This window comes from Streptomyces sp. NPDC008121 (genome assembly GCF_042957155.1).
Lineage (GTDB): Bacteria > Actinomycetota > Actinomycetes > Streptomycetales > Streptomycetaceae > Streptomyces.
Map to the genome: position 1 here is coordinate 169,905 of NZ_JBIBHT010000010.1, position 55,966 is coordinate 225,870.

At 72.5% G+C, this 55,966-nt stretch carries 53 protein-coding genes and 1 tRNA gene (1 of these 54 running past the window's edge); 21 read left to right on the plus strand and 33 right to left on the minus strand.

What is annotated here, in order from left to right:
- Positions 1-62 precede the first annotated feature (62 nt).
- Together ACFZBD_RS30125 and ACFZBD_RS30130 are read left to right on the plus strand one after the other, a co-directional pair.
- Positions 63-257, plus strand: a complete 195-nt coding sequence (locus tag ACFZBD_RS30125) for a hypothetical protein (RefSeq protein ID WP_391145698.1) — start codon at positions 63-65, stop codon at positions 255-257.
- Positions 254-1,105: an EamA family transporter gene (locus ACFZBD_RS30130; RefSeq protein WP_391145701.1), complete on the plus strand. Its 852-nt coding sequence runs from the start codon at positions 254-256 to the stop codon at positions 1,103-1,105. The genes ACFZBD_RS30125 and ACFZBD_RS30130 overlap by 4 nt, the downstream gene beginning before the upstream one ends.
- Positions 1,106-1,143: 38 nt before the next feature.
- Here the strand turns inward: ACFZBD_RS30130 and ACFZBD_RS30135 are convergent, their stop codons facing one another.
- Positions 1,144-1,659, minus strand: a complete 516-nt coding sequence (locus tag ACFZBD_RS30135; RefSeq protein WP_391145704.1) for a DUF6879 family protein — start codon at positions 1,657-1,659, stop codon at positions 1,144-1,146.
- Positions 1,660-1,827: 168 nt separating this feature from the next.
- Positions 1,828-2,250, minus strand: coding sequence for an ATP-binding protein (locus ACFZBD_RS30140; RefSeq protein WP_391145708.1), 423 nt, complete (start codon positions 2,248-2,250; stop codon positions 1,828-1,830).
- Positions 2,251-2,756: 506 nt separating this feature from the next.
- Here ACFZBD_RS30140 and ACFZBD_RS30145 point away from each other — a divergent pair.
- Entirely contained in the window at positions 2,757-3,545 is a 789-nt protein-coding gene (locus tag ACFZBD_RS30145; protein ID WP_391145711.1) for a UTRA domain-containing protein, read from the plus strand.
- Complete coding sequence (locus tag ACFZBD_RS30150) at positions 3,542-4,192, plus strand: ElyC/SanA/YdcF family protein (protein WP_391145713.1); 651 nt, start codon at positions 3,542-3,544, stop codon at positions 4,190-4,192. Before ACFZBD_RS30145 ends, ACFZBD_RS30150 begins: the two co-directional genes overlap by 4 nt.
- 69 nt (positions 4,193-4,261) lie before the next feature.
- Here ACFZBD_RS30150 and ACFZBD_RS30155 read toward each other — a convergent pair whose 3' ends face one another.
- From ACFZBD_RS30155 to ACFZBD_RS30175, 5 genes are all read right to left on the minus strand, one after another.
- Positions 4,262-7,270, minus strand: coding sequence for a protease pro-enzyme activation domain-containing protein (locus ACFZBD_RS30155; protein WP_391145715.1), 3,009 nt, complete (start codon positions 7,268-7,270; stop codon positions 4,262-4,264).
- Between the two features lie 342 nt (positions 7,271-7,612).
- Positions 7,613-8,776, minus strand: coding sequence for a serine hydrolase (locus ACFZBD_RS30160; RefSeq protein WP_391145717.1), 1,164 nt, complete (start codon positions 8,774-8,776; stop codon positions 7,613-7,615).
- A gap of 141 nt (positions 8,777-8,917) precedes the next feature.
- Positions 8,918-9,673, minus strand: coding sequence for an ATP-binding cassette domain-containing protein (locus tag ACFZBD_RS30165; RefSeq protein ID WP_391145720.1), 756 nt, complete (start codon positions 9,671-9,673; stop codon positions 8,918-8,920).
- Positions 9,661-10,422 (minus strand): cobalt ECF transporter T component CbiQ, encoded by a 762-nt coding sequence (gene cbiQ, locus ACFZBD_RS30170; protein WP_391145722.1) that lies wholly within the window; start codon positions 10,420-10,422, stop codon positions 9,661-9,663. The genes ACFZBD_RS30165 and cbiQ overlap by 13 nt, the downstream gene beginning before the upstream one ends.
- Before the next feature lie 260 nt (positions 10,423-10,682).
- Positions 10,683-11,750 carry an energy-coupling factor ABC transporter permease gene (locus tag ACFZBD_RS30175; RefSeq protein ID WP_391145724.1) on the minus strand — a complete coding sequence of 356 codons (1,068 nt, stop codon included), beginning with the start codon at positions 11,748-11,750 and terminating at the stop codon, positions 10,683-10,685.
- A 136-nt stretch (positions 11,751-11,886) separates the two neighbouring features.
- Between ACFZBD_RS30175 and ACFZBD_RS30180 the strand changes: the two genes are divergently transcribed.
- On the plus strand, positions 11,887-12,249 hold the full coding sequence (locus tag ACFZBD_RS30180; protein WP_391145725.1) for an SsgA family sporulation/cell division regulator: 363 nt from the start codon (positions 11,887-11,889) through the stop codon (positions 12,247-12,249).
- 102 nt (positions 12,250-12,351) lie between these two features.
- On the opposite strand, the gene ACFZBD_RS30185 is transcribed toward ACFZBD_RS30180, so the two are convergent.
- On the minus strand, positions 12,352-14,523 hold the full coding sequence (locus ACFZBD_RS30185) for an MMPL family transporter (RefSeq protein WP_391145729.1): 2,172 nt from the start codon (positions 14,521-14,523) through the stop codon (positions 12,352-12,354).
- 183 nt (positions 14,524-14,706) lie between these two features.
- Positions 14,707-15,279: a TetR/AcrR family transcriptional regulator C-terminal ligand-binding domain-containing protein gene (locus ACFZBD_RS30190; RefSeq protein WP_391145732.1), complete on the minus strand. Its 573-nt coding sequence runs from the start codon at positions 15,277-15,279 to the stop codon at positions 14,707-14,709.
- 238 nt (positions 15,280-15,517) lie between these two features.
- Here ACFZBD_RS30190 and ACFZBD_RS30195 point away from each other — a divergent pair, with 238 nt between their 5' ends.
- Positions 15,518-19,024 carry a S41 family peptidase gene (locus ACFZBD_RS30195; protein ID WP_391145734.1) on the plus strand — a complete coding sequence of 1,169 codons (3,507 nt, stop codon included), beginning with the start codon at positions 15,518-15,520 and terminating at the stop codon, positions 19,022-19,024.
- Here the strand turns inward: ACFZBD_RS30195 and ACFZBD_RS30200 are convergent.
- The 5 genes from ACFZBD_RS30200 to ACFZBD_RS30220 all read right to left on the minus strand — a co-directional run bounded on the left by ACFZBD_RS30200 (position 18,967) and on the right by ACFZBD_RS30220 (position 23,257).
- Positions 18,967-19,485, minus strand: a complete 519-nt coding sequence (locus tag ACFZBD_RS30200; RefSeq protein WP_391145737.1) for a GNAT family N-acetyltransferase — start codon at positions 19,483-19,485, stop codon at positions 18,967-18,969. The two genes, ACFZBD_RS30195 and ACFZBD_RS30200, sit on opposite strands and share 58 nt — an antisense overlap.
- A 166-nt stretch (positions 19,486-19,651) precedes the next feature.
- A complete protein-coding gene (locus tag ACFZBD_RS30205) occupies positions 19,652-19,843 on the minus strand; it encodes a hypothetical protein (protein WP_391145740.1) in 192 nt (63 codons plus the stop codon).
- Between the two features lie 110 nt (positions 19,844-19,953).
- Entirely contained in the window at positions 19,954-20,844 is an 891-nt protein-coding gene (locus ACFZBD_RS30210) for a short-chain dehydrogenase/reductase (RefSeq protein ID WP_391145743.1), read from the minus strand.
- Positions 20,841-21,740 carry an alpha/beta fold hydrolase gene (locus ACFZBD_RS30215; protein ID WP_391145745.1) on the minus strand — a complete coding sequence of 300 codons (900 nt, stop codon included), beginning with the start codon at positions 21,738-21,740 and terminating at the stop codon, positions 20,841-20,843. The genes ACFZBD_RS30210 and ACFZBD_RS30215 overlap by 4 nt, the downstream gene beginning before the upstream one ends.
- A complete protein-coding gene (locus ACFZBD_RS30220) occupies positions 21,737-23,257 on the minus strand; it encodes an NAD(P)-binding domain-containing protein (RefSeq protein WP_391145748.1) in 1,521 nt (506 codons plus the stop codon). Before ACFZBD_RS30220 ends, ACFZBD_RS30215 begins: the two co-directional genes overlap by 4 nt.
- Before the next feature lie 214 nt (positions 23,258-23,471).
- On the opposite strand from ACFZBD_RS30220, the gene ACFZBD_RS30225 reads away from it, so the two are divergent.
- Entirely contained in the window at positions 23,472-24,092 is a 621-nt protein-coding gene (locus tag ACFZBD_RS30225) for a MerR family transcriptional regulator (protein WP_391146134.1), read from the plus strand.
- Between the two features lie 169 nt (positions 24,093-24,261).
- On the opposite strand, the gene ACFZBD_RS30230 is transcribed toward ACFZBD_RS30225, so the two are convergent.
- Positions 24,262-25,059: an exodeoxyribonuclease III gene (locus ACFZBD_RS30230; protein ID WP_391145751.1), complete on the minus strand. Its 798-nt coding sequence runs from the start codon at positions 25,057-25,059 to the stop codon at positions 24,262-24,264.
- A 50-nt stretch (positions 25,060-25,109) separates the two neighbouring features.
- Here ACFZBD_RS30230 and ACFZBD_RS30235 point away from each other — a divergent pair, with 50 nt between their 5' ends.
- Entirely contained in the window at positions 25,110-25,589 is a 480-nt protein-coding gene (locus ACFZBD_RS30235; RefSeq protein ID WP_391145753.1) for a GNAT family N-acetyltransferase, read from the plus strand.
- Positions 25,590-25,718: 129 nt separating this feature from the next.
- On the plus strand, positions 25,719-26,720 hold the full coding sequence (locus tag ACFZBD_RS30240) for a trypsin-like serine peptidase (protein ID WP_391145756.1): 1,002 nt from the start codon (positions 25,719-25,721) through the stop codon (positions 26,718-26,720).
- Positions 26,721-26,790: 70 nt separating this feature from the next.
- Here the strand turns inward: ACFZBD_RS30240 and ACFZBD_RS30245 are convergent, their stop codons facing one another.
- Both ACFZBD_RS30245 and ACFZBD_RS30250 read right to left on the minus strand, forming a co-directional pair.
- The gene (locus ACFZBD_RS30245; protein WP_391145758.1) at positions 26,791-27,135 is read right to left on the minus strand and encodes a hypothetical protein; all 345 of its coding nucleotides are present in this window, start codon (positions 27,133-27,135) and stop codon (positions 26,791-26,793) included.
- A 182-nt stretch (positions 27,136-27,317) separates the two neighbouring features.
- The gene (locus ACFZBD_RS30250) at positions 27,318-27,926 is read right to left on the minus strand and encodes a hypothetical protein (RefSeq protein WP_391145761.1); all 609 of its coding nucleotides are present in this window, start codon (positions 27,924-27,926) and stop codon (positions 27,318-27,320) included.
- Between the two features lie 61 nt (positions 27,927-27,987).
- Between ACFZBD_RS30250 and ACFZBD_RS30255 the strand changes: the two genes are divergently transcribed.
- Positions 27,988-28,593 carry a DUF6461 domain-containing protein gene (locus tag ACFZBD_RS30255; RefSeq protein ID WP_391145764.1) on the plus strand — a complete coding sequence of 202 codons (606 nt, stop codon included), beginning with the start codon at positions 27,988-27,990 and terminating at the stop codon, positions 28,591-28,593.
- A gap of 131 nt (positions 28,594-28,724) precedes the next feature.
- On the opposite strand, the gene ACFZBD_RS30260 is transcribed toward ACFZBD_RS30255, so the two are convergent.
- The gene (locus ACFZBD_RS30260; protein ID WP_391145768.1) at positions 28,725-29,129 is read right to left on the minus strand and encodes a hypothetical protein; all 405 of its coding nucleotides are present in this window, start codon (positions 29,127-29,129) and stop codon (positions 28,725-28,727) included.
- A 354-nt stretch (positions 29,130-29,483) separates the two neighbouring features.
- Here ACFZBD_RS30260 and ACFZBD_RS30265 point away from each other — a divergent pair, with 354 nt between their 5' ends.
- Positions 29,484-29,795, plus strand: a complete 312-nt coding sequence (locus tag ACFZBD_RS30265; RefSeq protein ID WP_391145770.1) for a hypothetical protein — start codon at positions 29,484-29,486, stop codon at positions 29,793-29,795.
- 188 nt (positions 29,796-29,983) lie between these two features.
- On the opposite strand, the gene ACFZBD_RS30270 is transcribed toward ACFZBD_RS30265, so the two are convergent.
- The 7 genes from ACFZBD_RS30270 to galU all read right to left on the minus strand — a co-directional run bounded on the left by ACFZBD_RS30270 (position 29,984) and on the right by galU (position 35,531).
- Positions 29,984-30,060, minus strand: a tRNA-Ala gene (locus ACFZBD_RS30270).
- 51 nt (positions 30,061-30,111) lie between these two features.
- Entirely contained in the window at positions 30,112-31,176 is a 1,065-nt protein-coding gene (gene glpR / locus ACFZBD_RS30275) for a gephyrin-like molybdotransferase receptor GlpR (RefSeq protein WP_391145773.1), read from the minus strand.
- Positions 31,177-31,329: 153 nt separating this feature from the next.
- Positions 31,330-31,962, minus strand: a complete 633-nt coding sequence (locus ACFZBD_RS30280) for a GNAT family N-acetyltransferase (protein ID WP_391145776.1) — start codon at positions 31,960-31,962, stop codon at positions 31,330-31,332.
- Positions 31,959-32,483, minus strand: a complete 525-nt coding sequence (locus ACFZBD_RS30285; RefSeq protein ID WP_391146136.1) for a molybdenum cofactor synthesis domain-containing protein — start codon at positions 32,481-32,483, stop codon at positions 31,959-31,961. Before ACFZBD_RS30285 ends, ACFZBD_RS30280 begins: the two co-directional genes overlap by 4 nt.
- 206 nt (positions 32,484-32,689) lie before the next feature.
- Positions 32,690-33,181, minus strand: a complete 492-nt coding sequence (moaC, locus tag ACFZBD_RS30290) for a cyclic pyranopterin monophosphate synthase MoaC (protein WP_391145780.1) — start codon at positions 33,179-33,181, stop codon at positions 32,690-32,692.
- A 57-nt stretch (positions 33,182-33,238) separates the two neighbouring features.
- Positions 33,239-34,498, minus strand: a complete 1,260-nt coding sequence (gene glp / locus ACFZBD_RS30295) for a gephyrin-like molybdotransferase Glp (RefSeq protein WP_391146139.1) — start codon at positions 34,496-34,498, stop codon at positions 33,239-33,241.
- A gap of 130 nt (positions 34,499-34,628) precedes the next feature.
- Positions 34,629-35,531 (minus strand): UTP--glucose-1-phosphate uridylyltransferase GalU, encoded by a 903-nt coding sequence (galU, locus tag ACFZBD_RS30300; protein ID WP_391145782.1) that lies wholly within the window; start codon positions 35,529-35,531, stop codon positions 34,629-34,631.
- Positions 35,532-35,665: 134 nt separating this feature from the next.
- Between galU and ACFZBD_RS30305 the strand changes: the two genes are divergently transcribed.
- A complete protein-coding gene (locus ACFZBD_RS30305) occupies positions 35,666-36,247 on the plus strand; it encodes a 5-formyltetrahydrofolate cyclo-ligase (RefSeq protein WP_391145784.1) in 582 nt (193 codons plus the stop codon).
- Positions 36,248-36,288: 41 nt separating this feature from the next.
- Here ACFZBD_RS30305 and ACFZBD_RS30310 read toward each other — a convergent pair whose 3' ends face one another.
- On the minus strand, positions 36,289-39,096 hold the full coding sequence (locus ACFZBD_RS30310; protein WP_391145787.1) for a penicillin acylase family protein: 2,808 nt from the start codon (positions 39,094-39,096) through the stop codon (positions 36,289-36,291).
- A gap of 260 nt (positions 39,097-39,356) precedes the next feature.
- On the opposite strand from ACFZBD_RS30310, the gene ACFZBD_RS30315 reads away from it, so the two are divergent.
- The 6 genes from ACFZBD_RS30315 (at position 39,357) to mscL (ending at position 45,640) form a co-directional block, all read left to right on the plus strand.
- On the plus strand, positions 39,357-40,955 hold the full coding sequence (locus ACFZBD_RS30315) for a potassium/proton antiporter (protein WP_391145790.1): 1,599 nt from the start codon (positions 39,357-39,359) through the stop codon (positions 40,953-40,955).
- Positions 40,956-41,408: 453 nt separating this feature from the next.
- Positions 41,409-42,635 (plus strand): MFS transporter, encoded by a 1,227-nt coding sequence (locus ACFZBD_RS30320; RefSeq protein WP_391146142.1) that lies wholly within the window; start codon positions 41,409-41,411, stop codon positions 42,633-42,635.
- Between the two features lie 68 nt (positions 42,636-42,703).
- On the plus strand, positions 42,704-43,045 hold the full coding sequence (locus ACFZBD_RS30325) for an FmdB family zinc ribbon protein (protein ID WP_391145792.1): 342 nt from the start codon (positions 42,704-42,706) through the stop codon (positions 43,043-43,045).
- 131 nt (positions 43,046-43,176) lie between these two features.
- Positions 43,177-44,037, plus strand: a complete 861-nt coding sequence (locus tag ACFZBD_RS30330) for an S-methyl-5'-thioadenosine phosphorylase (protein ID WP_391145794.1) — start codon at positions 43,177-43,179, stop codon at positions 44,035-44,037.
- Between the two features lie 253 nt (positions 44,038-44,290).
- Positions 44,291-44,950 (plus strand): hypothetical protein, encoded by a 660-nt coding sequence (locus ACFZBD_RS30335; protein WP_391145796.1) that lies wholly within the window; start codon positions 44,291-44,293, stop codon positions 44,948-44,950.
- Between the two features lie 111 nt (positions 44,951-45,061).
- Entirely contained in the window at positions 45,062-45,640 is a 579-nt protein-coding gene (gene mscL / locus ACFZBD_RS30340; RefSeq protein WP_391145799.1) for a large conductance mechanosensitive channel protein MscL, read from the plus strand.
- A gap of 19 nt (positions 45,641-45,659) precedes the next feature.
- Here the strand turns inward: mscL and ACFZBD_RS30345 are convergent, their stop codons facing one another.
- Genes ACFZBD_RS30345 through ACFZBD_RS30370 form a run of 6 tightly spaced genes read right to left on the minus strand, consistent with a single transcriptional unit; the run spans position 45,660 to position 51,016 of the window.
- On the minus strand, positions 45,660-45,875 hold the full coding sequence (locus ACFZBD_RS30345) for a hypothetical protein (RefSeq protein WP_391145800.1): 216 nt from the start codon (positions 45,873-45,875) through the stop codon (positions 45,660-45,662).
- A 42-nt stretch (positions 45,876-45,917) separates the two neighbouring features.
- On the minus strand, positions 45,918-46,328 hold the full coding sequence (locus ACFZBD_RS30350; RefSeq protein ID WP_391145803.1) for a hypothetical protein: 411 nt from the start codon (positions 46,326-46,328) through the stop codon (positions 45,918-45,920).
- A complete protein-coding gene (locus ACFZBD_RS30355; protein WP_391145805.1) occupies positions 46,325-46,981 on the minus strand; it encodes a Rieske 2Fe-2S domain-containing protein in 657 nt (218 codons plus the stop codon). The genes ACFZBD_RS30350 and ACFZBD_RS30355 overlap by 4 nt, the downstream gene beginning before the upstream one ends.
- A complete protein-coding gene (locus tag ACFZBD_RS30360; RefSeq protein ID WP_391145807.1) occupies positions 46,978-47,625 on the minus strand; it encodes a 4Fe-4S dicluster domain-containing protein in 648 nt (215 codons plus the stop codon). Before ACFZBD_RS30360 ends, ACFZBD_RS30355 begins: the two co-directional genes overlap by 4 nt.
- 8 nt (positions 47,626-47,633) lie before the next feature.
- Entirely contained in the window at positions 47,634-49,949 is a 2,316-nt protein-coding gene (locus tag ACFZBD_RS30365; RefSeq protein ID WP_391145809.1) for a molybdopterin-dependent oxidoreductase, read from the minus strand.
- Positions 49,946-51,016, minus strand: a complete 1,071-nt coding sequence (locus tag ACFZBD_RS30370; protein WP_391145812.1) for an MFS transporter — start codon at positions 51,014-51,016, stop codon at positions 49,946-49,948. Before ACFZBD_RS30370 ends, ACFZBD_RS30365 begins: the two co-directional genes overlap by 4 nt.
- A gap of 185 nt (positions 51,017-51,201) precedes the next feature.
- Between ACFZBD_RS30370 and ACFZBD_RS30375 the strand changes: the two genes are divergently transcribed.
- The 3 genes from ACFZBD_RS30375 to ACFZBD_RS30385 all read left to right on the plus strand — a co-directional run bounded on the left by ACFZBD_RS30375 (position 51,202) and on the right by ACFZBD_RS30385 (position 54,467).
- A complete protein-coding gene (locus ACFZBD_RS30375) occupies positions 51,202-52,371 on the plus strand; it encodes a low temperature requirement protein A (RefSeq protein WP_391145815.1) in 1,170 nt (389 codons plus the stop codon).
- A gap of 98 nt (positions 52,372-52,469) precedes the next feature.
- Positions 52,470-53,537: a P1 family peptidase gene (locus tag ACFZBD_RS30380; RefSeq protein ID WP_391145817.1), complete on the plus strand. Its 1,068-nt coding sequence runs from the start codon at positions 52,470-52,472 to the stop codon at positions 53,535-53,537.
- A 138-nt stretch (positions 53,538-53,675) separates the two neighbouring features.
- Positions 53,676-54,467 (plus strand): DUF6227 family protein, encoded by a 792-nt coding sequence (locus tag ACFZBD_RS30385; protein ID WP_391145820.1) that lies wholly within the window; start codon positions 53,676-53,678, stop codon positions 54,465-54,467.
- 83 nt (positions 54,468-54,550) lie between these two features.
- Here the strand turns inward: ACFZBD_RS30385 and ACFZBD_RS30390 are convergent, their stop codons facing one another.
- A protein-coding gene (locus tag ACFZBD_RS30390; RefSeq protein WP_391145823.1) for a glycosyltransferase family 39 protein crosses the window boundary here: on the minus strand, positions 54,551-55,966 show its 3' portion. The gene runs 234 nt beyond the window's last position; the window shows 1,416 of its 1,650 coding nt (coding positions 235-1,650); its start codon lies beyond the right edge, outside the window; its stop codon occupies positions 54,551-54,553.

Consider the following 55,966-nt stretch of genomic DNA (forward strand, 5'->3'; position numbering starts at 1 on the left):
ACGACGTTGCGTGACCCCCAGGCGGTCGCGTGGCTCATACACGTACCGGTACGGTGCGGGGCATGACCACATCGACCGCGCACGTCCTCGCCGCCGAGGCCCCGCGAGAGCGGGGCCCGGCCGTCGGGATCCGCCGCTTCCCGGACGAGAGCCGCACCGGCGCCGAGACCGTCGGCCGCGCTGTCTCGGACCACGAGGTGGTGCGGGCGGCGGCGATCCGGGTGCGGGTCGCGCCCGTCCGCGGGCGGGCCGCGTGACCCCGCTGGTCGCGGCGGCGGTGCTGACGGCCGCCGTGACGCACGCCAGTTGGAACGCGATCGCGCACCACATACGCGACCAGCTGCTCTCCTTCACGCTGATCGCGGGCGGCGGCGCCCTGATCGGCACGGTCCTCGCCTTCTTCGCGCCGCTGCCGGCGGCCGGCGCGTGGCCGTACCTCGCCGCCTCCGCCGTGCTGCACGTCGGCTACTACGTCCTGCTGATGCGGTCGTTCACGCTCGGCGACTTCGGCCAGATGTACCCGATCGCGCGGGGTACGGCTCCGCTGGCGGTGACCCTGCTCGCCGCGGTCTTCGTCGACGAGATCCCGGACGGATGGCAGCTCACGGGCGTCGCGTTCGCCTGCGCGGGCTTGACGGGCCTGGCCCTCTGGGGCATCCGGGGCTCGGGCCGCCGCCCCGACTGGGCGGCCCTGCTCGCCGCGGGCGCCACGGGCCTGGCGATCGCCGGCTACACGGTCGTGGACGGCGTCGGCGTCCGCGCCTCCGGCACCCCGCTCGGCTACATCGCCTGGCTGATGATCCTGGAGGGCCTGGCGATCCCGGCGTACGCCCTCTACCGCCGCCGCTCCGCCCTCCTCCCCCAACTCCGCCCGCACGCGGCCCGCGGCCTCCTGGGCGCGGCCCTCTCGGTCGCCGCCTACGGCCTGGTCCTCTGGGCCCAGACCCGCGCGGCCCTGGCCCCGATCGCGGCGCTGCGCGAGTCCTCGATCATCGTGGGAGCGGCGATCGGCACCCTCTTCTTCAAGGAACGCTTCGGCGGCCCCCGGGTGGCGGCGGCGGGCCTGATGGTGGTGGGCATCGGGCTGATGCTGCACACGTCCTGAGTCCGGCTCCGACCGCCGCGCCCAGCAGCCGGCTCCCGTCAGATCTCGTACAGGTGGTGCGGGATCGCTCGTCGCCAGACCGCTTCGAAGGCGGTGGTGCACAGTCTCACCGTCTCGGGGTCGTCGGTGATCTCGTCGTCGACCACCGCGCCGTCGCCCGAGAAGTGGTGCACCCGAAGAAGTGTGTCGTCAAACAACCAGAAGTCGTTACCAGGCAGGGGGATGTCCGTGGCCTGTCGTCTGGGCAGCCAGCGAACCTCCTCGCCGGCCGTGACGTTGGCATAAGTGACGTAGTGCTCCCAGCGGATGTATTCCGTCACGGGCTCGGAGACGATACGGGCCCTGCGGATCGAGACACCCCTGGACACGGTGTCACTGATCAGCTGGTCGTAGGGGTGCCACCATGACTCACGGTCCGACCAGTCGATCAGCTCTCCGCGCTTCCACGCTTCGAAACGGTCCGTGGCGGCATAGGAATCGCGCAGCTCCAGGTGTACGGCGGACCGCTCGCACCGGCTGAGCAGCTCACCGAAGCCGGGCACGTTCGACGGCATCACATGCCTCCCTGATCAGCGGAATCATGCGGGACGGGATCCTGACGCTGGACGCTTTGGACAGCCTGTACTCGTGAGCGGCTGAAGGCCGAACCGGCGGCCTCCCGTTCCCGGGTGCCGCCGGTTCGCCTGTGCGGAGCCGGGGTCGCCGCACGGCCCTTCACATCACTACGGCGCACCGCTCACGGACAGCTCTGCCCACACGAGTTTGCCGGAGCCACGGCGGTCGTCGATGCCCCACTTCGCGGCAAGGGTGTCGACCAGCGGAAGCCCCCAGCCGCCGCAGGCGCCGTCGACCGGCAGCGCCATCAACGGCCGCCGCTCGGGTGCGTCGTGGACCTCGATGCGCAACGCACCCGGCACGCGGGCGAAGTGCGTCTCGATCTCCCGGCCTGGCACCCGGCCGTGGCGTACGGCGTTCGTCAGCAGCTCGGAAAGCACGAGCGAAGCCGCGTCCTCGACGGCCCCCCACTCCCACCGAGCCAGCGTCCGTCGCAGCTCCCGGCGGGCACGTGGCACGCTCCGTGCGGTCTGGGCCCAGCGCAGGACGACGGTGCCACCGTCCCGGGGGGCCGTCCCTGCGGACTCCATCAGGCCACCTCCACACCATGGATCGACCGTGGCCCTACGTCGACGCCGTGGACGGCCGGCCACGGAGCCCGCCGCCGCTGCCGCTGCGTTCGGCTTCGCTGCCGGGAGGCTTCGTGGGCGTCAAGGTAGGGACGTACAAGACGACTGTCCTCGCCCCGGAGCAGAGGAACTCGGGGGCGGCGAGGGGCCGTCGCCACAGCTCCGCCGCATGTGCGGAGGGGCGCTACGGGCAAGGGCCGATTCCCAGCCGACCGACGGCGGCCCGACGGCAGCAGTAACAGCCCCAGGGCCAGTGCAACCAGGCGGAGGATAGGGTTGATCACGTCGACGCTCCTTGTGCGCGTTGGCCATGCCCCCGGACCGGTCGCTCGGTCGCGGGGGTACTGCGTCACCACAGGGCGCTGTCCCAGGACTACGCTCCGCCGCCACACGATGACGCACGGTCTTGAGCCTGTCAACAGTCCTGGGACTGTGGTTGACTTGGGTCCAGGGAGAGGAGCGCATGCATGGCAGCCAAATGGCGGGAGCTGGCAGACAGCCTGGCCGAGCGCATCAGCAACGGCGAGTACGCCCCCGGCCAGCGGCTTCCGCACATCCGAGACTTGGTGGAAGCCGGTGAAGGATCGAAATCCACGGTGCATGCGGCCTACAAAGCACTGGAGGCCGCAGGGCTGGTCACCTCGTCCCGAGGTCACGGCACCGTCGTGAGACAGCAGGCGCCCTTGAAGCGGCTCGGTATCGCCCGGTACGACAAGGCGAAGTGGCGTGACGGGGACGAAGTCGCGTTCATCGCGGACCGCATCGCCTCGGGCCGGGCGCACCGGAGAGGCGACCAGACTCAGACCGTCAGTCTCGTGACCGCACCCACGGTCGTCGCATCGGCGTACGGTCTGCCGGAAGGCGCCGAAGTCTACGCCCGCGCCCGGTTGGTCAAAGAGGGTGACGACCCGACACATACTCTGACCAGCTACTACCTCCCCGCGCACGTCGAAGGTACGCGGATCGTCGACCCCACGCCCGGGCCGGCGGGAAGGGGCGGCGGCTTCCGGGTGCTCTTCGAGGCGGGGTACGAGATCGACCACATGCGAGAGGAACTGTTCGCCCGGGCGGCGAAGCCGGAGGAAGTCGCACAGCTCCGCTTGGCACCGGGCGAGTGGGTGGTCGAGCTCCACAGGACCGCGACCACGGCCGACGGCACCGTCGTGGAATTCGCCATAGGAGTCCACGCCGCCACGAGGTTTGCGTGGACGTACGACTTCGAGGTACCCGACACCGCTCGAAAGGAGCCCTCGTGATCTCCGCCCCGTCCTGGTCCGACGCCCGGCTGCTCTGGGACTTCCAGCGGATGGGGCACGAGCCGCGCCCCTGCTCCGTGGGCATCGGGCTCGGGAGTCACGATCTCGGGGTCGCCGATGTGGCGGTCGGGCTCTACCGGCGGGGGATGTTCCCGCTGATCGTCTTCACCGGGGCCACCAGCCGGACGACCCGGGAACGCATGCCCCGGGGGGAGGCGGAGCACTACCGGGAACGGGCACTGGAGTCGGGGGTGCCGGCGGACGCCGTCCTCGTCGAGCCGGGGGCGCGCAACACCGGGGAGAACGTCCGGTTCTCGCGGGCGTTGCTGGAGGAGCACGGTGTCGACGTGTCGTCGGTCCTGCTCGTCAGCAAGCCGTACGAGGAGCGCCGGGCGTACGCGACCGCCCGGAAGCTGTGGCCGGAGGTGGAGATCGTCAGCGCCTCCTCCCCCATGGATCTCGCTGAGTACGCGGACTCGATCGGGGACCCTCGGCTCGTCCTCGACATGCTCGTCGGGGCGCACCAGCGGCTGCTCGTCTATCCGGAACAGGGGTTCATGATCCGGCAGGAGATCCCCGACGCGGTCCAGGCGGCCTACGAGCGCCTCCGCGACCAGGGATTCACGGGCCGTCCGGTCGGCGCCTGACACGGGACGAGGCCCCGTCCCCCCGCCGTGAGCGGGGGGACGGGGCCTCGTCGCGTTCTTCCGGTGCGCTTACGAGTAGTAGCCGAACAGGTCGGCGATCACGTGCGCGCTGCCCGCGTTCGGGCGGAAGGCGATCTTGCCGTTGACGACCGGGACGGTGACCAGGTTGGCCACGGTCGCGCCCTTCGTCCAGTTGAGGTTGGACGCGTTGGGGAGCGGGGTTCCGTCCGGCCAGACCGTCAGGAAGCCGTTGCTCGTCGGGGCGGTCACGGTGACGTTGAGGACCACGGCCTTCGCCTTCGACAGCGTGTGGCCGTCGTTCAGGCTGAGGATGAGGTTCGCACCGCCGGGGACCGGGGTGTTGCGGGCCGTGCCGAGGGCGTAGCGGGTGTCCAGGAGACGGCTCGGGCCCGCGGTGTGGAAGGTGCCCCCGTCGGAGGTGGCCGTGTAGTAGCCGAAGACGTCCGCGATGAAGTGCACGGTGCCGAGGCCGGCGTTGTGCAGGTTCACCTTGCCGTCGGTGCCGATGGGCAGCACGACCATGTTCGGACGCGTCTGGCCCTTGAGCCAGTTGATGTTCGACGCGGTCGGCTGGGCGGTGCCGTTCGGGTACGCGATCAGGTGGCCGGTCGAGGCCGCCGCCGTGGCGGTGACGTTGAGGACCACCGCGGTCGCCCCCTCGGCGGGGACGCCGCCGGCGCCCGCGACCTTGAGGGAGACGGTGCCCTTGCCCGCGACGGGCGCGGTGCCCGGGCGGCCGGTGCCGTTGCGGGTGTCCAGGACACGCGACGGGCCCTTGGGCACGTAGGTGCTGCCGGCGGTGCCGGTGGAGAAGTAGCCGGAGACGTCGGCGACGAAGTGGGTCGTGCCGCCGCCCGCGTTGAAGAGGTCGACCGAGCCGTCCTTGCCGACCGGGACGGTCACCAGGTTCGGGACGATCTGGCCCTTCAGCCAGTTCATGTTGGACGAGGTCGGACGGGTGGTGCCGCTCGGATACGCGATCAGGTGACCGGTCGCGGAGGGCGAGACGGCCGTGACGTTCAGGACGACGGCGGTGACGCCGGCGGCCGGGACGCCGCCGTTGCCGGCGACCTTCAGCTTGACCGTGCCGTTGGCGGCGACCGGCGTGGTGCCGGGGCGGCCGATGGCGTACCGGGTGTCGAGGACCCGGCTCGGCGGAAGGGCGTCGAACGTGCCGGCCGGGGACTGCGGGACCGCCTGGCACAGGCCCTTGACGATCTCGCGGCCGTTCGGGGCCCCGAGGCCGGTGGCCAGGTCGTAGCCCGCGCCGGCCTTGTAGAGGCCGCTGTAGTTGCCGGACGCGGTCAGGTTGTTGTGACCGGTGGTCACGTCACGGAACGCGGTGGCCGGGAGCTTGTACAGCGCCTCGTGGACGTAGCCGACCGAGCCGTTGGCCTGGCAGGCGAGGTCCTGGTTGGCCTGCGCCATGAGCGCGGCCCAGACCGGGGCTGCGCCGCTGGTGCCGCCGATGATGTTCCAGTACTGCAGACCGTCGGCCTCGCGGCCGAAGGCGACCGGGTAGCCGGTGTTCGGGTCGCCGACGCCGGCGACGTCCGGGACCTGGCGGCAGGCGTTGCCGGCTCCGGCGACGCAGAGGTCGCCGTAGCCCGCGCCGGTCCGGCCGGTCTGGAAGCCGTCGGTGGGCACCTCGAAGAGGCGGGAGACACCGCCGCCGGAGCCGGTCCAGGTGGTCTGGCCGGTGATCGAGCCGCGCATGGTGGTGCCACCGACGCCGAGGACGTACGGCGAGGACGCCGGGTTGTCGGTGTACAGCGTGGAGGCGTTGGAGTCGGGCTCGCCGTAGTAGCAGCCGGTGGAGCCGCTGTCGCCGGAGGCGGCGACGATGGTCTGGCCCTGCGCGGCGGCCTGCTGGAAGATCAGCTCCTCGCGGTCGAGGACGGCCTGCGGGGTGTACAGCTCGCAGCTGCCCCAGCTGACCGAGACGACCTTGGCGCGGTTGTCGTTGACGATCCGCTGGAAGACGTCGGTGCCGTCCTCCCAGGTGTTCTCACCCTGGTAGACGAGGATCTTCGACTGCGGGGCGAGACCGATGATCGTCTCGACGTCCAGCGCGGTCTCCAGACCGGCACCGGTCTCGATGCCCGCGGGCTCGGAGGGGCCGCCGTTGACGCGGACGGAGCTGACCGGGACCTTCGTGCCGTGGCACGCCTGGTAGCTCGCGATGTCCCGCAGGTCGTAGTTCTCCAGCGAGTACACGGCGATCGTCGTGCCGTTCTGCACGTTCGGCTGGTCCGCCATGCCGTACTGCGCCGCCAGGGACCTGGCGCTCCAGTAGTCCTGCTTGTCGTAGGCCGCCGGGTAGCCGGGGCCGGCGGTGGCGTACAGGTCCCGGATGCCGGCGCACATGGTCGGCGTCGTCCCGGTCAGCCGCGGCTGACGGGCGCCCTGGCCGGCCTCGGCCGTCTGCTGCTTGCGGGGCTTGCCCTGGGCGCCGCCGGTGTGGCGCGGCTCGTACGTCGACAGCGTGTTGAGGCCCACGACCGCGCGGACGGCGGCCGCCGCCTCGCCGCCGAACTCGGGGGCGCGGGTGTTGGTCACGCCCGTCACGCCGTTCGCCAGGCGGTAGCCGTCGAACTCGGTCTTGAACGCCTCCGCCGCCTCGCCGACCGTCGCGGTCACCGGCAGCGTGAGGCCGTCGGCCTCCAGCTCGCCGACGGTGAGCCCCTTCGCCTCCAGCTCCGCGCGGACCTTCGCCACCGCGCGCGGGTCGGCGCCGAAGGCGGTCGCGAACTCGCCCGTACCGAGGTACTGGCGGTACAGCGGCGACTTCGGGTCGGAGACCCCGGCGACGAAACGATCCAGCGCGGCCTGGTCGCGCGGCTCCAGGACGACGCTCAGGTCGAGCGTCCGGTCCGCCGCCGGGTCCGCCTGGCGGACGGCGTCACGCGGGACCTTCGGCGCGGAGCCGACCCGCTGCGGGGCGGGCTCGTCCGTGCCGGCCGCGTACGACGCCGGCATCCCGGTCGCGGTGACGGCCAGGGCGACGACGGCTGCCGCGCCCCATCTGCATGCCTTCTCACGGGCGGTTCGGCCCATGCACACTCCCTCTCACGATCCCCGTCGTCGGGGCCGCGAGGGCGAGGTGAGACCGCGGAAGGGTGCGGCCGCGCGCACGGTGTGCGGGTGCGGCGAAGCGAGGTGAATGCGTTCGTGGGGTCCCGGGCACGGCCCGGGGCCCGATGCGTGAGCCCCCCCCCGGCGGTGTCACCGCCCTTGCGCGGCGGACGACGGCCAGATGTGAATCTTTATCAGGCGCCGAAACGTCTCCGCACAACGGGTTCCTGTATTTATCGGACCGTGACCTTCACATGTCCTTCACACGGGGGACATTGAGGGATCTTCAGGTCCTTCCCGGCGGGGGGCGCCGTCCGGGGCGGGTCACAGCGACGCGCGGACCGCCCGTACCAACGACTGGGCGCGCGGGTCGGCCGTCACCGTCTTGCGCATCCCGTTCGTCACGTACCCGAAGGCGACGCCCGACTCCGGGTCCGCGAAGCCCAGCGAGCCGCCGCGGCCGGGATGGCCGAAGGAGGTGGGGCCGAGCAGCGGGGAGGCCGGGCCGTGGAGCATGTGGCCGAGGCCGAACCGGGTGGAGACGACGAGGACGCGGTCGGGGCCGGTGGACTCCTCGGTCCGGGCGAGGGTCAGCGTGGCGGGCGCGAAGAGCCGGACGCCGCCGTCGACGGGGCCGAGCGTCGAGGCGTAGAACCGGGCCAGCGCGCGGGCGGTGGAGACACCGGCGGAGGCGGGCAGTTCGGCCGCGCGGTAGACCGGGTCGTTCTCGTCGGGCCGGGGCTCGATCGCGGCGAAGGCGCGCCGGGTCAGCGAGCCGGGGTCGCGGTACGCCTCGGTGACGGACCGCTTGGGGCGCAGCTTCAGGGCCCCGCCGCCGGGCGGCTCGACCTCCTCGACCGGGCCGATGCGGCCGACCCGGTGCGCCTCGTCGGACGGCAGCCCGATCCACAGGTCGAGGCCGAGCGGGCGGGCGATCTCCTCGGCGACCCAGCGGCCGATGGTGCGGCCGGTCACCCGGTGGACGAGGCCGCTGAGCAGCCAGCTGAAGGTGTGGGCGTGGTAGCCGTGGGCGGTGCCGGGCTGCCAGACGGGGGCCTGCGCGGCGATCGCGGCCGTGGCGGTCTCCAGGTCGACGGCCTCGGCGAGGGAGAGCGGCCGGTCCAGGACCGGCACTCCGGCCTGGTGCGCGAGGAGCTGCCGTACGCTCACCCGGTCCTTGCCCGCGGCCTTGAACTCCGGCCAGTACGTCCCCACCGGGGCGTCGAGGTCGAGCTGTCCGCGCTGGTGCAGCAGCAGGGGTACGGCGGCGGCGACGCCCTTGGTCGCCGAGCGGACCACCTGCGCGGTGTCCACGGCCCAGGGGGCCTCCCCCGCGACGTCCTTCGTACCGGCCCACAGGTCCACGACCTTCACACCGTCGCGGTAGACGGCGACGGCCGCGCCCCGCTCGCCGCGCTGTGCGAAGTTCCGCAGGAACGCGTCCCTGACCGGCTCGAATCCCGCCGCCACCGTGCCCCGGACGTCCACGTTCCACGCTCCCTCTCGCTCGCTGCTCCCGCACCGCTCCCGGTCCCGGTCCCGGTCCCGGTCCCCCATGGTGCAACGCGGGCCCTGAGTCCCGGATTCCGGGTGCCGGTTCCGGCCGTACGGGGGCTGCGGGCGTCCGCGTCAGGTGACGGACTGCGGGACGAAGCCGTACGGCAGCTCCAGGCGGTTGCGCTCCATCAGCTCCGCGTCGGCCAGGATCCTCGCGGTCGGGCCGTCCCCGGCGATCACCCCGTCGCTGAGGATCACCGACCTGGGGCACAGCTCCAGGGCGTACGGCAGGTCGTGCGTGACCATGAGGACGGTGACGTCCAGGGAGCGCAGGACGTCGGCGAGTTCGCGGCGCGAGGCGGGGTCCAGGTTGGAGGAGGGCTCGTCCAGGACGAGGATCTCCGGCTCCATCGCGAGGACGGTCGCCACCGCCACCCGGCGCCGCTGGCCGAAGGAGAGGTGGTGCGGGGGCCGGTCGGCGTACTCCGCCATGCCGACGCGCTCCAGGGCGCGGTGGACCACGGCCTCCAGCTCCGCGCCGCGCACTCCGGCCGCGGCCGGTCCGAACGCCACGTCCTCGCGGACGGTCGGCATGAACAGCTGGTCGTCGGGGTCCTGGAAGACGATGCCGACCCGTCGCCTGATCTCGGCGAGGTTCCGCTTCTCGACGGGGAGCCCGGCGACGGTGACCGTGCCCGCGCCGCCGGTGAGGATGCCGTTCAGGTGCAGGACGAGGGTGGTCTTCCCGGCGCCGTTGGGGCCGAGGAGGGCGACCCGCTCGCCGCGCCCGACGGTGAGGTCGACGCCGAAGAGGGCCTGGTGGCCGTCGGGGTAGGCGTACGCGAGGCCGCGTACGTCGAGGGAGGCGGGAGCGGTCACAGGGTCCATCCCAACAGGCAGATCAGCAGGGCGGCGGCGGGCAGGGAGGCGGCCTGGAACCACTGGGTCCGGGTCGCGGTCGCCTCGTCGATGACCGGCATGGAGCCGGCGTACCCCCGGCTGACCATCGCCAGGTGGACGCGCTCGCCGCGCTCGTACGAGCGGATGAAGAGCGCGCCCGCGGACTTGGCGAGGACGCCCCAGTGGCGGACGCCGCGCGCCTCGAAGCCGCGCGAGCGGCGGGCGATGGACATCCGGCGCATCTCGTCGGTGATCACGTCCCCGTACCGGATCATGAACGAGGCGATCTGGACGAGCAGCGGCGGCAGCCGGAGGCGCTGGAGTCCGAGGAGCAGCTCGCGCAGTTCGGTGGTGGAGGCCAGGAGTACGGAGGCGGCGACGCCGAGGGTGCCCTTGGCAAGGACGTTCCAGGCGCCCCAGAGGCCGGGGACGGAGAGCGGGATGCCGAGGACGTCGGTCCGCTCGCCGGGGACGACGAACGGCATCAGGAAGGCGAAGGCGACGAAGGGGACCTCGATCACCAGGCGCCGCAGCAGGAAGCCGGCCGGGACGCGGGCCCGTATGGCGACGGCGCCGAGCAGGGCGGCGTAGAGGGCGAAGGCCCAGACGGCCTCGCGGGGCGTGGAGACCACGACGACCACGAAGCCGAGGACGGCGGCGAGCTTGGTGTGCGGGGGGAGCGCATGGACCGGCGAGTCGCCCCGCCGGTACAGCTTGTGCGCGTGTCCGGCGCCCATCTCAGCCGCCGGGGGTGGTGGACGGGCGGGGGCGGGGGCGTGCGTTCGGGTGCGTGCTCGGGCGCGTGCTCGGGGTCAGGCCCGGGCGCACGCTGGAACGCGAGCTCGCGCTCGGGCGCGGGCAGGCCGGCCGCGCGCTCGACCGGGGCAGGGCCGGGCCCTGACGGGCCGGCCGCGCGCCCGTCCCTGTCACGGTCGCGTGCCCGCCGGACGCCCGTGCCGTGGCAGGAGCGGTCCGCGCCGTCCGAGCCGTACCCATCTCAGACCCGCGCCCCCGTGCCGGTCCCGGAGTCGGCTCCGGTCTCGGTCGCGGCGGCCCTGCGGCGGCGGACGACCCAGAACGCGCCGGTGCCGACGGCCAGGGTCGCGCCCACGCCGATGACGCCGGCCAGGCCGCCCGACAGGCGGGCGTTCTCGACGTCCCGGACGCCGTAGTCGGCGAGCGGGGAGTCGGCCGCGGCGTGTTCCTCGACCTGGGTGTCGATGCCCTTGTCGGCGGCGACCTTCTCCAGGCCGTCCGGGTCGGCGGAGGCGTAGAAGGAGACGAAGCCGGCCAGGACGAGGGCGGCGACCAGACCGCCGATCCAGACCTTCTTCGGGGAGCCGCCGGCGGCCGGCGCCGGGGCGGCGGCCGGGGCGGCGTCGACCAGCTCGCCGTCGACGCGCAGCTTCAGCGGGGCGGTCAGGCCCCGGGCGCCGTACACGAGGTCGGGGCGGACGGCGATGACCGCGCCGACGGTCAGCATCGTGATCGCGGCCTCGCCGATGCCGATGAGGGTGTGCACCCCGACCATCGCGGTGAGCACCTTGCCGATCGGGACGTCCGTGGTGCCGCCGATCGCGTAGACCAGGGTGAAGGCGGCGGCCGCGGCCGGTACGGAGACGAGGGCGGCCACGAAGGAGGCGGCGGTCACCGAGCGGCGGGTGCGCGGCAGGACGAGGACGAGGCCGCGGAAGAGCGCGTACGCCAGGACGACGGTGACCACGCCCATGACGGTGATGTTCACGCCGAGCGCGGTGAGGCCGCCGTCGGCGAAGAGGATGCCCTGCATCAGCAGGACCACGGCGATGCAGAGCACGCCCGTGTAGGGCCCGACGAGGATGGCGGCGAGCGCGCCGCCGAGCAGGTGTCCGCTGGTCCCGGCGGCGACCGGGAAGTTCAGCATCTGCACGGCGAAGATGAAGGCGGCGACCAGGCCGGCGAGCGGCGCCGTCCGCTCGTCGAGCTCGCGGCGGGCTCCGCGCAGGCTGACGGCAACGGCGCCCGCGGCGACGACTCCGGCGGCGACCGATACGGGGGCGTTGATGAATCCGTCAGGTACATGCACGTCCTCGATGATGACGCCACCTGCAAAGACCTCGCAAGAGCGGTGAGGTCACAGTAAGGGTCGGGGCCCACCATCCCCTTTATCGGAAAATATGGGACATTAGGGAAGTAACACCCTGAGTGTGAGGAGTCGCCCGATGCCCCCCGCCGCGGATGACCACGCAGTCGAAGATCACGCCAAAGGCAGGATCATCACCGACGCCCCACTCTCCCGACCCGTCCCCGTCGCCCTGCGCTTCGACCCGGACTCCGACCCCGCGACCGTGTGCTTCGCCTTCCCCGGCAACATCGAGTGGTCCTTCCCCCGGGCCCTGCTGGAGACCGGGATGCGCGCCCCGGCCCGCGGCGGCGACATCGGGGTGTGGCCCTGCGGCCGCGTCCAGACCATCGTCGAGTTCCACACGACGGACGGTGTCGCGGTCGTCCAGTTCGACGCCACCGTGCTGCTCCGCTTCCTCCGGCACACCTACGCCGTCACCGCGTCGAGCTCGACACGATGACGGCGTAGGTCCGCGTCGGCTCCCCGTCCCCACAGGTTCCGGCGCGATCCGGGCCGACCGCTCCGCTCAAGCGGGCGACCCGGGGTCCTTCGGGAGGCGGCCTCAGACCTTCACGAGCTCGCGCTCCGGGTCCTGGGGCGCGTCCTGGGACTTCGCGAGCCCCTCGCCCTCGACGTCCACGTTCGGCAGCGCCTTGTCCAGCCACTTCGGCAGCCACCACGCCTTGTGACCGAGCAGCGCGAGCACCGCCGGGACGATGGCCATGCGGACCACGAAGGCGTCGAAGAGGACGGCGACGGCGAGGCCGAAGCCGATCATCTTGATCATCTGGTCGGTCATGCCGATGAATCCGGAGAAGACCGCGATCATGATCACCGCGGCGGCGGTGACCACCCGGGCGCTGTGCCGGAAGCCGGTCACGATCGCCTCGCCGGGCCGCTCGCCGTGGACGTACGCCTCGCGCATCCGGGTGACGAGGAAGACTTCGTAGTCCATCGCGAGACCGAAGACGACACCCACCATGAAGATCGGCATCATCGACATGATCGGGCCGGTCTGCTCGACCCCGAAGAGCCCGCCGAGCCAGCCCCACTGGAAGACCGCGACGACCGCGCCGAGGGCCGCGACCACCGAGAGCAGGAAGCCGAGGGCCGCCTTCAGCGGCACCAGGATCGAGCGGAACACCACCATGAGGAGCAGGAAGGCGAGTCCGACGACCAGCGCCAGATAGGGCACGAGCGCGTCGTTCATCTTCTGCGAGAAGTCGATGTTCATCGCCGTGGCGCCGCTGACCAGGACGTTGTCACCGGTCGCGGAACGGATGTCGTGGACCAGTTCCTCGGTCGCGACCGAGGAGGGGCGGTCCTTCGGGATCACCGTGATCATCGCGGTGTCGCCGGCCTTGTTCGGCGTCGGCGGCGTGACGGCGACGACCCCGTCGAGGTCCTCGATCTTCTGCACGGTGGACTCGGCGACGGCCTTGTCACCGTCGACGACGACCATCAGCGGGCCGTTGAAGCCGGGGCCGAAGCCGTCCGACAGCAGGTCGTACGCCCTGCGCTCGGTGGCGGACACCGGCTTGGCGCCGTCGTCCGGCAGGCCCATCTCCAGGGAGGCGGCGGGCAGGGCGATCGCCCCGAGGCCGAGGACGCCGACGAGCAGGACCATGACCGGGCGGCGGAGGACGAACCGGGCCCAGCGGGTGCCCATGTTGGGCTTGCCGCCCTCGCCCTCGGTCTGCGCGCCCTGCCCCTTGCGCTGCTTGCGTCCCATGACCTTCTCGCCCGCGAAGCCGAGCAGCGCCGGGATCAGGGTGAGCGCGATCAGGACGGCGATCACGACCGTGCCGGCCGCGGCGAAGCCCATCTTCGTCAGCATCGGGATGTTGACGACGGCCAGGCCGACGAGGGCGATGACGACGGTCAGACCGGCGAAGACGACGGCCGAGCCGGCCGTACCGACCGCGCGGCCCGCGGCCTCCTCGCGCTCCCGGCCGTCGGCGAGCTCCGCGCGGTAGCGGGAGACGATGAAGAGGGCGTAGTCGATGCCGACCGCGAGGCCGATCATCATCGCGAGGGTCGAGGTGGTCGAGCCGAGGTCGAGGACGTTGGCGAGGGCCGTGATCGAGGAGACGCCGATGCCGACGCCGATGATCGCGGTCAGCAGCGGGAGTCCGGCGGCGACCAGCGAGCCGAAGGTGACGACGAGCACGAAGCCGGCGATGACCACACCGACGATCTCGCCCGCACCGGTCTCCGGCATGGTCTGCAGCGCGTCACCGCCGATCTCGACGGTCAGTCCCTGCCCCTGGGCGTCGTGCCCGGTCTTCTCCAGGGCGGCGCGGGTGGCGTCCGTCAGCTCCATGCCGCTGACCTTGTAGCTCACCGAGACGTAGGCGGTCGAGCCGTCCTTGGAGACCGCCTGGGCGGTGTACGGGTCGGTGACCGAGGCGACCTCGTCGGAGCCGGACTTCAGCTCGCCGACGACCTTCTGGACCTTGGCCTTGTTGGCCGGGTCGGTCATCTTCTGGCCGTCGGGGGCCTGGAAGACGACCCGGGCGGTGGCCCCGTCGGCGTTGCCGCCGGGGAAGCGCTGCTCCAGCAGGTCGAAGGCCTTCTGGGCCTCGGTGCCGGGTATGGAGAAGGAGCTGGAGGTCGCGGCGGGCGCGGTGGCGGCGCCGACTCCGGCGAGCGCGAGCAGCGCCACCCAGAGCAGGGCGACGAGCCGTCGGCGCCGGAAGGCGGAGCGACCCAGCTTGTAGAGGAACGTGGCCACGGGGGCGTACTCCCATTTTTGTTGGACGGGACAAGGGCATGGGGAGCCGGCCCGACGGCGTGAGCGGTGCGACGTCAGGAACTGGGGACTACGAGTCGTACGGGGCGTACGGTGTGCGGCCCGAACCGGGTGTACGGGTCCGCACGGGGTGTACGGGTCCGCACGGGGCGTGCGGGTCGTACGTCAGGCGCCGAGTGAGGGGAGCACGACGGCGTCGACGTAGGCGCTGAGGAAGGCGTGGTCGACCGGCTGATCCTCGATCAGCGGGCGGGCGATGAACGCCCCGATCAGCATGTGGGGGACGAGCTTCAGCGCCGGGTTGTCGGCGCTGACCTCGCCCCGGTCCACCGCTCGTCTCAGGACCTCCTCGAAGCCGCTCAACTCGGGATCGATGAGCAGTTCGCGGAGCGCCTGGAGCAGGTCGGGGTTGGTGTGGACGGCATGGGCCAGACTCCGGATCAGCGCGGAGTCCTTCTCCATCTGGCAGTCGTCGGTCCGCTCCAGCATCGCCCGGAAGTCGCCCCGCAACGAGCCGGTGTCGATCTCGTCGAGACCGGCCGGCTTGTTGTGGAGCATCGCCTTGACGACGAGCTCGGGCTTGCTCCCCCACTGGCGGTAGAGGGTGGCCTTGCTGGAGTGGGTGCGGGCGGCGACGGCGTCCATGGTGAGGGCGTCGTAGCCGACTCCGCGCAGGAGGTCGAGCACGGCCTCGTACAGCTCCGACTCACGTTCCGGGGTGAGTCTGCTGCGGGCCATGATCGGTCTCCATCCGAACGAAACGGTTTCGTACAGTAAGAAGGTACCCCGGGGCCCGGCGAAACGAAACCGTTTCGTACGTGTCGTGGCACACACCCGCCAGATCCGGCCCCGGCACGCACGGCGCTCCCCACCGACTCTCCCGAACCTCCCCGAAGGCCCCCAAGGTCCCCAAGGTCCCTCGAAAGATTCGGCTCCCCAAGTTGCCGCGCCCCCTCCCCGCGGAAAGCATTGGGGAGTGAGTGAAAGCGCCGCGTACCTCCGCTTCCCGCACCTCCACGACGATCTGCTGTGCTTCGCCGCCGAGGACGACCTCTGGGTCGCTCCCCTGGTGCCCGAGGGCCACCACCCGGGCCGCGCCTGGCGGATCACCGTCGACCGGACGAGAGTCGGCCACCCGCGCTTCTCGACCGACGGGCGCCACCTCGCGTACACGAGCTGGCGCAGCCTCGATCCGGAGATCCACCTCGCGCCGGTGGAGGGCGGCCCCTCCCGGCGCCTCAGCTACTGGGGATCGACCGACACCCGGGTCTGCGGCTGGTCGCCCCCCGACAAGGACGGCAAGTCCGACATCCTCGCCGTCTCCTCCCACGGCCAGCCCTTCTCGTACTTCTCCTGGGCCTACACCGTCCCCACGGACGGCTCCCCCGGCGGCCGCATGCCCTGGGGGCCGGTCTCCGACATCGAGGTCGCCGACATCGACGGCGAGCGCCGCACGCTCCTGCTCACCGGGAAGCCGCCGCACGAGCCGGCGTCCTGGAAGCGGTACCGCGGCGGGGCCATGGGCCGGCTCTGGTTGCACGGCCGGCAGCTGCTGCCCGACATCGGCGGCCACCTCGACTGCCCGATGTTCGTCGCCGGCCGGGTCGCGTTCCTCTCGGACCACGAGGGCATCGGCAATCTGTACTCCTGCCTGCCCGACGGCACCGATCTGCGCCGCCACACCGACCACGACGCCTTCTACGCCCGGCACGCCTCCAGCGACGGGCGGCGGGTGGTCTACCAGTGCGCGGGCGACCTGTGGATCGTCGACGAGCTGTCCGCCGACTCCGTCCCCCGCAAACTGGAGGTACGGCTCGGGGGGCCGCGCGCCGGACGGCGCCGCTACCAGGTCCCGGCCGCCCACCACGTCGACGCCCTCTCGGTCGACGAGACGGGCCGGGCCAGCGCGGTCTCGGTGCGCGGCAGCCTGTACTGGCTCACCCACCGCGACGGACCGGCCCGGACGATCACCGACACCCCGGGGGTACGGGTCCGGCTGCCGGAGATGCTGGGCAGCGGCGGCCAGGTCGCCTACGTCACCGACGCGGACGGCGAGGACGCGATCGAGATCGCCTCGCTGCCCCGGGCGAGCGGGGAACGCCCGCCCCGGCGGCTCGCCTCGGGCGTGCTCGGCCGGGTCGAGGAACTGGTCTCCGACCCCGACGGCGAACGCCTGGCCATCGCCTCCCACGACGGCCGGCTGCTCCTCATCGACACGACCGAGGAGCCGGGTGCCGAGCCGCCCGGGGCCGGCCTACTGGAAACCGAGGAGCCGGGACCCGAGGAGCCCGGGGCCGGCCTACGGGAAACCGAAACGCCGGAGGCCGGAGCGTCCGGACCGCCGGAAGCCGTCACACCCGCCGGCGCGGGGCCCGGCGGTCCCGCGCCCGACGCCGGGGAACCCCAGGGCACGGAGTCCGGCGGCGACGAGTCCCACGACCAGGAGCCCGAAGGCAGGGTCACCGAGCTGATCCGCTCGCTCAACGGCCCGGTGCGCGATCTCGCCTTCTCCCCCGACGGCGCCTGGCTGACCTGGTCCCACCCCGGCATCGGCCGCTCGCTGCGCCAGATCAAGATGGCCCGGATCGCCGGGCCGCCCGGGTCGCGGACGATCATCGACGTCACCAACGGCCGGTTCGAGGACGAGAACCCGGTCTTCACACGCGACGGCCGGTACCTCGCCTTCCTGTCCTGGCGCGGCTTCGACCCGGTGTACGACGTGCACACCGGCGACCTGTCGTTCCCGTTGGGCTGCCGCCCCTATCTCGTCCCGCTGTCCTCGGCGACCCCGTCCCCGTTCGCGCTGCTGCCCGACGGGCGCCCGGCGGCGGGCGGCCTCGACCCGGGCGAGAGCGAGACCGAGAGCGGCGAGGGCACCGCGATCGTGGAGGTGGAGGGGCTCCCCGACCGGGTGACGCCGTTCCCGGTCGCCGCCTCCAAGTACTCCGCGCTGCACCCGGTCAGCGGCGGCGGCCTCGTCTGGCTGCGCTGGCCCATCTCGGGCGCGCTCGGCGAGACGTTCGCCAACCCGGCCGACACCACCGGCCGGCCCACCCTGGAGTACTTCAACATCGCCAGGGCGCGTAAGAGCGAACTCGTCCAGCACCTCGACTGGTTCGCGGTCAGCGGGGACGGGTCCCGGCTGGTGGTGGTCGACGAGGGCGAGCTGCGGGCGGTCCCGTCGACCGAGACCGGGGACTCCGACTCGACCGTCTACATGGACCTGCGGCGGATCGTGCACGAGGTCGACCCGGAGGCGGAGTGGCGCCAGGCCTACGACGAGGCCGGCCGGATCATCCGCGCGTACTTCTGGGAGCCCGACATGGGCGGGGTGGACTGGGCGGCCGTCCTGGACCAGTACCGTCCGCTGATCGAACGGGTCGCCTCCCCGGACGAGTTCGCCGACCTGCTGCGCGAGGTCCTGGGCGAGCTGGGCACCTCGCACGCGTACGTCACCCCCGCCCGCCGCAACGAAGGACCGCCGCACTACCAGCGGCCGATGGGCCTGCTGGGCGCCAACCTCGTCGCCCGGGACGGGAGCTGGATGGTGAAGCGCATCCTGCCCGGCGACTCCTCCGACTCCAAGGCGCGCTCCCCGCTCGCGGGCACCGGCATCCGCCCCGGCGCGCTGCTGACGCAGGTGGACGGGCGCCCGGTGGACCCGGTGTGCGGCCCGTACCCGCTGCTCGCCGCCTCCGGCGGTACGACGGTGGAGCTGACGTTCCGGCCGCCGGAGGGCGAGGGCCGGGCGCGCCGGGTCGCGGTCGTGCCGCTGGTGGACGAGCGGCCGCTGCGCTACCAGGACTGGGTGGCCAAGCGGCGCGCGGTGGTGCACGAGGTCAGCGGCGGCAAGTGCGGCTATCTGCACATCCCCGACATGGGCGGCTCGGGGTGGGCGCAGTTCAACCGCGACCTGCGGATGGAGGTCTCCCGGCCGGCGCTGATCGTGGACGTACGCGGCAACGCCGGCGGTCACATCAGCGAGCTGGTCGTGGAGAAGCTCACCCGCAAGATCCTCGGCTGGGACCTGACGAGGAACGCCCAGCCCGTCTCGTACGCGTCCAACGCACCGCGCGGGCCGGTGGTCGCGCTCGCCGACGAGGCGACCTCCTCGGACGGGGACATGATCACGGCGGCGTTCAAGCTGCTCGGTCTCGGCCCGGTGGTGGGCCAGCGGACCTGGGGCGGGGTGGTCGGCATGACCGGCCGCCACCGGCTGGGCGACGGCACGCAGATCACGGTGCCGATGAACGCCGCCTGGTTCCCGGAGTACGGCTGGTCGGTGGAGAACCACGGCGTGGAACCGGACCTGGCGATCCTGCGCACCCCGCTGGACTGGGCGGAGGGCCGACACGCGCAGCTCGACGACGCGGTCGAGGTGGCCCTCGCGCTGCTCGCCGAGACGCCGGCGGCCACCCCGCCCGGCTACGCCGACGTGCCCGACCGCTCCCGGCCGAAGCTGCCGCCCAGGTCCAGTTCGTAGGCGGTCCCGGCCCGGCCGTCGATCGTCACGCTGCCGACGGCGCCGAAGCCGACGCGTCCGAGCACGGCCCTCGAACCGGCGTTGTCGAGGGTCGTGACGGCCGTCAGCCGCCGCAGCCCGTATCCGTCCACCGCCAGCCGGCACACCTCGCGCACGCCGGCCGTGGCGAGGCCGCGGCCGGTGGCGTTCTCGGCCACCCGGTACCCCAGTTCGGCGCTGTCGTCGGCCACGTCGACCAGGTTGAAGCGGCCGAGTATCTCCCCGCCGTCCCCGACGAGGACGTGGAAGTGGATGCCGCCGGTCTCCTGCTCGTCCAGCAGGGCCTGGTGCCGGGCCTCGAACTCCTCGAAGTAGGCGTCCCCGCGGTCGGGCACGGAGGCGGCGAAGTACCCCCGGTTCTCCCGCTCGAACGCGAGCAGGGCCGGGGCGTGTTCGGGTCGGAGTCGCTGCAGCTCGGGCATGATCGCCAAGGTACGCGGCATCGCTCCCCCGGTCACCCCCGTTCGCACGGCGCGGAACCGCCCCCGCGCGGCCCTGCCCCCGCCCGTGCGTACGACGCGCGAAAGGCGCACCCGGCGTCCCGGGTGCGCCTTCCGACAGACCGACGTCAGACGACGTCAGACGAGGTCAGACGACGTCGCGGTCCTGCTCGCGGCGGTCGCGGTCCACCTGCTGGGACCGGCGGATCTCCTCCTCGGAGCGGCCGCTCTTCGCACGCGACGCCCGCTCGGACGCCTCGTCCTTCGCGTTCGTCATCTTCTGCTTCGCCTGCTGGGTCGCCTGCTGCGCCCGGTCCTTGAACTGCTCTGCCTTGCCCATGAAGATTCACTCCAGGTGGGGTGTAAGGGGAGGGGGCTTGTCGCCCCCTGGGCCTCGACCAGCGTGACACGCCGGAACACTCCACGCATTTCGATCAATACCCTCCGCAACTACCCCTGGCGGGTGCCCTCCGTGCGCTCCTGCTCGTCGGCCGCCCCTCCCGCGCCCACCAGACCCTTGGAGACACCGGCCAGCCGGGGCTCGAAGCGCCGCATCTCGCGCTGTCCGACGGTGGCGATGAGCCCCGGGAGATAGCCGCGGACCGACTGCATCCCGCGCAGCCACCATTGGGCGTACACGTGCGGCGCACGGCGCTCGATGCCGGCCACGATCCGGTCGACGGCGGGGCCGAGCGGGTACGTGCGGTTGGACGGCCAGGGCAGCCGCTGCCGCAGCTCCTTCATCACGTCGTCCCGGTCCGCGCCCCGGACCATGTCGGTGTCGGTCCAGGAGAGGTAGCCGACGCCGACCCGCACGCCCTTGTAGCCGACCTCGGCCCGCAGGCTGTGCGCGAAGGCCTCGACGCCCGACTTGGAGGCGCAGTACGCCGTCATCATCGGCGCCGGGGTGATGGCCGCGAGCGAGGCGATCTGGAGGAAGTAGCCGCGGGACTCCATCAGGACGGGCAGGAACGCGCGGCCGGTCACCGCCCCGCCGATCAGGTTGACTTCGATGACCCGCCGCCAGGCGACCGGGTCGGAGTCCACGAAGGGACCGCCCGCCGCGACGCCCGCGTTGGCGACGACGATGTCGACCTTGCCGAAGCGCTCCTTCACCTCGGCCGCCACTCGGGCCATCACCTCGTGGTCGGTGACGTCCGCGTGCCACCAGTCGGCCTCGGTGTGCAGCCGGCCGGCGACCGCCTTCAGCTCCTCGGGTTCCAGGCCGACCAGCGCGATCCGCGCGCCGCGCGCGGAGAGCTTGCGGGCGAGGAGTTCGCCGACGCCCCGCGCCGCTCCGGTGACGACCGCGACCTGTCCTTCCAGACTCACCCTGCTCACACGTCCTCCTTCAGCCGGACTTCGTTGGCGTACGTGGTGACGAGGTCACGGATCCGCGCGGTGACGGCCTCCGGTGCCTCCACCGGCGTCATGTGTCCCACGCCGGCGAGTTCGACGACCCCGACGCACCGGGGCAGGGCCTGCGCCATGGCGCGCGAGTGCACGGGTGGGGTGAGCCGGTCGGCCGTGCCGTAGAGCACGGCGACGGGCAGGTCGAGGCCCCGTACCCCCTCGTCGAGGTCGAGCTCACCCAGTACGTGTGACCAGGCGACCCGGGCCTGCCGGGGGCAGGCGTGCACGATCCGGGCGCAGGCGTCGACCCGTGCGGGCGAGGAACCGGGGCCCATGGTGGCGTACTTGAGGATCTTCTTGGAGACGGGTGTGACCGGTCCGAGCGGCGCCTTCGCGCCGAGGATCGTCCGGGTGAGCCGGGTCCGCAGTCCGCCCGCCCGCAGCGGGAGGACGAGGGACTCGGCCGTCAGCCGGGCCGGTCCCGTGGAGCAGAGCAGGGCGGCGGCCGCGTGCTCCCGGAAGCCGGGCCTGCGGGCGGCGGCCATGAGGGTCATGCCGCCCATGGAGTGCCCCGCCAGGACGGCCTTCTCGCCGGGCGCGAGGGTGGCGGCGAGGACGGCTTCGAGGTCGTCGGCGAGGGCCTCGGTGGAGTAGCCGGAGCGGCCGACGACGGGCGTGCGGCCGTGGCCGCGCTGGTCGTAGGCGATGACCCGGTGGTCGGTGGAGAGCTCCCGTATCTGCTCGGCCCAGAAGGCGATGGAGCAGGTCCAGCCGTGGGCGAGGACCACGGCGGGGGCGCCCTCGGGCCCGTGGACCTCGATGTGGATCCGGGAGCCGTCGGCGGAGACGGCGGTCAGCTCCCGGGGGTGCGCGGGCCGGCTCATGTGACGATCTCCTTCGTCGCGTGGGTGGGCCGCGGGTCCGCCGCGGGGGCGGGGCGCAGGACCTCGTACTCGCCGAGGTCGACCCGGCGCGTCTCGCGCCGGAATTCGGCCGTGGTGCCGGGCCAGAGGGTGGTGTTGCGGCCGTTGGCGTCGAGGTACCAGCTGCTGCAGCCGCCCGCCTTCCACACGGTCCGCTCCATCCGCGCCTGCACCGTGCGGTTCCAGGCGCCGACGGCGGACGGCCGGGCGGCGAGGGCGGCGCGGCCGCCGAGGACGTCCAGCTGGCGGAGGTAGTCGGCCATGTAGTTCAGCTGGGACTCGATCATGAGGATCATGGAGGAGTTCCCGAGGCCGGTGTTGGGGCCGATGATCGTCATCCAGTTGGGGAAGCCGGCGGCGGTGGCGCCGCGCAGCGACTCCATGCCGTCCTTCCAGGACTCGGCGAGGGTGTTCCCCTCGGCGCCGACGACCCGTTCGGCGATCGGCATGTCCGTGACGTGGAAGCCCGTACCGAAGATGATCGCGTCGACCTCGGTCTCGGTGCCGTCGGCCGCCACGACGGTCGAGCCGCGGACCTCGCGGAGGCCGGAGGCGACGACGTCGACGTTGGGGCGGGTGAGGGCCGGGTAGTACTCGCTGGACAGCAGGATGCGCTTGCAGCCGATGCGGTACGACGGGGTGAGTTTGGCCCGCAGGGCCGGGTCCTTGACGGCGCGGGCCATGTTGGCCTTGGCGAGCGATTCGACGAGGCCGAGCTCGTTCGGGCGCTTGGTGAAGGCGCTGACCTGCAGCTCCCGGATGCCCCAGAGGAGGCCCCGGCGGGCGGTCGCGGTGGAGGGGAGCGCGCGGTGCAGCCAGCGTTCGGGGCCGGTGATGGCGCGGTCCATGCGGGGCATCACCCAGGGGGGCGTGCGCTGGAAGAGGGTCAGCCGGGCGACCTCAGGCTGGATGGCGGGCACGATCTGAATGGCGGAGGCGCCGGTCCCGATCATGGCGACGCGCTTGCCGGCGAGGTCGTAGTCGTGGTCCCAGCGGGCGGAGTGGAAGACCTTGCCGGGGAACTCGGCGAGCCCGGGGATCTCGGGGATCTTGGGGTCGGAGAGCGGTCCGGTGGCCGAGACGACGACATCGGCGGTGAAGGAGCCCCCGCTGGTCTCGATCTCCCAGCGCAGTTCGTCGGTGTCCCACCGCATGACCCGCACCTCGTGGTTCAGGCGCAGGTGCGGCCGGATCCCGAAGGTGTCGGCGACGTGCTCCAGATAGGCCCGGATGTGGCGCTGGCCGGAGAAGGTCCGCGGCCAGTCGGGGTTGGGCGCGAAGGAGAAGGAGTAGAGGTGTGAGGGGACGTCGCAGGCGCAGCCGGGGTAGCTGTTGTCCCGCCAGGTGCCGCCGACGGAGTCGGCCCGCTCCAGGACGACGAAGTCGGTGATTCCCTCGCGGCGCAGCCGGACGGCCGCTCCCAGGCCACCGAAACCCGATCCGATCACCGCCACTCGTACATGCTCGTGCTTCGCCATGCCGCCTCCCGTGCGCCCGGCCAAGATTCCGCCAGCAATCACTGGCACGGTTGGGAGCGTAGAGCAGCTCCTTACCGAGCGGTAGGGGTTGGGCAAGGGAAAGTTACCGGCGGTACGACATAGGCTGGCGGGCGTGGCAGAACGATCGGAGCGGACGACGGACCGGGGAGACGGCCGGGTGACGGACGGGGCGAGGGGCGTGCGCGAATACCGCATGGAGGAGCTGGCGGCCGCCGCCGGCATCACCGTGCGCACCCTGCGCTTCTACCGCGAGCGCGGCCTGATCCCGCCACCCCGCCGCGAGGGCCGGATCGCCTGGTACGACGACCACCACCTGGCCAAACTCCGTACGATCGCCGCCCTGCTGGAACGCGGCCACACCCTCAACGGCATCGCCGACCTCAACACCGCCTTCGAGAGCGGCAAGGACGTCAGCGAGGTCCTCGGCCTCGGCGAACCGTCCGAGGAGGAGCCCGTCCGCCTCACCCCGCAGGAGCTCGCCGACTACTTCGCCGGCGAGGTCACCCCCGAGAACCTGCTCGCCGCCCTCGACCTCGGCTATCTCGCCACCGACGGGGACGCGATCGTCCACATCAGCCGCCGCCTGCTGGACGTCTCGGCGGCCCTGGTGAAGGAGGGCGTCCCGCTGGCGGCGGTCCTGGAGGCGGGCCGGGCGGTGCGCGCGCACGCGGACGCGATGGCGGCCCTCTTCACGGAGCTGCTGCGGACCCACGCGGAGGAGAAGGACGTGGAGCGGCTGCGACCGCTGGCGAAGAGCGTGGTGGAGGCGGAGCTGTCGATGGCGCTCGACCGGCGGCTCAGGGACCGCTCCTGAAGGGGGGCGGCGGGCGCGAGGGGGCCGACTCAGGGACCACTCCTGAAGGCGGCGCCGGGCGCCCCGGGGGTCGGGCGCGAGGGGCGCGCACCCCCCGCGCGAGGGGCGCGCACCCCCGGCCCGTACCCCCGGCCCGCACCCCCGCCCCGGACGCGTCAGGACTGACGCGTCAGGGCTGGTAGACGGCGGTGACGGGCGCGTGGTCGCTCCACCGCTCGCCGTGGGCCGCGGCCCGCTCGACCCACGCCTTCACGGCCCGCCCGGCGAGGCCGGGGGTGGCGATCTGGTAGTCGATGCGCCAGCCGGCGTCGTTGTCGAAGGCGCGGCCGCGGTACGACCACCAGGAGTACGGCCCCTCCTGGTCGGGATGGAGGGCGCGGACCACGTCGACGTACCCCGCCTCGTCGAGGACGCGGGTCAGCCAGGCGCGCTCCTCGGGGAGGAAGCCGGCGTTCTTCCGGTTCGCCTTCCAGTTCTTGAGGTCGGCCTCGTGGTGGGCGATGTTCCAGTCGCCGCAGACGACGACCTCCCGCCCGTCGGCGGCGGCGCGCTCCCGCAGCTCCTTGAGGTAGGGCAGGAACGCGTCCATGAAACGGATCTTCTCGTCCTGCCGCTCGGTGCCCACCTCGCCCGAGGGCAGGTAGAGGCTGGCGACGGTGACGCCGGGCAGGTCGGCCTCCAGATAGCGGCCGCTGCCGTCGAACTCGCTCGACCCGAAACCGATCCGCACCTGGTCGGGCTCGCGCCGGGTGTAGAGGGAGACGCCCGCGCGCCCCTTGGCGGCGGCCGGGGCGTGCGCGGTGAACCAGCCCTCCGGGGCACGGACCTCGGCCGGGAGCTGGGACTCCTCGGCGCGCACCTCCTGGAGGCAGACCGCGTCGGCGGCGGTGCCGGCCAGCCACTCCACGAACCCCTTCTTGGCGGCGGCTCTGAGACCATTGACATTGACGGACGTCACAGTGAGCATCCCGGGAGAATACCGACGCCACGGGTCCGCATACATGTACGATACTCCGCATGGATATTCGCCCCACGCCGTATGACCACCCTGACGCGGTCAAGCTCAACGACGCCGTCCAGCTGGAATACGCCGTCCGCTACGGCGACGAGGGCGATGCCACCCCCCTGGACGCGGGCATGTTCGTCCCGCCCGCCGGCCTCTACCTCCTCGCGTACGACCCCCTGGACCGCCCCGTCGCCACCGGCGGCTGGCGGACGCAGGACGAGAACGAGGAGGGGTACTCCGACGGCGACGCCGAGCTGAAGCGGATGTACGTCGTCCCGGAGGCGCGCGGCCTCGGCCTCGCCCGGCGGGTCCTGGCCATTCTGGAGGCGGACGCGCGGGCGGCCGGCCGGACGCGGATGGTCCTGGAGACCGGCGACATGCAGCCGGAGGCCATCGCGCTCTACCGGTCGAGCGGCTACGAACCGTGCGCCAAGTTCGGCCACTACCGCGCATACGAGAGCAGCCGCTGCTTCGCCAAGCCGCTGATCTGATTTCCGACACTCCTGGCACCAGAACCGTGACACGGTCCTGACAAGTCACGTCCCTTCTGGCACGCTGCCTCACGCACGTCGATCCGCACCGTTCTCATCCCCCACCTGCCCCGGCAGAAGGAGACATGCGTGAGACGCCATCGCACAGCCGCAGCCGTCCTGTTGTCCGTCGGAACCCTGCTCACCGCCGCCCTGTCCGCGACGACGGCGCAGGCGGCCCCCGCGCCGGGCGCCGAGGCGCCGGCCGCCCGCTCGGTCGGCGCGGCGGAGCAGCAGCGGGCGACCGACTTCTGGACCCCCGCCCGCATGCGCGCGGCGACCCCCCTGGACCTGACGGCCGCCCCGGGCGCCCTCGCCCGGGTCGCCGGCGCGGCCACCCCGACGACGATCGCCCCCACCGCCGCGGCGGCCCCGGGCGCCCCGTCCGCCGCCGCCGTGTCACCGAGGGCCTTCCCGCAGGCGGGCGGCCCGTGGACGGGCGGCGGAGCGGTCGTGAAGACCTCGGGGCGGGTCTTCTTCACCCTCCAGGGCCGTACGGCCTCCTGCTCCGGCAACGCGGTCACCAGCCAGAACGCGAGCACGGTGATCACGGCGGGGCACTGCGTGAAGTACCAGGGCGCCTGGCACACCGACTGGGTCTTCGTCCCGGCGTACGACAACGGCAACGCGCCGTACGGCCGGTGGACGGCGACCAAGCTGCTGACCACCCCGCAGTGGGAGGCGAGCGAGGACATCAACTACGACGTGGGCGCGGCGGTCCTGGCCCCCCTGAACGGCCAGAAACTCACCGCGGTCACCGGCGCCCAGGGCATCCAGTTCAACGGCGGCTACAACAAGCCGATGTACGCCTTCGGCTTCCCGGCCGCGTCGCCCTACGACGGCACCAGGCTGATCCACTGCTCGGGGAACTCCTCGAAGGACTTCCTCTTCTCCCAGGACCACAGCCTCGGCTGCAACATGACCGGCGGCTCCAGCGGCGGCCCCTGGTTCACCGGCTTCAACGAGGCGACGGGCACGGGCCTCCAGGTCTCGGTGAACAGCTTCGGCTACACCTTCCTGCCCAACCGCATGTTCGGCCCGTACTTCGGCAACGACGCGAAGGCCCTGTACGACCGGGCCCAGACGTCCTGACCCCTCGTCACGACGCGCTCGGCGCAACGCACGGGATCCCATGGGTTGCACCGAGGGCGTCGGCCGGTACTCAGTCGACACCGCTGAGATAGACCCGGCTGCTGCGGTCGTCGACCCGTGCCACCGCGACCTTCAACCAGGCGAGCTCGCCCTCGCACGGCGCGCACACCTGCCCCTCGCGGACCCCCGCCAGCAGATCGGGCTCCGGCAACCCGAGATGCGCGAACGGCGTCGACGGGTTGGTGTTCCGGGCGAGCGGCCGCTCCCGCAGGCCGAGCGGTCGCTCCGGCTCCAACTGGGCGACGAACTCGTCCACCTCGTCCTCGGGAAGGACGAACGCCAGGATCAAGCCGTCGTCCTGCAGCCCCTCCCAGTGCGCCGCCTTCACCTCCGTCGCCCCCGCGGGCACGCGCACACGCAGCGTCCCGGCAACCGACTCCACGGTGGCCCCGGCCGCCCAGTGCGCCACTCCCCCCGACGAGCGATCCGCCACCGGACCGCCGTTCCCACCCACCCCCGAACACCCGACGACCAACGAGGCAAGCACGCCCACCCCGCCGACGACCGCCGGACGCCACCCGCTCCGCGGCTCCAGCCTCACCGGGCGTCTCCGTTCCGGCCGATGTCGGTACGCGTGCCGTCCCGTCCTGGTTCCTTCGGCTCGGGCCAGGCGCCACCCGTACTCATGTCGTGCTGCTGCACGGAACTGCTTCCCCTCATGTCGAACTCCCTGGCCTGCCCCGTCGTATGCATGCGGGCCATATCGGCGTCGGTCACCGTGGTCGGCCCGATGGGCGTGACCTTCCCGGGGTCCCAGTTGTACCGGTCCCACACATTGACCTGATAGTCGATGGTGACCTGCGGCTTGCCATCCGGCCCCGGCACCGCCGTCACGACCCCCGTGGTGTTCGTCATGGCGCTGCCCACGGCCAGATACCAGTTCGCTGTGCCGTCCGGACCCTTGTCGTGGGTGTATCCCTCACCCGCGGTCTCCACGGGGAGCGCGACGGGCTTGCCGCCCGACTGCGCGAAAGCGTCCAGTGCCTGGCGGCGCCACTCGTCCTCCTGCCTGCCGCGCGTCGCCGCCGACACGTCCCGAAGGACCGCGTCGCCCTCGTCGCTCAGCATCCTGTCGACATCGAGGTCGAGAGCCTTGCCGGCCCCGTTCAGGTAGTTCCCCACATGCAGGGCGGCATCCGGTTCCATTTCCCGCTCCGCCGGCCACCGGGTGCCGTCCGCTGTCGGACGCGGGGCGAGAATGGGCGGCATGACGACGACCGCAGCGGACTACGCCTGGTTCGAGGAAGACTTTCCGGACATCGCCGAGGCGTACTGCTTCACTCTGGTGCGGGATCTGACGCCCGCCGAGGTGACGTCCCGGCTCGAAGGACGGCCGGAGGCGCCCCTGCGAGGCATATCCGCGGTCGTCGACGCCGCCTTCGCCCAGTACGACCTGGAGAAGGGGGACCGGCAGCTGCTCGCCATGACGACCGCGGGTGACTGGACACTGCTGATCGAACCCAATGGCTACCTCGGGGTCACCGAGGAGCGAGCACTGCCGGCCTCCGCCGGGACGAGTTGGGTCTCCCACTTCGTCAACATCAACGGCGTCGGCACGTTCCTCCACGCGGAGAACCAGGTGCTGCGCCTGTGCTTCGACCCCATGTTCCCCGAGGACCGGTGGGGCAACGCGCCCGACGAACTCCTCGGTGCCATGGAACGAATCGGCTTCCATCTCGAAGAGGACGATCCGGAGACGGATCTGTCTTCACCCGCGGCGTTCGCCCTGGCCGAGCATCTGACGGACGTCGCCGTCACCCCGGCGCTGCTCCGGGACACGACGTTCACCTGCGCCACCGTACGCATTCGGTAGCGCACTGACGCCCTCCAGGCATCAGGCAAAGCCGAGCGGTGCCCTCGAAGTGGCGTAGGGGGACCGGAAGTCCCCGTGCGCGCACGGGTGATCCGCCCGGCCTACGCGGCCGGCGTGCACGGCCCATCGCCTCACTGGGAGGTCCCGACCACTCGATCGCGAAACTGCTGGAAAGCATGCCAGCCCGACGTCTGCCCCGAAGTGAGCACCGCTCCTTGAGCGCAGTCGAGCGCTTTGCACCGCAGGGCCTCGGCAAGCCGGAGGACAGGCGTCAGCACGTCGTCGCCGGAGCCCCGGATGTGGAGCATGACGGAATCCACCGGGTCTTCCGAGCCGATGTTGAACTCGACGGACCACGTGGGGCTGGACAGTTCGCCCCAGGCGGGATCCGAGAGGTCAACACCTGGGACGGCCCGGGTGACGGCCGCGAGGACGTCGAGTCGCGTCCCGAGCGGGTCCGGGGCGTAGTCGGCGGGGATGTCCTGCGCCGAGGTGACGCCGTCGGGCAGGCGAAGGAGGAGCACGTCCCAGCTCATGATGGCCTTCCGGAGAGAAGCTGCGCAGCGGTTACGGCGGGTCAGCTCAGGCTGTGCCCTGTGGGAATCACGGGGTTGCTCGGAACTGCTCCCTGTTCATGGCCGTGAGGATCCCATGACGTACTGACATCGACCTTCGGGGACGGAGACTGTCAGTGGTCGCGCCTACTGTGCTGACGTGGCGAACTCCTACACGACGTTGTGGACCAACGGCTTGTGCCGAGAGCTTGAGCGGTCCGGCCGTACCGGGCAGCGACTCACGATGCTGTTCGGCGGGCCGTACCAGTCGCTGCCGAGTTTCCTGCGTGCGGGAGTACAGCATGGCGAGAACGTCCCGCAGGTCAGGAACCGGAAGTGACGCGGGGGCAGTGGGGCTGTGTGGTCGCCCCCGTGGCCGGTGTGGCCACCGGTGTGCTCGGGTCGGTACTGCTGGCAGCCGTCTGGCGGGCGTGCGACGTCGGGGTGAACGGCGCGGCCAACGGGCTTGCGTTGATCTTCTACGGAGCCCTGCTCACGATCATCGCGACGGCGTGGTGGGGGGTGCTCATCGGGTACGTAGGGCGGCGGAGCCTGCCGGTCGCCCTTCTGGGCGGCATGGCCGGCGGGGCGGTCATGGTGTGGATCTTCGTTGCGCTGCTCCAGGTTCCCCACGGCTACCGATGCTGACGAGGCCGCCCGGGCGCGGCTACTGCCGTTCGGATGCGGGTGCTTCGCGGTGGACCCTGGTGACGACTCGGTGACCTACCGCGGCTCGCGGACCATCGATGATCCGAGCCAAACGCCAAGATCCCGCCCAGCCTCTCGGCTGAGCGGGATCTCGTGACGATTCTCGAGGGCTACTCGAGAACTGCCGCTGGTGGACCTGTGGGGATTTGAACCCCAGACCCCCTCGATGCGAACGAGGTGCGCTACCAGACTGCGCCACAGGCCCTTGCGACGTGTGAAACATTAGCATCCCGATCGGCGTACTCGGAAATCCGCCTCACTCGTTGGCCGCGCGCGGGCGGTCCTCGTCCGCGTACTGGTCGAAGAGGGGTGTGCGGCCGCCGTCGCGGGTGCGGGGGTTGGGGGAAGTGCGCTGGCGGGGGGCCGGGGGCGGGGTGGGGGAAGGGGCCGGGGTCGGGTCCGTCGCCGCCGTGGAGGAGCGGGCCGAGCTCCAGGTTTCCGGGTCCGTGATGTCGACGCCGCCCGTCGCGCGCGGAGCGACCGGGGCCGTGACGTAGGTGGGCAGCGGCACCGGGACCGGGTCCCAGCTGTCGCCGCGGGCCGGGCCGCGCTCGCGCTGCTGGTCCACCCACTCCGCGTGGTCCGTCTGCTCGACGAGCGCGCGGCGGCCGGCCTCCTGCGGGGAGACCGCCGGGGCCGGTTCCGGTTCGGGGCGGGACGTGTCGCCGTCCGGCTCGGCCGGGGCCTGCCGGCGCTGCGGGCGGCTCTCGCGCAGGCGCGCGGCCGCCGCCTCGGCGCGGCGCCGGTCCATGACGTAGACGAACCGCCGCCGCTCCTGGGTGCGCAGATGCACGATGTACGCGCTCAGCAGGACCGCCGGGACGGCGGGCGCCCAGAGGAACGCCAGGCCGCCGACGGCCGCGACGATCGCGCCCAGGGTGAAGGCGAGGAAGAGGACCACCGTCGTGCGCCGGCGCCGGGCGAGGACCTTGCCGCGCCGGGCGCGCTCGGCGGCCGCCTTCGACGAGCGCCGGGCCTGGGCCTGGGCCGGTGCCGGGGCGGGGTCGGGAAGCTCCAGGCGGGCTTCCGTCCTGGCCGCGGGCGCGGAGAAGGCCCGGACGTCGACCGAGCTGAGATGCTCGGTCGCCGCGTCCGGGTCCACGTCGGGTACCGCGTCGTCCGCCGTACGGTCCCGGTCCCTCAGCTCCTTGGCGTACCGGCGCTCCATTCCCGCCCGTCCGGACAGCAGCCGGATGGCGGTGCTGAAGCGTTCCGTCGGACGGGCTTCGTTGAGCTCGTCCTGCCTGCGGAGCCACATCGGCACCAGGTAGGCGGCCCAGGCCCCGACGATGACTGCGTAGATGAGGCCGCTGCTGCTCACGTCTCACACGGTAGAGGGGTTCGCGCGAGGGCATCGGCCAATTGGCCCGGTGTGTCGCACGATCTGCCTGATATCACTGAACTTTTTTGTGATTGTTCGGATCGATTGACGTTCGATCAGTGGTCGAGTGTCGATCGAATTCGAACATCTTTTTTATTTCTCCGGGTTCGCCGACTGCTGCCGACGCGTCCGTTGCCAGCGGCGCAGCAGCCCTTCGGGCACTTCCTCGACGGTGAGGGCGAAGACGAGATGGTCCCGCCACGCCCCGTCGATGTGGAGGTAACGGGGCCGCAGCCCTTCCTCCCGGAATCCCAATTTCTCCACGACCCGGCGCGAGGGGCCGTTCTCGGGCCGAATGCAGACTTCCATCCGGTGCAGTCCGACCACCCGGAAGCAGTGGTCGACCGCGAGCGCGACCGCCGTCGGCATGACGCCCCGCCCGGCCACGGCGCTGTCCACCCAGTAGCCGACGTGTCCCGAACACATCGAACCCCAGGTGATCCCCGCCACGGTGAGCTGGCCGACCAGCCGCCCCTGGTACTCGATCACGAACGGCAGCATCCGGCCCGCGTTGGCCTCGGCGCGCAGATGGCGGACCATCTGCCGGTACGTGGGGCGCTGCGCGACCGGGCCGCCCGGAGCGACCGGGGGCACGGTCGCCTCCCAGGGGCGCAGCCAGTCGCGGTTGCGCCGGTTCACCTCGCGCCATTCCCGCTGGTCGCGCAGCTTTATCGGGCGGAGGACCACGTCGCCGTCCGCCAGGACCACGGGCCAGGGCGAGATCACGACGCCCGGCCCGGATCCGGTTCCGGTCTCGGGTGGTCACCGCCCCGGAGCTGGTCGACGGCGTGGACGAGCAGCGGCTCCAGGACCGCGAGGCCGTCGCGCACCCCGCCCGTCGAGCCGGGCAGGTTCACGATCACCGTGCCGCCCGCGACCCCCGCGAGCCCGCGCGAGAGGGCGGCGGTCGGGACCTTCTCCCGTCCGTACGCGCGGATCGCCTCCGGGATGCCGGGGATCTCGTGGTCGAGGAGTCGGCGGGTGACCTCGGGGGTCGCGTCGGTCGGCGAGATGCCGGTGCCGCCGGTGGTGAGGATGACGTCGTAGCCCGCCTCGACCCCGGCCCGCAGCGCCGCACCGACCGGTTCGCCGTCCGGGACGACCTGCGGTCCGTCGACGGCGAAGCCCATCCGCCGCAGGCCCTCGGCGAGCAGCGGCCCGCCCTTGTCCTCGTACACGCCGGCGGCGGCACGGTTGGAGGCCGTCACCACGAGGGCGGCGTACGGGGCCGACAAGGCGCCGCCCAGGCCGGGGACCTCCGGCGCCGGAGCGGGAACGTCCCCTTCGGCGCCCGCGTGCCCGGCCCGGTCCCCCCGGCCCTCGTCCGAGGGACCGTGGTGCGACTCGGAGACCCGCCCCGCCCGCACACGCGGCACGGCCGCCGCCCGGCCCGCGGGCTCCTCGGCGGTGGTGAGGCCCGTCGCCCCGCCGTCGGGGAGATCCGTCGCGGCCGTCATGACCCCTGCTCCGCCCGGGTCCACGTCCCCGACTTGCCGCCGGTCTTCTCCTCCACCCGCACGTCGGAGATGACCGCGCCCTTGTCGACCGCCTTGATCATGTCGACGACCGTCAGCGCGGCCACCGAGACCGCCGTCAGGGCCTCCATCTCGACGCCCGTGCGGTCCGTGGTCTTCACGGTCGCCAGGATCTCGACCGCGTCGTCCGCGACCGTCAGGTCGAGCGTCACGCCCGAGACGGCGAGCGGGTGGCAGAGCGGGATGAGGTCGGGGGTCTTCTTGGCGCCCATGATCCCGGCGATGCGGGCGGTGGCGAGCGCGTCGCCCTTGGGGACCCCCTCGCCCCGCAGCAGTTCGATCACGCGCGGCGAGACGAGGACGCGGCCACTGGCGCGCGCGGTCCGCGCGGTCACGTCCTTCGCGGAGACGTCGACCATGCGGGCCGCACCCGCCTCGTCGATGTGGGTGAGTCCTTGCTGCGTGCTCATGGCTGTGACGCTCCCGGTCGCTGTGTGGAACGCCACGCTACCGCCACCGGGCCCTCCTCAGCCGATGAGGACCACTTCCAGCTCACTGCCGGGTTCGACCGCTTCCCGCTCCTCCGGTACGACGAGCAGGGCGTCGGCGTGCGCGAGGGCGGCGATCAGGTGGGAGCCGGCGCCGCCCACAGGAGTGACGGTGCCCGACTCGGCGTCGTACGTCCCGCGCAGGAACTGGCGCCGGCCGGCCGGCGAGGTCAGCGCCCGGTCGGCCTTGAGGACGGCACGCACCCGGGGGCGGTGCAGGTCGTCGAGGCCCATCAGGGCGCGGATCGCCGGGCGGACGAACAGCTCGAAGGAGACGTACGAGGAGACCGGATTGCCCGGCAGGGCGAGCAGCGGGGTGTGCTCGGGGCCGATCGTGCCGAAACCCTGGGGCTTGCCGGGCTGCATGGCCAGCTTGCGGAAGTCGACCTCCCCGTCGGCGGTCAGCGCCTCCTTGACGACGTCGTACGCGCCGACGCTCACCCCGCCCGTGGTGACCAGGAGGTCGGCCCGGATCAGCTGGTCCTCGATGGCGGCGCGCAGGCTCTCCGCGTCGTCGGTGACGGCGCCCACGCGGTAGGCGATGGCCCCGGCGTCGCGGGCGGCGGCGGCGAGCGCGAAGCTGTTGGAGTCGTAGATCTGGCCCTGGCCCAATTCCTCGCCGGGCTGGACCAGTTCGCTGCCGGTGGAGATCACGACCACACGGGGGCGGGGACGCACCCGCACGGTGCCGCGGCCGATCGCGGCGAGCAGTCCGATCTGCGGGGGCCCGAGGACCGTCCCGGCCTCCAGGGCCAGGTCGCCCGCCTGGACGTCGCTGCCCCGCGCCCGGACATGGGCCCGCGCCTCGGCGGGGCGGTGGACGCGGACCTCGCCGCCCGCGCCCTCCGGGGCGGAGCTGGCGGAGAGCATGCCGCTCGCCGCTCCCCCGCCGGTGCCGCCGTCGGTCCACTCGACCGGGACGACGGCCTCGGCGCCGGGCGGCAGCGGGGCGCCGGTCATGATCCGGGCGGCCTGACCGGGGCCGACGACGGGCAGTCCGTCGGCGCCCGCGGCCACGTCGCCGATCACGGTCAGTACGGCGGGGAACTCCTCGGTGGCCCCGGCGACGTCGGCGACCCGGACCGCGTACCCGTCCATCGAGCTGTTGTCGAAGGGGGGCAGCGCGACCGGCACCGTCACGTCCTCGACGAGGACGCAGCCCTGGGCGTCGGGCAGTTGCAGCTCGATGGGCTCGAGCGGGGAGACCGCCGCGAGGATGTCGGCCAGGTGCGCGTCCACGGACCACAGGCCGTGCGACGGCCCGCCGCACGCGTCGCCCGCCGGGCCGTGGGCCGCATCACCCGCCGGGCCGTGGGCCGAGTCGCCCGAAGGATCGCTGGACGCCGGTGCCGTACTGCTGCTCAAGGTGCTACATCTCCTCGCTGACGTAACTGCGGAGCCAGGCCCGGAAGTCCGGCCCCAGGTCTTCACGTTCGCACGCGAGTCTGACAATGGCACGCAGATAGTCCCCACGGTCACCGGTGTCATAACGGCGCCCCTTGAACACCACCCCGTGCACCGGCCCGCCGACCCGCTCGTCCTGCGCCAGCTTCTGCAGCGCGTCCGTCAGCTGGATCTCTCCGCCGCGGCCCGGCTCGGTCTCGCGCAGTATCCCGAAAACGGCCGGATCGAGCACATAGCGGCCGATCACCGCGTAGTTGCTCGGCGCCTCGCCCGGATCGGGCTTCTCCACCAGGTCCCGCACCTTCACCACGTCCGCGTCGACCGTCGCGTCCACCGCCGCGCAGCCGTACAGCCCGATCTGCGACGGCTCGACCTCCATCAGCGCGACGACGCTGCCGCCCTCCCGCTCCTGGACCTCCACCATCCGCGACAGCAGCGGGTCCCGCGGGTCGATCAGGTCGTCGCCCAGCAGCACCGCGAAGGGCTGGTCGCCCACGTGCGGGGCGGCGCACAGGACCGCGTGTCCGAGACCCCGGGGATCGCCCTGCCGGACGTAGTGCATGGTCGCCAGGTCGTTGGACTCCTGGACCTTGGAGAGCCGCTCCCCGTCGCCCTTGCGGGTCAGCGCCTCCTCCAGCTCGTAGTTCCGGTCGAAGTGGTCCTCCAGGGGACGCTTGTTGCGGCCGGTGACCATCAGCACGTCACCGAGGCCGGCCTTCACGGCCTCCTCGACGACGTACTGGATCGCCGGCTTGTCGACGACCGGCAGCATCTCCTTCGGCGTCGCCTTCGTAGCCGGGAGGAACCGGGTGCCGAGGCCCGCGGCGGGGATGACAGCCTTGCTGATCCTGGGGAGCGACTGAGTCATGCGGAGCACCTTAGCCGTTCGGTTTGAGAGGAAGATGGGGCTCCATGGCTCGTATCGACTTCCTGTGGATAGGGCCCGGTACGAGAGGTTCGTGAGGCCGCGTGCGTCCGTGCGAGTCGGAAGCGAAGGATGAGATGTCCGGAAAGATCGACCTGCGCCGGCGGCTGCTCGCCGCCCGCGCGCTGCTGAGCCGCCAGGACACCGACGCGGCTGCCGAGCGGCTCGCCCGGGGCGCGTTGGAACTGGCCGAGATGGCGGGGGCGTCGACCGTCGCCGCCTATGTGTCGGTGGGCCGCGAACCGGGCACGCGCGCGTTGCTGGACGTCCTGCGGGCGCGGGAGGTGCGTGTCCTGCTGCCGGTGCTGCTGCCCGACAACGACCTGGACTGGGCCGTGTACGAGGGCGCGGACGGGCTGGCGAAGGCGGGCCGGGGCCTGCTGGAGCCGACGGGTCCGCGGCTGGGTCCCGAGGCGGTGTGCGCGGCCGATGTGGTGCTGCTGCCGGGGCTCGCGGTCGACGAGCGCGGGATGCGGCTCGGCCGGGGCGGCGGGTCGTACGACCGGGTCCTCGCCCGGCTCGCGCGGGCGGGGGCCGATCCGGCGCTGGTGGTGCTCCTCTATGCGGACGAGGTGGTCGCCCGGGTCCCGGAGGAACCGCACGACCACCCCGTGCACGCGGTGGTGACCCCGGAGGGGGCCCGGCGCTTCACGCCGTAACCCCCCGCGCGGCCGTCAGGGCTGCAGGGCTGACCGCCGCTTCAGGGCTTCAGGACCAGCGTGTCCTGGGTCGCGGCGTCGACCGCCGCCTTGCCGTAGGGCCAGTCGAGGAGCTCGCCCCTCGCCCACTTGTCGGTCTGGTCGGAGTAGTTCGAGTGGTACGCGTGCCCCGAGGCGCCGGTCAGGTTGATCCAGCGGGACCTGTCCCAGTCGCCGACGTTGACGACCATCCGCATCGACGGCACCCAGACGACCTCGTAGCCGCCGGCCGCGTTCCAGCCGGTCGCGTTGACCGCGGCCTCCCCGCCGCCGAGGTTCCACGGGCCGCGGTTGAGCATCGACCGGACGAAGCCGGGTCCCGCGGTGCCGAGGGTCTGGTTCTCCAGCGTCAGCTGGTGCAGCCGGCCCCAGCTCCAGGTGGAGACGTCCTTGCCGAGCTTGGCGGTCAGCTCCCAGCGGGCGTCCTCCATGGCGCGGGCGAGGAGCTGGTCGCGGTTCTCGGTGGCCTGGTCGGTGCGGTTGGCCTCGGTCTTCCACCAGGCGTTGTCCGCGTCCTTCAGGAGCGGGCGGACCACCTCGTACCACCGGTCGCCGCCGTCCGGCTGCGCCGATTCTGCGTCCCGCTGGCCGCACTCCCGCACCAGCTTGTTCTGCTCGTCGACCGGGCCGGTGGAGTCGGCCGGGCGGACGTTGATGCAGTCGCCCTCGGCCCGCAGCTCCTTGGGCAGCTTGTCGCCGAAGGCGAGCTTGAGGACGTTGCGCCAGACCGCGTTGAAGTACGCGGCGGCGGCCGAGTCGGGCTCCTGGGTGTAGTCCCAGCCCTCCAGGAGCTTCTGCGCCTCGCGGACGTACGGATCGGAGATGTCGATCTTCAGCAGGAGCGGGTTGAGCAGGGTCGCGATCTCGCTGCGGTTGTCGATCTGCATCGTCCGCATGTCGTCCGGCGAGATCTTCCCGCCGTCCTTGATCTTCGACTCGATGAGGTCGTTGATCCGCTGGCTGCGCGAGCCGTAGCCCCAGTCCCGGGTCAGCAGGTTCGGGTACGAGCCGTCGACGACGGCCTGGTTGGCGGTGACGATGTAGCCGCGGTCGGGGTCCTCCTCGTAGGGCAGCTCCTCGTAGGGGATGTAGCCCTTCCACTTGTACGCGGAGTCCCAGCCGGGCGCCGGGAGAGTGCCGTCGCCCTTCGCGCGCTCCGGGATCCTGCCGGGCGCCTGGTAGCCGATCTTGCCGGAGGTGTCGGCGTAGATCAGGTTCTGGGAGGGGACCTCGAACTTCTTCGCGGCGGTGCGGAACTGCTGGAAGTCCTTGGCGCGGTTCAGTTCGAAGACGGCGTCCATGGAGGTGCCGGGCTGCAGGGCGGTCCACTGGAGGGAGACGGCGTAGCCGCTGCCGCGGTCGGGGGCGGCGTTGCCGACGGGGGCCGTCTGGCCGACCTTCTCCAGTTCGCCCGAGCGGTCGGAGACCACGGGGCCGTGTCCGGTCGAGCGGATCGTGATCAGGCGGGTGCCGCCGCCGGCGATCTTGATCGTCTCCTGGCGGGTGGTGAACGGCTTGGTGCGGCCGTCGACCAGGTACCCCTCGCCGCTGACCTTCTCCAGGTACAGGTCGGTGACGTCGGCGCCGAGGTTGGTGAAGCCCCAGGCGATGGAGTCGTTGTGGCCGATGATCACACCGGGCAGGCCGGAGAAGGTGTACCCGGCGACGTCGTAGCGGCAGGTCGCGGAGACCGAGCGGCAGTGCAGGCCCATCTGGTACCAGAGGGAGGGCATCTGCGGCGCGAGGTGCGGGTCGTTGGCGAGCAGCGGCTTGCCGGAGGTCGTGTAGCGGCCGGAGACGACCCAGGAGTTCGAGCCGATGCCGTTGCCGTTGGGGCCGAGCAGGGCGGGGATCGCGTCGAGGGACTCGGACAGGTCGCCGAGCTGCGAGCGCATCCCCTGGAGCGCGTCGCCGGCGGAGCCGTTGGGGGAGGTGCCCGAGCCGCCGCCGGTCCCGTCGCCGCTCGTCCCGCTGCCGCTCGTCCCGTCGCCGTCCGTCCCGCTGCCGTCCGTGGTGCCGTCGCCGGTGCCGTTCGCCTCGGCGCCCGGGTCGAACTCGCCCTTGTCCTCGTCGACCGCGCCCTTGTCGACGATCGGCTGGTGGAGCTCGTACGGGTACTGCGGGTACAGCTGCTTGATCTGCTCCGGGCTCAGCCGGCTCGTCATCAGCGAACGGTCGATCTCGTCCTGCATGTTGCCGCGCAGGTCCCAGGCCATCGCCTTGAGCCAGGCCACCGAGTCGACCGGCGTCCAGGGCTCGATCGTGTACTCGTGGGAGAAGGCGAGCGCCGCGTACTCGACGGAGACGTCGGACGGGTCGCGGTCCTTGAGATAGGCGTTGACGCCCTCCGCGTACGCCTGGAGGTTCTTCTTCGTCTCCGGCGTGAGGACCTTGTCGTACTCCTGCTGCGCGACCCGGTGCCATCCGAGGGTGCGCAGGAAGGCGTCGGTGTCGACCTGGCTGTCGCCGAACATCTCCGAGAGGCGCCCCGACGTCATGTGGCGCCGGACGTCCATCTCGTAGAAGCGGTCCTGGGCCTGGACGTAGCCCTGGGCCCGGAAGAGGTCGGCCTCGGTGTCGGCGTAGATCTGCGGGACGCCGTACGCGTCCCGCTTGACGTCGACCTGGCCGGAGAGCGCGTCGAGCCGGATCGTCCCCGTGGTCTGCGGGAACGAGGCCCGGACGGTGCTGACGCCCCAGTACCCGCCGTACCCGATGCCCGCGACCAGCGCGAGGACCAGGACGAGCACGATCAGGCGGGCGCGTCGCCCCTTCTTCTTCGCGGGGGGCGCGGTCGTGTTGGAGGGCATCGCTGTCCTTCGAGGGGCAGGGTGGTCCTGGAGTACGGGAGCAACCTTAGGCGCAGGGGCGCGGCGGCCCGGACGCGGTGTCGGTGAGAGCGGCCGCGGGGAGCCGTCGGGCGGCGGCGGGACGGCGTCAAGGAAACGTTAAAGATTAGGTAAGGTAACGAAGTGTCGGCTGCTGGAGGAACGATCCGGCTGCATGCGAGGGGAAGGATCGGCCACTGACTGTCCACCAGCTCAACGAACTCCTGCTCATCTGCTCGCTCGTGCTGCTCATCGCTGTCGCGGCGGTGCGGATCTCGTCCCGGAGCGGGCTCCCCAGCCTGTTGCTGTACCTCGGGATCGGGATCGCCATCGGGCAGGACGGCATCGGCAACGTCGCCTTCGACAACGCCGAACTGACCCAGGTGATCGGCTACGCCGCCCTGGTCGTGATCCTGGCCGAGGGCGGCCTGGGCACGAAGTGGAGGGAGATCAAACCCGCGCTGCCCGCGGCCGTCGTGCTGTCGACGGTCGGCGTCGCGGTGAGCGTGGGCATCACGGCGGCCGCCGCGCACTATCTGGTGGGCCTCGACTGGCGCCAGGCGATGATCATCGGCGCGGTCGTCTCCTCGACCGACGCCGCCGCCGTCTTCTCCGTCCTGCGCAAGGTGCCGCTGCCCGCCCGGGTCACCGGCGTCCTGGAGGCCGAATCCGGCTTCAACGACGCCCCCGTCGTCATCCTCGTCGTCGCCTTCTCGACGGTCGGCCCGGTCGACGGCTGGTACGTCCTGGTCGGCGAGATCGCCCTGGAGCTGGCCATCGGCGCGGCCATCGGCCTGGCGGTCGGCTTCGTCGGCTCCTTCGGGCTGCGGCACGTGGCCCTGCCCGCCTCCGGCCTCTACCCGATCGCCGTCATGGCCATCGCGGTCGTGGCGTACGCGGCCGGCGCGATGGCCCACGGCTCCGGCTTCCTCGCCGTCTACCTCGCCTCGATGGTGCTCGGCAACGCCAGGCTGCCGCACGCGCCGGCCAACCGCGGCTTCGCCGAGGGGCTCGGCTGGATCGCGCAGATCGGCATGTTCGTCCTGCTCGGCCTGCTGGTGACCCCCTCCCAGCTGGTCGACGACTTCTGGCCGGCGGTGATCATCGGCCTGGTCCTGACGGTGGTCGCCCGGCCGATGGAGGTCCTGCTCAGCCTGCTGCCGTTCCGCATCCCCTGGCAGGAACAGGCCCTGATGTCCTGGGCCGGCCTGCGCGGAGCCGTCCCCATCATCCTGGCCACCATCCCCATGGTCTCCGGCATCGAAGGCAGCGAACGCGTCTTCAACATCGTCTTCGTCCTGGTCGTGGTCTACACCCTCGTCCAGGGGCCGACCCTGCCCTGGCTGGCCCGTGCCCTGAAGCTGGGCGCCTCGTCGGAGGCGGCCGACCTCGGCGTCGAGTCGGCGCCGCTGGAGCGGCTGCGCGGGCACCTGCTGTCGGTCGCGGTCCCGGCCGGGTCGAAGATGCACGGCGTGGAGGTCGCGGAGCTGCGCCTCCCGGCCGGAGCGGCGGTCACCCTGGTCGTCCGGGACGACAAAAGCTTCGTACCCGGTCCGACCACGGTCCTGCGGCGCGGGGACGAACTCCTCGTCGTCGCCACCGACCCGGTCCGGGACGCCGCCGAGCGGCGGCTGCGGGCCGTGGGCCAGGGCGGCAAGCTGGCCGGATGGCTGGGAACCGGCGGTTCCACGGCGGTCACCGCGCACCGGCGGCTCGGCGCCGGCGCACGACCCGGCGCGGGCTCGCGGCTCGGCGCGGGGTCGCGGCTCGGCCACGGCAGCGGCGAGGGCCACGGCGAGGACGGCGCGCGCCGGCGCAACCGCAAGCGAACGTCCGGTTAATCACAGGCACGGATTGCGAAGGGTGGGCGTTTTCCCAGGCGGGAAGGCGCCCTTCCCTGTACCATGAAGGCACACTTAGATCGAACCAACTCTGCCTGACGCAGAGCTGGCGCGACCGTATGGCGGTCGACCCCCCGCAAAAGGGCTGGGCTCGGCATCTACCGCAGTTCCGCGCATGAGGACAGCTCTCGGCGATACCCGCACCACCGTGCACGGGGCGCGCTACCAGGCGGCAGAAAGGCAAGGACCGTGGTGTCCACGGTCACTTCTGACACGCTTGAGGCGTCTGCGACGACTGCGACGGCTTCGACGACCGCTACGGCGGTGACGGCCAGGGCCGGCCTGGCCGATGAGAACAGCATCGCCGGCCAGGCCGGCGAGGCCTCGCGGAACACGAAGGCCCCCGAGGCCACGAAGGCTCCGAAGGCTCGGAAGGCTGCCGGTTACGGACAGCTGCTGCGTACCCCCGGCGCGCTGTCCTTCCTGCTCCCCGGCTTCGCCGCCCGGCAGCCGTTCGCGATGCTGACGATCGGCATCGTCCTGCTCGTCCAGCACACCACCGGCTCGTACGGCAGCGCCGGCGCCGTCGCCGCCGTCACCGGCGTCTCCATGGCGATGTTCGCCCCGCAGAGCGGCAAGCTCGCCGACCGCTTCGGCCAGCGGGCCGTCCTGGTCCCCGGCGTCCTGATCCACGCCGCCGCCGTCGTCACCCTCACCGTGCTCGCCCTGGCCGGCGCGCCCCTGTGGGCGCTGTTCCTGGCCGCGGTGCCGGCCGGTGCCTCCGTGCCGCAGGTCGGCCCGATGGTCCGGGCCCGGTGGGCGGCGAAGCTGGACGGCTCGCCCCTGATGCCGACGGCCGCGGCCTTCGAATCGGTCACCGACGAGTTCACCTTCGTCGTCGGCCCGGTCCTCGCGACCGCGCTCTGCACCGGCGTCCACCCCGCCGCCGGTCTGATCGCCGAAGCCTCGCTGACGCTCTTCGGCGGCCTGTTCTTCGCCGCCCAGCGGCGCACCCAGCCCGTCCACGGCCTGGCGGCCGCCGCCGGCGCCGGAGCGCGCGTCTCGGCGCTCTCCATCCCCGGCGTACGGGTCCTCGCCGTCGCCTTCCTGGGCATCGGCTCCGTCTTCGGCGGCATGCAGGTCTCCCTGACCGCCTTCTCCGAGGAGATCGGGAACCCCGGCGCCAACGGCCTGCTCTACGGCGTCTTCGCGGCCGGCAACATGCTCGCGGGCATCGCCTGCGGTGCCATCGCCTGGAAGATCGGTCCGCGCAAGCGCCTGATCCTGGGTTACGCCGGACTCACCGTGGCGGCCTCGCTGCTCTGGTCCGTCCACTCCGTGCCGCTGCTCGCCGCCCTCGGCCTCCTCGTCGGCCTGTGCATCGCCCCGGCCCTGATCACCGGCTACACCATCGTCGAGACCCTCGTCCCGGCCACCGCCCGCACCGAGGCCTTCACCTGGCTCACCGGCGCCGTCGCGCTCGGCCAGGCCGCCGCCGTGACCGTCGCCGGACGCCTGGCCGACGCGCACGGCGCGAGCACCGGATTCCTGGTGCCGCTGGCCGGCACCGCCCTCGCCCTGGCCACCCTCCTCGCGCTGCGTTCCCGCCTGGCACCCCGGGCGCCCGGGCGACTCGCCGCACGTGGTATCGGTCACCGAGTGCCGGTGACGGTGGACTGATCCCGCGGAATACGTCACTATGGATCGTCGTTAGCACTCGATGAGTGTGAGTGCCAGGAGGAAGACAAGTGCCGACCTACCAGTACCAGTGCACCGAGTGCGGCGAGGGCCTCGAGGCGGTGCAGAAGTTCACCGATGACGCGCTGACCGAATGCCCGAACTGCAAGGGACGCCTGAAGAAGGTGTTCTCCGCGGTCGGCATCGTGTTCAAGGGCTCCGGGTTCTACCGCAACGACAGCCGCGGCTCGTCGTCCAGCAGCACGCCCGGCTCGACGTCCAAGCCGGCCTCGGCCCCCTCCTCCGGCGCGTCGTCCTCGGACGCCAAGCCGGCCGCGTCGTCGAGCACGGCCTCCAGCACGTCGAGCACGTCGAGCTCTTCCGGCTCCAGCAGCTCCAGCTCGGCCGCCTGAGCGGGAAGCACCGCCCCCGCGCCTCGGCGGGTGGCCGCTCCACGCACATCCGACGCAAGCCCCACCGCCCACCGCGGTGGGGCTTTCGCCGTTCCGGGACCGGCAGCCCGGCGCCCGTTAGTGTGATCGTCATGGCGAACGAGGCGAACACGGCTTACGCGGGCATCGGCGTGATCGGCGGATCGGGGTTCTACTCCTTCCTGGAGGACGTGACGGAGGTCCCCGTCGACACCCCGTACGGCAGCCCCAGCGACTCCCTCTTCCTCGGCGAGATCGCCGGACGGCGGGTCGCGTTCCTGCCCCGGCACGGCCGCACGCACACGGTGCCGCCCCACCGCATCAACTACCGCGCCAACCTGTGGGCGCTGCGCTCGGTGGGCGTGCGGCAGGTGCTCGGGCCGTGCGCGGTGGGCGGCCTGCGGGAGGAGTACGGCCCCGGCACCCTCGTCGTACCGGATCAGCTGGTCGACCGGACGAAGACGCGGGCGCAGACGTACTTCGACGGGGAGCCGCTGCCCGACGCCTGGGGCGGCGCCGTGCCGAACGTCGTCCACACCACCTTCGCCGACCCGTACTGCCCCGACGGGCGGCGGACGGCGCTGAAGGCGGCCCGCGGGCGGGGCTGGGAGGCGGTGGACGGCGGCACCATGGTCGTCGTCGAGGGGCCCAGGTTTTCCACCCGCGCCGAGTCGCGCTGGCACGCGGCGGCGGGCTGGTCCGTGGTCGGGATGACAGGGCACCCGGAGGCGATCCTCGCCCGGGAGCTGGGGCTCTGCTACACCTCGCTCGCGCTGGTCACGGACCTGGACGCGGGCGCCGAGACGGGCGAGGGCGTCTCCCACACGGAGGTGCTGCGCGTCTTCGGCGAGAACGTGGAGCGGCTGCGGGAGGTGCTGTTCGACGCGGTGGGCGCACTGCCGGACACGGCGGACCGGGACTGCCTCTGCACGCATGCGCACGACGGGTGGGACCTGGGGATCGAACTTCCCTGAGGCAGGGTGGGGCGGGCCGACTGCCGGTTTGTGGGGGGGACGGGCGTCTCGCCCCCCACGGACGGGGCGGGCGGGCCGACTGCCGGTCCGGGGGGCGTCTCGCGTCCCCCTCAGGGGTGAGCGGGTTGTCCACAGGGGGGCGGCGGTCCACAGGCGGGAGCGGGAGGCGGAGAGAGCCGGGAAGGTGGGAGCGGTTCTCCGGGCGGTCCGGGGGACGGCACTCGGCTTCGGTTCCTGACAGGTGGTGTCCGCCATGACGGCTTCTCCTCTCTCCTCCTCCCCTTCGTTCCCCTCCGCGCCTTCCTTCCCTTCCTCCGCCGGCTTCTCCTCGCTGCCCGCTCTCTCCTCCCCGCTCCCTTCCCTGCCCTCCCTCCGGGGCCCTTCCCCGCTCTCGCCCGTGCCCGGGACGTGCGAGGTGCCGCTCTTCGAGCCGCTGCGGCCCCGGGGAGGTCCGCAGCGGCTGCGGCGGGCGCTGCGGCGCCGGCGGCGGGCCCCGGCCGCCGTCCTCGCGCTGGCCGCGGCGGCGCTGGCGGTCGCGGCCGGGGCCGGGGAGGTGTCGGCCGACCCGCCGCCCCGGCAGGCCACGGCATCGGCCGCGGAGGCGAGGGAGCGTCACGGCCCGCCCGTGGTACGGCTGGTGTCGGCTCCGGTACGGATCGCGGACGCGGCGGCCGTACGGCTGTTGCGCCCCGGAGACCGGGTCGACGTGATCGCGGCGGCGCCCGACTCCCCGGCCGGCGGGGACGGGAAACCGCGCGTCGTCGCCGCCGGCGCACGCGTGGCCGAGGTCCCGCGCGCCGATACACCCCGTCCGGACGGTGGCGCCCTGGTCGTGCTTTCCGTGCCCCGGACGACGGCGACGGCGCTCGCCGCCGCCGGGATCAGCTCACCCCTGGCGGTGACCTGGTGCTGAATCGCACTGACGGGCTGTCAAGTCACCGCCAGGTGTGTACCGATTGGACGCCCTCGCGCCGATCACGGCGTAATGGAGGCACCAACTGCACACGCGACGAAAGGCATCCGGGTGACCCCGAAGAAGGAGAGCGTGCTGGCGGGCTTCAAGGCCTTCCTCATGCGCGGGAACGTGATCGACCTGGCGGTGGCGGTCGTCATCGGTGCCGCCTTCACCAACATCGTGAACGCCGTGGTGAAGGGCGTCATCAACCCGTTGGTCGGCGCCTTCGGCACCAAGGACCTGGAGAGCTACAAGTCCTGCCTCAAGGACCCGTGCAAGATCGTCGGCGGCGAGATGCAGGGCATCGAGATCCAGTGGGGCCTCGTCCTCAGCGCGGTCCTGAGCTTCCTGATCACCGCGGCCGTCGTCTATTTCCTGATGGTCCTGCCGATGGCCAGGATCCTGGCCAGGCGGGCGGCGCACGACAAGGCGAAGGAAGGCGTCCAGGAGACCCTGGAGGTCAGCGAGCTGGAGGTCCTGAAGGAGATCAGGGACGCGCTCGTGGCTCAGCGCGGGCCCGGCTCGGGCCCCGACGCGGGCGCGGGTCCGGGTGTGCCCTCCGGCTCAGGAGGCGGTTCCGGTTTCGGGGGCGGCTCCGGGCCCGGGGGCGGAGCGGGGACCGGCACGGGGACGCACAACACCCCCTAGCCGACGGCTCGCGCCGGTGTCAGAGGTGGTGCGGCGGCTTCTCGTCGAGGAAGCGCGCGAGATCGGCGGCGCTGTCACCGCCGCCGGGAGGCCGCTCGCCCCACCCGCGGTCCGTATCGTCCGCGGACTGCCGGTCCAGCGGATCGTCGAAGATCAGTGCCGACGCGGGTCGCGTTCGAGGCTCGTCGTCGGACTGCTCCGCTGCTCGCGGGCCGTGGGCGGGGGCGGTACTCATATCTTCAGGGTACGCCGGGGTTCCGGGCGCGGATCCGGGTGATCAGCGGTCCTTCGGGTCGAGCGCCCACAGTCCGAGCACGACGAGGAACGACAGCACCAGGAAACCCGCGCCCCACCAGGCGGTGCCGGTGTCGCCGGACATCCACTCGTCGACCACGATCGTCAGCCCCCACAGCTGGCCGACGACCACCGACAGGGCGAGGACCAGGCGCGCCGTCAGCTTGGACGCGCGCTCCGGTTCCTGCTCGGTGCCGGCGCCCGGGCCGGGGCCGGTGTGCCGGACCCGTGGGTCGCCGTAACCGCTGGTCGGCCGGATCTGGGGGTAGCGCTCGTGGACCGGGCGGTTCAGCCGCGGCCGGCCGCTGCCCGGGGTGTAGACCGGGCCGGACGGCACGTCCGGGCGGTCGGGGGCTGCCGGATCCCGGGGGAAGGGGGTGTCGCTGTCGCTCACGTCCGCGCCTTCCTCTCCACGGCCCCGCCGGCCGAGACCCCCGGGCAGCCGAAGCGCTCGGCGAGGTCCGGGCGGTCCTTCACGAGGCCGCGGCAGAGCCCTTCCTCCACGCTCTCCCCCGAGCGGGTGGTGCCCATGGCCCAGACGCTTCCGTCGGCCTCCTCGATGAGGATCACCTTCGGCAGGCCCCGGGGCGGCGGGCCCGCCGTCACCTCTCCCGTACGGGCGTCGAAGACCCCCTCGTGGCAGGGGCAGTACAGCTCGCCCTCGCTGCCCCGGTCCTTGCGCCAGAGCACGGCGCAGGCGAGGTGGGTGCAGACGGCGGAGTAGCCGGCGAGGGTGCCGTCCTCCAAGCGGATCGCGACCGCCCGGTCCTCTTGCCCGGGGTAGCGGAAGGCGAGCGACTCACCGGGCGGCAGCCGGTCGGCGATCTTCTTCGGTTCGGGTGTGCCGTCGCTGTCGCCGTGGCGGTGCAGGATGCCGGCGGCGACGCCGACGCCGCCGACGGCCAGTCCGCCGGAGACGGTGGCGACGATCCGCAGGTAGTCGCGGCGGGTGGTGAGGGCATCGGCAGCGATGCGGTCGTGGAGCGCCTCCTGGGCGGCGTCGGTCGCCCCGGGGCCTTCGGCGGGCGGCGGGGTGGTGACGCTCATCGGACGTCCACCCGGTGCGCGCCGCCGTCCTTGCCGGTGTTCGCCTCTCGCACGTCCACTCCGTTGATCTCGACGACGGGAAGGCCGCCGGGGACCGGCCACCGGACCTTGTCGGCGGGGACGACCATCGCGACTCCGGTGGTGACGGTGGTGGTGCCGAAGGTGAAGGAGTCGGCGACCTGGACGCCGGGGCGCTCCGCCTGGAGCTCCTCGAGGGTGCCGTAGAAGAGGGCGCCGGTGGGGCAGACGGTGGCGCACATCGGGGCGAGGCCGTAGGCGGTGCGGTCGTAGCAGAGGTTGCACTTCATCTGCAGCTTCGCCTGGAGGTCGATCTTGGGGACGCCGAAGGGGCAGGCGTTGACGCAGTTGGCGCAGCCGATGCAACGGGTGGTGTCGGCCTGCTGCACCACGCCGTCGGCGGTGACCAGGATCGCGTCGGCGGGGCAGACCTCGGCGCACGGGGCGACGGGGTCCTCGCAGTGCATGCAGACGGTGGGAAGGGAGGCGACGGAGTGGCCCTCGTCGGGATAGTCGAGGTGGATCATCGACTTGCCGCGGTGCGAGTCGCATTCGCGGCAGGCGGAGACACACGCCTGGCAGCCGATGCAGCGCCCCGGGTCGATGAAGATCGTGCGGCCCATCATGAGCGGATTCAGCTCCTCTCCGAGGTGCCACGGCCCTGCGGGGACGTGGGGGGCAGGGGGTCGGTGCGGGAGACCTGGGTCTCGGGGTAGGCGTGGTGCCCGGGGGCGGTGGGCGGTTCGGGGACCTCGTCGATCCGTTCGGCGGCCTCGATCCGGGCGGCGCACACCTTGTACTCGGGGATCTTGGAGCGGGGGTCGAGGGCGTCGATGGTGAGCGCGTTGGCCGCGGTGGGGACGGGCCAGTGGTAGGGGACGAAGACGGTGTCGGGGCGGATCGCCTCGGTGACGAGGGCGGGGAAGACCTCGCTGCCGCGGCGGGTGACGACCCGCACGGGGTCGCCGCTGCGGAAGCCGTGGGAGGGGTGGACCTCGACCCAGGGGCGGGGGGTCTGCTCGACGAGGGCGCCCAGCCGGCGGGTCTGGTTGCCGGAGAGGAAGTGGGCGACGGTGCGGCCGGTGGTGAGCGAGAGGGGGTACTCCTCGCTGTACGGGTCCATGGGCGGGTGCCATTCGACGACCTGCAGGTGGATCCTGCCGTCCGGGTGGTAGGTCCTGCCGTCCTCGAAGAGGCGGGGGGTGCCCGGATGGTCGGTGGTGGGGCAGGGCCAGGCGATGCCGCCGGTCTCCTCCAGGCGCTCGTAGGTGATGCCGTAGTAGTCGTTGACCGTGCCCGCGGAGGCGACGCGGAGCTCCTCGAAGACGGAGCGGGAGTCGGGGAAGGCGAACTTGTCGCCGGCGCCGAGGCGTTTGGCGAGTTCGCAGATGACCCAGGTGTCGGTGCGGACCCCGGCGGGCGGTTCCTGCGCCTTGTTGTGCTTGACGACCCGGGCCTCGGCGTTGGCCATGACGCCTTCGTCCTCGGCCCAGACGGTGACGGGGAAGACGACGTGCGCGTTGGCTGCGGTCTCGGAGAGGAAGAAGTCGAACTGGGCGTGGAACTCGGTGGCGTCGTAGCCCTGTTTGACGGTGGCGTAGTTCGGGAGGGAGACGAAGGGGTTGTTGCAGATGCCGATCAGTCCGCGGATCTCGCCGCGCTGCATCTGCCAGACCATCTCCATCATGGAGGTGCCGGCGGCCGGGAGTTCGGACTCCTCGATGCCCCAGATCTCGCAGATCTGGCGGCGGTGCTCGGGGTTCATGATCGAGCGTCCGCCGGGCAGGAGGTCGGACTTCTGGCCGTGCTCGCGGCCGCCCTGGCCGTTGCCCTGGCCGGTGATGGTGCCGTAGCCGGCTCCCGGCTTGCCGATGTTCCCGGTGGCGGCGCAGAGGTTGATGATCGTGAGGCAGTTCTCGACGCCCTGGGAGTGGTGTTCGACGCCGCGGGCGTGCCAGGCCATGGCCCGGTCCGCGCCGGCGAACATCCGGGCCGTCCGTACGATCTGCTCCTGCGGGACCCCGCAGATCTCGGCGGACCGGGCCGGGGGGTAGGCGGCGACGGTCTCCTTGACCTCGGCCCAGCCGGTGGCGTGGGCGGCGAGATAGGCCTCGTCGGCGAGGCCCTCCTGGACGATGACGTGCAGGACGGCGTTGAAGAACGCGGAGTCGGTGCCGGGCTTGAGGGCGACGTGGAGGTCGGCGGTGCGGGCGATCGCCGTCTCCCGTGGGTCGACGACGATCAGGGTGGCGCCCCGGTCGCGGGCGCCCCAGAGGTACTGCGTCATCACGGGGAAGCACTCGCCGACGTTGGAGCCGGCGATGAGGAGGCAGTCGGTGAGGAGGATGTCGGAGAAGGGGTTGCCGGCCCGGTCGATGCCGAAGGCGAGCTTGTTGGCCCCCGCGGCGGAGACCATGCACAGGCGGCCGTTGTAGTCGACGTGCTTGGTCTTCAGCGCGACGCGGGCGAACTTGCCGACGAGGTAGGTCTTCTCGGAGTAGAGGCTGGCCCCGCCGAGCAGGCCGAAGGCGTCGTGGCCGTACTCGGTCTGGATGCGGCGGATCTCGGCGACGGTGAAGTCGAGCGCCTCCTCCCAGCTCGCCTCGCGGAACGGCTCGTCGCGGTTGCGGCGCATGAGGGGGGCGGTGAGCCGGTCGGGGTGGTTGACCTGCTGGTAGGCGTTGATGCCCTTGGGGCAGAGCCGCATGCGGTTGATGTCGTGGTTGCGGGGCTCGACCCCGAAGACCTTGCCCGCCCGGTCGACCCGCAGGTACATGCCGCACTGGACGCCGCAGAAGCAGCAGTGGGTGGGGACGAGCGTCTCGCCGTCCTGGTCGGCGCGCCAGCGGTCCGCGGGGATCCCGCCGGCGTCGCGGAAGGCGCGGGTGCCGGGCGGGGCGAGGGAGGGATCGAGCGGAAGGTGCCGCCGGCCGGCGTGCTGCTGCGTCACTTGTACCCCTTCTTGACGTGGGTGAGGTAGGCGTTGCCGCGCAGGACGCGTTTGCAGCGGGGGCAGTACTCGGCCCAGGCGTCGAAGCCGAGGTCGAGGTCGCGCATGGTGCCCCGGAGGTTCTCGACGTAGGGGGCGGTGTCGATCGGCTCCCGGCAGCGGCGGCAGCCGAGGACCTCCTCGTCCCCGCCGCGGGAGGTGTACTTGAACAGCTGCATGCCGACGGCGGCGGGCCGCTGGACGATGTGGAAGAACTTCCCGAAGGGGATGTAGATGAGGGTGAAGACCACCGAGACCATGTGCAGGATCGCCAGGAACTCGTAGCCGCCGCCGTGCAGGAAGATCGACGAGAAGGTGAGGAGGAGCCCGGTCACGGAGATGACGATCAGGGCGATCAGCGGGACCAGGTCGTAGGCGAAGCGCTGGCCGGTGATCGCGCCGCGGTCCTTCATCCGGCGCCACAGGAAGTAGGAGGCGCCGGGGATGACGAGGACGGCGGCGATGTCGAGGCCGTGGAACATCAGCCAGCCGACGATGTTCAGCGAGTCGAAGCCGAGGATCTTGAAGCCCCAGATCCGCATCTCGTACCCGGGTCCCGAGCCGCTGCCCGAGGTGAAGGTGAACCACCCCCAGGTCAGCGGGAAGGTGATCAGGGCGGCCAGGATGCAGCCCCAGAAGATCAGCTGGTGGGCGGCCCAGCGGGCGTGCGAGCGGGCCCCGAGGAACTTCTGGAAGCCGAGGTAGGTGGCGATCATTCTCGGCAGGGCGGTGGGGGCCTTGCGGAAGTTGGCGGCCGAGAAGAGGGAGCGCCACCCCTGCTTGAAGAGTCGTCGGGCGCCGGGGGCGGAGACCCAGACCGTGTAGCGGTAGGCGACGCCGAAGGCGAGGAAGACGGTGGCGACGGCGTACGGCAGGAGCGCCGAGTCGAAGTCGCGCAGGAACCGGCTGCCGAGGACGATCGCGACGATCAGCAGGGCGGAGACGACGGCACCCGCGAGGGCGGCCCGGCGGCGCACCGCGGAGGGGGATTGGACAACGGGCGCGGGGGCCTGGGGTGGCTCGGTCACCCGGTCACGGTAGGGCGATATAATCGGTCTGGTCCCGTTCTGCGGGGCGGGTGGGTGAGTGTGTCGCTCAGATGGCGTTCAGGCCGTACGACCGGAGGACCGCGCGGGCCTCGGCGGCTCGTTCGGGGGTCGGGGAGGGCGTGCCACCGCGCCCCCGGCCGCCCGGCTCTGGTGGGGTGGGGCGCATGAGCCAACCGTTCCTGCCGCTTGTCGCGCGCTCCCGCACCGAGGCGCACCGCGCCGCCACACCGCTCGAGCTCTTCTTCGACCTCTGCTTCGTCGTCGCCGTCGCCCAGGCCGGCGCCGAGCTGGTGCACGCGGTGGTCGAGCACCACGCCGCCGACGGCATCACCCACTACGCGATGGTCTTCTTCGCGATCTGGTGGGCGTGGATGAACTTCACCTGGTTCGCCTCCGCCTACGACAACGACGACGTCCTCTACCGCGTCGCCACCTTCGTCCAGATCGCCGGTGTCCTCGTCCTCGCCGCCGGTGTCTCCCGCGCCTTCGAGGACGACTTCCTCGTCACCGTGCTCGGCTACGTGGTCATGCGGCTCGCCCTCTCCTTCCAGTGGCTGCGCGCCGCCCACCACGCGACGGACCCCGCCGAGCGGACGATGTGCCACCGGTACGCGGGCGGTGTCGTCCTCTGCCAGATCGGCTGGACCGCCCTGCTCTGGGCGCCTGAGGCGGCCCGCCCCTGGATCTTCCTTGTGATGATCGGCGCCGAACTGGCCGTCCCCGCCTTCGCGGAGAAGGACACCAACACCCACTGGCACGCGCACCACATCGCCGAGCGGTACGGCCTGTTCACGATCATCGTCCTCGGCGAGACGATCGCGGCGGCGACCGTCGCGGTGAAGGCAGGGGTCAGCGAGTACGACGCCCTGGGCGAGCTGCTTCCCATCGCCACCGGCGGCCTGCTGATCGTCTGCGCCGCCTGGTGGATCTACTTCGCCGTCCCCGCCCACATCCGCCTCGTCTCCAACCGGCAGAGCTTCCTCTGGGGCTACGGCCACTATCTGATCTTCGCCTCCGCCGCCGCCATCGGCGCCGGCCTCGAGATCGCCGTGGAGCAGGCCGTGGGCAAAGCCCACCTCTCCACCCTCGCCGCCTCCTCGGCGGTGACCATCCCCGCCGCGCTCTTCCTCCTCTGCGTATGGCTGCTCCACGCCCGCTACTTCAAGGTCGGCATCGCGCAGCAGCTCGTCCTGCCCGTGGCGGCCCTGGCGATCCTCATGTGCACGTTCGCCGGCCGCTGGGCGGTGCTCGCGGCCGGGGTGGTCGCGGCGGCGACGATCGCGGTCGGGGTGACGCTGTCCACCCGCCGTCCGGCAGCGCACCCGCAGGAGTGAGAGCGGAGGGCCTGGCGCGGTCCGCCCCGGGGCGCCGGCCGCCGGGCGGCACCGATGATTTCCGGACACGTGCCGGGGCGCGTGATACGCAAGGGGCCATGACGAAGCACGACGCACTCACGGACGTGGCGGGGCTTCGGGTCGGCCACGCGCGCGTGGCCGGGCCCCACGCCCTCAGCGGCACCACCGTCGTCCTCGCCCCGGAGGGCGGGGCCGTGGCGGCCGTCGACGTACGCGGCGGCGGCCCCGGCACGCGCGAGACCGACGCGCTCGACCCCCGTAACGTCGTCCAGCGGATCGAGGCCGTGGTCCTCACCGGCGGCAGCGCGTACGGGCTGGAGTCGGCGGCCGGGGTGATGGCCTGGCTCGAGGAGCGGGGCCGTGGGGTACGGGTCGGTCCCGACCCCGCGCACGTGGTCCCCGTCGTCCCGGCCGCCTGCGTCTTCGACCTGGGCCGGGGCGGCGACTTCAGGGCCCGGCCGGACGCCGGAACGGGACGGGCGGCGGTGGAGGCCGCGGCGGCGACCGGTCTCCACGCGCGCGTGGAGACCGGCGCGGTCGGCGCCGGCACCGGGGCCGTCGTCGGCGGCCTCAAGGGCGGGATCGGCACGGCGAGCACGGTCGTCGGGCCGGGCATCACCGTAGCCGCGCTCGTCGTCGTCAACGCGGTCGGCTCGGCGGTCGATCCGGAGACGGGCGTGCTGTACGGGCGGTACTTCGCGGGGCGGGCCGAGTACCCGGAGCCGGCCGTCCACGCGGCCGCGCGGCGGCGCCTCGCCGAGGCCGCGGCCACCGCCCCGGCGCCGCCCCTGAACACGACGCTGGCGGTCGTCGCCACGGACGCGGTCCTCACCCGCGCCCAGGCGCAGAAGCTCGCGGGCACGGCGCACGACGGCATCGCGCGCGCCATCCGGCCCGTGCACCTCCTCAACGACGGGGACACCGTCTTCGCCCTCGCCACCGGGGAGCGGGAACTGCCCGCCGAGGCCGGGCCGCTCGCCCTGAACGACGTGCTGGCGGCGGGCGCGGACACGGTGACCCGGGCGATCGTGCGGGCGGTGGAGGAGACGGCCGCGGGCGTGTCCGGGCCAGGGGGAGTGTTTCCGGCCTACCGCGAGCTGTACGGGACCGGCGCGGCCGACTCCGTTGGCAGCGCCGGAAGTTGATCGGCCGTCGGCGGGGGCGTGCGGGAACTCGCCATGCGCCCCCGTCGTTTTCCCGAACGCCGGACACGATGTCAGACCCAGGGACTACGTTAAGCAAGCACCAAGTGACATGCGGCGACGGCCTGCCTGGAGACCCCCTTGAACGATCCGCGGGATCCACACGATCCGTACGAGACGACCGAGACGCACGTGGAGCGCCTGCTCGGCCGTGCGCTCAACTCCTTCGATCTGCCCGACACGACGGTCGAGCGCCTGGAGACGGCGCTCGCCCACTCCACCGCGCTGCACTCCTCGCACCACAGCGCGTCGCTGCACCGCACCACCCACCGCCATACGTATCTGCTCGCCGACGGCTCGGCCCTGACGCTGTGGGAGCTGGTGCACAACGCCGGCCGGGACGGCACCGAGCACCACGAGGTGTACGCCGAGGAGGCCGAGGCGCGGCTCTCCGCGTCCCGGCTGCCGGCCGCCCTGGACCCGGGCTGGGGCGCGGACCGGGCGGACGGCTCGGACCTCGGCCTCGGGCTCGGTACCGACGACGACCTGGAGTCGCTGAGCGCGCTGCTCTCCCGCCCCATACCCGCCCAGCCGCGGACGTACGTCCCGGACAACTCCGCGGACCACGCCCGCCGGGTGCTGCGGCGCGCGGAGAACGCGGACCGCCCCGGCGAGGAGACGGCGCGGCGGCTGCGGGTGGCCTTCGCGCACCACATCACCCAGGCGTTCGGACGCCAGTGCGCGGTGGAGAACAGCGGCCGGGGCCCCGGGTTCACGCTCTACGAGCACGCGTTCCTGCTGCTCGACGGCAGCGAACTGAGCCTCTGGGAGGTGGAGCACACGGCGACCCCGGACGGCCGCCACATGTGCGAGGTGTACGAGAGCGAGCACACGGCCCGCGAGGCGATGGAACACCGGGCACGGGTCCGCTGACGGGTGCCGGGCGCCTCGGGGGTGCCCGCGCTCAGCTGCCCCTGGGGCGCTCGCCGCGAGCCGGCGCGGCGGGTTCCGCGGAGTCAGGGCGTGCGGACCAGGAGGGCGACCGTCACTCCGGTGAGGCGTTCCGCCCCGGTCGCGGTGTAGTGGGCGCGCAAGGCCTTGGCCTGCGGGCCCGGGAGGGCGTCGAGCGGGTCGGCCCGGCCGGCGGGTACGACGAGCCAGACGCGGGGCTCCTCGCCCACGCAGGCCGCCGGATCGGGGCACTCCGCCGACCACAGGTCGGCGCGGTCGGCGCCCGAGGCGGCCTGGAAGACGTCGCGCGGCCGCAGCCCGTCCGCGAGGTAGTGGCGGACCCCGACGTCGAGCATGCGCCAGTAGTCGTCCCCGCGGGCGTAGACGACGGCGTCCCCGGGCCGGTGGTACCTCTCGATGGTCCGTGCCGCGCCCGCGTAGTCGATGCCGTGCCAGAAGTGCGCGTACGGCCGGCGCAGCGCCTGCTGGTCCGGGAGGGTCAGTACGGCCAGGACCGCCAGCACCCCGGCGGCGGCCCCTCGGGAGCGGATGGCCGCGTCCAGCCCGGCGCCCGCGAGGACCGCCCAGGCCGGGAGGGTGAACAGCAGGTACCGGAAGTAGAAGTACGAGACGTCGCCGTGCGAGGCCGTCCAGACGAGCAGCGGGGGCAGCACGGCCAGGGCGGACAGCGCGAGCAGGGGGCCCCGACGGGCGGGGCTCCGCCCGCTCCACGCCAGGAGGGCCAGGACGGTCACCGCGCCGGCGACCGCCCCGGAGGCGTACAGCTGCGGCCAGAAGGCGGCGAGGCCCCACAGGTCCGGGGCGGGGATCCAGGAGATCTGGCGCCGGGCCTGCGCCGTGCCGAGGAGGGCGACCGGGGCGGCGGCGAGCACCCCGGCCCCGGCGGCGAGGCCGAACCGCCACACGATCGGCCGCCCACCGGGTGCCGAAGCCGCGCGGGCCCGTACGGCGACCCCGACCAGATGCCCGGCGAGGGCGGTGAGCGCCACCAGATGGAGCAGCCCGACGGCGGCCACGCACAGGGCGTACCCGGTCCAGCGCCACCCGCTGCCGGGCCGGTCCAGGGCGCGGAGCAGCGCCAGCGTGGCCAGGGCGACGGCCAGGACCACCAGCGCGTAGGGGCGGGCCTCGTGGGCGTAGCGGGTGACGACCGGTGTGAGCGCGAGGAGCAGTCCGGCCGTGGCTCCGGCGCGGCGCCCGAAGAGGCGCTGCCCGATCAGCGCCGTACAGGCCGCGGCGCCGGCCATCGCCAGCGCGGAGGGCAGGCGCAGGACCGCGGCGGAGTCCCCGAGGACGGCCGTCCAGCCGTGCAGGAGGAGGTAGTACGCGCCGAGGACGGCGTCCACGCGCCGGACCGTGGCGAGGAGGTCGCCGGTGGACCGGGTGGCCACGTCCCAGGTGTTGAGCTCGTCCTCCCAGAGGAGCGGGCGGCCGATCCCGTACACCGTCAGGACCAGGGT

What these genes read in the sequence shown, in the direction of transcription:
- ACFZBD_RS30165 (WP_391145720.1), bottom strand. Translation starts at nt 9,673, where the DNA reads ATGGACCCTGTGACCGCTCCCGCCTCCCTCGACGTACGCGGCCTCGCG.
- ACFZBD_RS30375 (WP_391145815.1), top strand. Translation starts at nt 51,202, where the DNA reads ATGAGCCAACCGTTCCTGCCGCTTGTCGCGCGCTCCCGCACCGAGGCG.
- galU (WP_391145782.1), bottom strand. Translation starts at nt 35,531, where the DNA reads ATGACTCAGTCGCTCCCCAGGATCAGCAAGGCTGTCATCCCCGCCGCG.
- ACFZBD_RS30335 (WP_391145796.1), top strand. Translation starts at nt 44,291, where the DNA reads ATGACGGCTTCTCCTCTCTCCTCCTCCCCTTCGTTCCCCTCCGCGCCT.
- ACFZBD_RS30305 (WP_391145784.1), top strand. Translation starts at nt 35,666, where the DNA reads ATGTCCGGAAAGATCGACCTGCGCCGGCGGCTGCTCGCCGCCCGCGCG.
- ACFZBD_RS30205 (WP_391145740.1), bottom strand. Translation starts at nt 19,843, where the DNA reads ATGGGCAAGGCAGAGCAGTTCAAGGACCGGGCGCAGCAGGCGACCCAG.
- ACFZBD_RS30345 (WP_391145800.1), bottom strand. Translation starts at nt 45,875, where the DNA reads ATGAGTACCGCCCCCGCCCACGGCCCGCGAGCAGCGGAGCAGTCCGAC.
- ACFZBD_RS30125 (WP_391145698.1), top strand. Translation starts at nt 63, where the DNA reads ATGACCACATCGACCGCGCACGTCCTCGCCGCCGAGGCCCCGCGAGAG.
- ACFZBD_RS30200 (WP_391145737.1), bottom strand. Translation starts at nt 19,485, where the DNA reads ATGCCCGAGCTGCAGCGACTCCGACCCGAACACGCCCCGGCCCTGCTC.
- moaC (WP_391145780.1), bottom strand. Translation starts at nt 33,181, where the DNA reads ATGAGCACGCAGCAAGGACTCACCCACATCGACGAGGCGGGTGCGGCC.
- ACFZBD_RS30180 (WP_391145725.1), top strand. Translation starts at nt 11,887, where the DNA reads ATGCCCCCCGCCGCGGATGACCACGCAGTCGAAGATCACGCCAAAGGC.
- ACFZBD_RS30330 (WP_391145794.1), top strand. Translation starts at nt 43,177, where the DNA reads ATGGCGAACGAGGCGAACACGGCTTACGCGGGCATCGGCGTGATCGGC.
- ACFZBD_RS30220 (WP_391145748.1), bottom strand. Translation starts at nt 23,257, where the DNA reads ATGGCGAAGCACGAGCATGTACGAGTGGCGGTGATCGGATCGGGTTTC.
- ACFZBD_RS30355 (WP_391145805.1), bottom strand. Translation starts at nt 46,981, where the DNA reads ATGAGCGTCACCACCCCGCCGCCCGCCGAAGGCCCCGGGGCGACCGAC.
- ACFZBD_RS30250 (WP_391145761.1), bottom strand. Translation starts at nt 27,926, where the DNA reads ATGGAACCGGATGCCGCCCTGCATGTGGGGAACTACCTGAACGGGGCC.
- ACFZBD_RS30310 (WP_391145787.1), bottom strand. Translation starts at nt 39,096, where the DNA reads ATGCCCTCCAACACGACCGCGCCCCCCGCGAAGAAGAAGGGGCGACGC.
- ACFZBD_RS30140 (WP_391145708.1), bottom strand. Translation starts at nt 2,250, where the DNA reads ATGGAGTCCGCAGGGACGGCCCCCCGGGACGGTGGCACCGTCGTCCTG.
- ACFZBD_RS30230 (WP_391145751.1), bottom strand. Translation starts at nt 25,059, where the DNA reads ATGCTCACTGTGACGTCCGTCAATGTCAATGGTCTCAGAGCCGCCGCC.
- ACFZBD_RS30215 (WP_391145745.1), bottom strand. Translation starts at nt 21,740, where the DNA reads ATGAGCCGGCCCGCGCACCCCCGGGAGCTGACCGCCGTCTCCGCCGAC.
- ACFZBD_RS30225 (WP_391146134.1), top strand. Translation starts at nt 23,472, where the DNA reads ATGGAGGAGCTGGCGGCCGCCGCCGGCATCACCGTGCGCACCCTGCGC.
- cbiQ (WP_391145722.1), bottom strand. Translation starts at nt 10,422, where the DNA reads ATGGGCGCCGGACACGCGCACAAGCTGTACCGGCGGGGCGACTCGCCG.
- ACFZBD_RS30380 (WP_391145817.1), top strand. Translation starts at nt 52,470, where the DNA reads ATGACGAAGCACGACGCACTCACGGACGTGGCGGGGCTTCGGGTCGGC.
- ACFZBD_RS30135 (WP_391145704.1), bottom strand. Translation starts at nt 1,659, where the DNA reads ATGCCGTCGAACGTGCCCGGCTTCGGTGAGCTGCTCAGCCGGTGCGAG.
- ACFZBD_RS30190 (WP_391145732.1), bottom strand. Translation starts at nt 15,279, where the DNA reads ATGGCCCGCAGCAGACTCACCCCGGAACGTGAGTCGGAGCTGTACGAG.
- ACFZBD_RS30255 (WP_391145764.1), top strand. Translation starts at nt 27,988, where the DNA reads ATGACGACGACCGCAGCGGACTACGCCTGGTTCGAGGAAGACTTTCCG.
- ACFZBD_RS30235 (WP_391145753.1), top strand. Translation starts at nt 25,110, where the DNA reads ATGGATATTCGCCCCACGCCGTATGACCACCCTGACGCGGTCAAGCTC.
- ACFZBD_RS30155 (WP_391145715.1), bottom strand. Translation starts at nt 7,270, where the DNA reads ATGGGCCGAACCGCCCGTGAGAAGGCATGCAGATGGGGCGCGGCAGCC.
- ACFZBD_RS30360 (WP_391145807.1), bottom strand. Translation starts at nt 47,625, where the DNA reads ATGATGGGCCGCACGATCTTCATCGACCCGGGGCGCTGCATCGGCTGC.
- ACFZBD_RS30260 (WP_391145768.1), bottom strand. Translation starts at nt 29,129, where the DNA reads ATGAGCTGGGACGTGCTCCTCCTTCGCCTGCCCGACGGCGTCACCTCG.
- ACFZBD_RS30145 (WP_391145711.1), top strand. Translation starts at nt 2,757, where the DNA reads ATGGCAGCCAAATGGCGGGAGCTGGCAGACAGCCTGGCCGAGCGCATC.